50 protein-coding genes, 3 pseudogenes and 1 riboswitch (1 of these 54 only partly in view) are annotated in these 54,954 nt (G+C 72.0%); of the genes and pseudogenes, 19 read left to right on the top strand and 34 right to left on the bottom strand.

All coding sequences use genetic code 11. The annotated features are described in order from the left end of the window. The 5 genes and pseudogenes from IEZ01_RS03640 to IEZ01_RS03620 all read right to left on the bottom strand — a co-directional run. On the bottom strand, nucleotides 1-727 hold the 5' portion of the coding sequence (locus IEZ01_RS03640; protein ID WP_019891457.1) for a YncE family protein. 521 nt of this gene lie to the left of the window's left edge; only the first 727 of its 1,248 coding nucleotides appear in the window; the start codon lies at nucleotides 725-727; its stop codon lies beyond the left edge, outside the window. Between the two features lie 124 nt (nucleotides 728-851). Further along, complete coding sequence (locus IEZ01_RS03635) at nucleotides 852-1,730, bottom strand: YhjD/YihY/BrkB family envelope integrity protein (protein WP_019891456.1); 879 nt, start codon at nucleotides 1,728-1,730, stop codon at nucleotides 852-854. A 104-nt stretch (nucleotides 1,731-1,834) separates the two neighbouring features. Further along, on the bottom strand, nucleotides 1,835-2,599 hold the full coding sequence (locus IEZ01_RS03630) for an alpha/beta fold hydrolase (protein ID WP_028798271.1): 765 nt from the start codon (nucleotides 2,597-2,599) through the stop codon (nucleotides 1,835-1,837). A gap of 105 nt (nucleotides 2,600-2,704) precedes the next feature. After that, nucleotides 2,705-3,208, bottom strand: a pseudogene (locus IEZ01_RS03625) (PP2C family protein-serine/threonine phosphatase); the annotation flags it as partial. Between the two features lie 281 nt (nucleotides 3,209-3,489). Then, nucleotides 3,490-4,095 carry a TetR/AcrR family transcriptional regulator gene (locus IEZ01_RS03620; RefSeq protein WP_019891453.1) on the bottom strand — a complete coding sequence of 202 codons (606 nt, stop codon included), beginning with the start codon at nucleotides 4,093-4,095 and terminating at the stop codon, nucleotides 3,490-3,492. Between the two features lie 155 nt (nucleotides 4,096-4,250). Between IEZ01_RS03620 and IEZ01_RS03615 the strand changes: the two genes are divergently transcribed. The 4 genes from IEZ01_RS03615 to IEZ01_RS03600 all read left to right on the top strand — a co-directional run bounded on the left by IEZ01_RS03615 (nucleotide 4,251) and on the right by IEZ01_RS03600 (nucleotide 9,535). After that, a complete protein-coding gene (locus IEZ01_RS03615) occupies nucleotides 4,251-5,627 on the top strand; it encodes a purine-cytosine permease family protein (protein ID WP_019891452.1) in 1,377 nt (458 codons plus the stop codon). Nucleotides 5,628-5,730: 103 nt separating this feature from the next. After that, entirely contained in the window at nucleotides 5,731-7,383 is a 1,653-nt protein-coding gene (locus tag IEZ01_RS03610; RefSeq protein ID WP_189199768.1) for an amidohydrolase, read from the top strand. Nucleotides 7,384-7,478: 95 nt separating this feature from the next. Next, nucleotides 7,479-8,111: a LysE family translocator gene (locus IEZ01_RS03605; RefSeq protein ID WP_019891450.1), complete on the top strand. Its 633-nt coding sequence runs from the start codon at nucleotides 7,479-7,481 to the stop codon at nucleotides 8,109-8,111. A gap of 134 nt (nucleotides 8,112-8,245) precedes the next feature. Beyond that, the gene (locus tag IEZ01_RS03600) at nucleotides 8,246-9,535 is read left to right on the top strand and encodes an ATP-binding protein (protein WP_019891448.1); all 1,290 of its coding nucleotides are present in this window, start codon (nucleotides 8,246-8,248) and stop codon (nucleotides 9,533-9,535) included. Between the two features lie 42 nt (nucleotides 9,536-9,577). Here IEZ01_RS03600 and IEZ01_RS03595 read toward each other — a convergent pair whose 3' ends face one another. The 7 genes from IEZ01_RS03595 to IEZ01_RS03565 form a co-directional block, all read right to left on the bottom strand. Next, nucleotides 9,578-10,366, bottom strand: coding sequence for a putative protein N(5)-glutamine methyltransferase (locus IEZ01_RS03595; RefSeq protein WP_189199860.1), 789 nt, complete (start codon nucleotides 10,364-10,366; stop codon nucleotides 9,578-9,580). Between the two features lie 305 nt (nucleotides 10,367-10,671). Further along, a complete protein-coding gene (locus IEZ01_RS03590) occupies nucleotides 10,672-11,049 on the bottom strand; it encodes a peptidase inhibitor family I36 protein (RefSeq protein ID WP_189199766.1) in 378 nt (125 codons plus the stop codon). Further along, on the bottom strand, nucleotides 11,046-11,762 hold the full coding sequence (locus tag IEZ01_RS03585) for a hypothetical protein (RefSeq protein ID WP_189199764.1): 717 nt from the start codon (nucleotides 11,760-11,762) through the stop codon (nucleotides 11,046-11,048). The genes IEZ01_RS03590 and IEZ01_RS03585 overlap by 4 nt, the downstream gene beginning before the upstream one ends. A gap of 429 nt (nucleotides 11,763-12,191) precedes the next feature. Beyond that, complete coding sequence (locus tag IEZ01_RS03580) at nucleotides 12,192-12,908, bottom strand: polysaccharide deacetylase family protein (protein ID WP_189199858.1); 717 nt, start codon at nucleotides 12,906-12,908, stop codon at nucleotides 12,192-12,194. Between the two features lie 297 nt (nucleotides 12,909-13,205). After that, entirely contained in the window at nucleotides 13,206-13,586 is a 381-nt protein-coding gene (locus IEZ01_RS03575; protein ID WP_019891439.1) for a hypothetical protein, read from the bottom strand. Nucleotides 13,587-13,718: 132 nt separating this feature from the next. Continuing rightward, nucleotides 13,719-14,402, bottom strand: coding sequence for a DUF6766 family protein (locus IEZ01_RS03570; protein ID WP_019891438.1), 684 nt, complete (start codon nucleotides 14,400-14,402; stop codon nucleotides 13,719-13,721). An 86-nt stretch (nucleotides 14,403-14,488) separates the two neighbouring features. Beyond that, a complete protein-coding gene (locus IEZ01_RS03565; protein ID WP_189199762.1) occupies nucleotides 14,489-14,896 on the bottom strand; it encodes a hypothetical protein in 408 nt (135 codons plus the stop codon). Between the two features lie 184 nt (nucleotides 14,897-15,080). Between IEZ01_RS03565 and IEZ01_RS03560 the strand changes: the two genes are divergently transcribed. Continuing rightward, nucleotides 15,081-15,623 (top strand): DUF6328 family protein, encoded by a 543-nt coding sequence (locus IEZ01_RS03560; RefSeq protein WP_019891436.1) that lies wholly within the window; start codon nucleotides 15,081-15,083, stop codon nucleotides 15,621-15,623. On the opposite strand, the gene IEZ01_RS03555 is transcribed toward IEZ01_RS03560, so the two are convergent. Continuing rightward, complete coding sequence (locus tag IEZ01_RS03555) at nucleotides 15,605-17,161, bottom strand: ATP-dependent DNA ligase (protein WP_189199760.1); 1,557 nt, start codon at nucleotides 17,159-17,161, stop codon at nucleotides 15,605-15,607. The genes IEZ01_RS03560 and IEZ01_RS03555 overlap by 19 nt on opposite strands. Nucleotides 17,162-17,219: 58 nt before the next feature. Continuing rightward, nucleotides 17,220-17,621, bottom strand: coding sequence for a TetR family transcriptional regulator C-terminal domain-containing protein (locus IEZ01_RS03550; protein ID WP_189199758.1), 402 nt, complete (start codon nucleotides 17,619-17,621; stop codon nucleotides 17,220-17,222). Here IEZ01_RS03550 and IEZ01_RS03545 point away from each other — a divergent pair. Continuing rightward, entirely contained in the window at nucleotides 17,608-18,615 is a 1,008-nt protein-coding gene (locus IEZ01_RS03545; protein WP_229832641.1) for a PH domain-containing protein, read from the top strand. The genes IEZ01_RS03550 and IEZ01_RS03545 overlap by 14 nt on opposite strands. A gap of 116 nt (nucleotides 18,616-18,731) precedes the next feature. After that, nucleotides 18,732-19,775, top strand: coding sequence for a phosphatidylinositol-specific phospholipase C domain-containing protein (locus tag IEZ01_RS03540; protein WP_189199754.1), 1,044 nt, complete (start codon nucleotides 18,732-18,734; stop codon nucleotides 19,773-19,775). Nucleotides 19,776-19,812: 37 nt separating this feature from the next. Here the strand turns inward: IEZ01_RS03540 and IEZ01_RS03535 are convergent, their stop codons facing one another. The 6 genes from IEZ01_RS03535 to IEZ01_RS03510 form a co-directional block, all read right to left on the bottom strand. Continuing rightward, complete coding sequence (locus tag IEZ01_RS03535; RefSeq protein ID WP_189199752.1) at nucleotides 19,813-20,781, bottom strand: DUF6397 family protein; 969 nt, start codon at nucleotides 20,779-20,781, stop codon at nucleotides 19,813-19,815. A 98-nt stretch (nucleotides 20,782-20,879) separates the two neighbouring features. After that, nucleotides 20,880-21,296, bottom strand: coding sequence for a roadblock/LC7 domain-containing protein (locus IEZ01_RS03530; protein ID WP_019891428.1), 417 nt, complete (start codon nucleotides 21,294-21,296; stop codon nucleotides 20,880-20,882). 169 nt (nucleotides 21,297-21,465) lie between these two features. Beyond that, nucleotides 21,466-22,089 (bottom strand): GTP-binding protein, encoded by a 624-nt coding sequence (locus IEZ01_RS03525; RefSeq protein ID WP_019891427.1) that lies wholly within the window; start codon nucleotides 22,087-22,089, stop codon nucleotides 21,466-21,468. Nucleotides 22,090-22,362: 273 nt separating this feature from the next. After that, the gene (locus IEZ01_RS03520; protein WP_189199750.1) at nucleotides 22,363-23,388 is read right to left on the bottom strand and encodes an NAD(P)/FAD-dependent oxidoreductase; all 1,026 of its coding nucleotides are present in this window, start codon (nucleotides 23,386-23,388) and stop codon (nucleotides 22,363-22,365) included. Then, the gene (locus IEZ01_RS03515) at nucleotides 23,385-23,951 is read right to left on the bottom strand and encodes an isoprenylcysteine carboxyl methyltransferase family protein (protein WP_052185851.1); all 567 of its coding nucleotides are present in this window, start codon (nucleotides 23,949-23,951) and stop codon (nucleotides 23,385-23,387) included. Before IEZ01_RS03515 ends, IEZ01_RS03520 begins: the two co-directional genes overlap by 4 nt. 54 nt (nucleotides 23,952-24,005) lie before the next feature. After that, entirely contained in the window at nucleotides 24,006-25,064 is a 1,059-nt protein-coding gene (locus IEZ01_RS03510) for a type III polyketide synthase (RefSeq protein ID WP_189199748.1), read from the bottom strand. 188 nt (nucleotides 25,065-25,252) lie between these two features. Here IEZ01_RS03510 and IEZ01_RS03505 point away from each other — a divergent pair, with 188 nt between their 5' ends. After that, complete coding sequence (locus IEZ01_RS03505) at nucleotides 25,253-26,074, top strand: UbiA family prenyltransferase (RefSeq protein ID WP_267907249.1); 822 nt, start codon at nucleotides 25,253-25,255, stop codon at nucleotides 26,072-26,074. 15 nt (nucleotides 26,075-26,089) lie between these two features. On the opposite strand, the gene IEZ01_RS03500 is transcribed toward IEZ01_RS03505, so the two are convergent. Continuing rightward, nucleotides 26,090-27,136 (bottom strand): polyprenyl synthetase family protein, encoded by a 1,047-nt coding sequence (locus IEZ01_RS03500; RefSeq protein ID WP_229832637.1) that lies wholly within the window; start codon nucleotides 27,134-27,136, stop codon nucleotides 26,090-26,092. Between the two features lie 100 nt (nucleotides 27,137-27,236). Here IEZ01_RS03500 and IEZ01_RS03495 point away from each other — a divergent pair, with 100 nt between their 5' ends. Further along, nucleotides 27,237-27,767, top strand: a complete 531-nt coding sequence (locus tag IEZ01_RS03495) for an SMI1/KNR4 family protein (protein WP_189199746.1) — start codon at nucleotides 27,237-27,239, stop codon at nucleotides 27,765-27,767. 60 nt (nucleotides 27,768-27,827) lie between these two features. Here IEZ01_RS03495 and IEZ01_RS03490 read toward each other — a convergent pair whose 3' ends face one another. The 5 genes from IEZ01_RS03490 to IEZ01_RS03470 all read right to left on the bottom strand — a co-directional run bounded on the left by IEZ01_RS03490 (nucleotide 27,828) and on the right by IEZ01_RS03470 (nucleotide 33,445). Then, the gene (locus tag IEZ01_RS03490) at nucleotides 27,828-28,910 is read right to left on the bottom strand and encodes an NAD(P)/FAD-dependent oxidoreductase (protein ID WP_189199744.1); all 1,083 of its coding nucleotides are present in this window, start codon (nucleotides 28,908-28,910) and stop codon (nucleotides 27,828-27,830) included. Beyond that, nucleotides 28,907-30,229 (bottom strand): radical SAM/SPASM domain-containing protein, encoded by a 1,323-nt coding sequence (locus IEZ01_RS03485; protein WP_229832636.1) that lies wholly within the window; start codon nucleotides 30,227-30,229, stop codon nucleotides 28,907-28,909. Before IEZ01_RS03485 ends, IEZ01_RS03490 begins: the two co-directional genes overlap by 4 nt. Continuing rightward, the gene (locus tag IEZ01_RS03480; protein WP_189199740.1) at nucleotides 30,222-31,022 is read right to left on the bottom strand and encodes a hypothetical protein; all 801 of its coding nucleotides are present in this window, start codon (nucleotides 31,020-31,022) and stop codon (nucleotides 30,222-30,224) included. Before IEZ01_RS03480 ends, IEZ01_RS03485 begins: the two co-directional genes overlap by 8 nt. 55 nt (nucleotides 31,023-31,077) lie before the next feature. Further along, the gene (locus IEZ01_RS03475) at nucleotides 31,078-32,691 is read right to left on the bottom strand and encodes a hypothetical protein (RefSeq protein ID WP_189199738.1); all 1,614 of its coding nucleotides are present in this window, start codon (nucleotides 32,689-32,691) and stop codon (nucleotides 31,078-31,080) included. A 121-nt stretch (nucleotides 32,692-32,812) separates the two neighbouring features. Then, entirely contained in the window at nucleotides 32,813-33,445 is a 633-nt protein-coding gene (locus tag IEZ01_RS03470) for a hypothetical protein (RefSeq protein WP_019891415.1), read from the bottom strand. Nucleotides 33,446-33,616: 171 nt separating this feature from the next. On the opposite strand from IEZ01_RS03470, the gene IEZ01_RS03465 reads away from it, so the two are divergent. Further along, nucleotides 33,617-34,345, top strand: a complete 729-nt coding sequence (locus IEZ01_RS03465; protein WP_019891414.1) for a VOC family protein — start codon at nucleotides 33,617-33,619, stop codon at nucleotides 34,343-34,345. A 44-nt stretch (nucleotides 34,346-34,389) separates the two neighbouring features. Here the strand turns inward: IEZ01_RS03465 and IEZ01_RS03460 are convergent, their stop codons facing one another. The 4 genes from IEZ01_RS03460 to IEZ01_RS03445 are packed head-to-tail and all read right to left on the bottom strand — an operon-like array spanning nucleotide 34,390 to nucleotide 38,824. Then, nucleotides 34,390-34,800: a DUF742 domain-containing protein gene (locus IEZ01_RS03460; protein WP_019891413.1), complete on the bottom strand. Its 411-nt coding sequence runs from the start codon at nucleotides 34,798-34,800 to the stop codon at nucleotides 34,390-34,392. A 41-nt stretch (nucleotides 34,801-34,841) separates the two neighbouring features. Next, on the bottom strand, nucleotides 34,842-35,276 hold the full coding sequence (locus IEZ01_RS03455; protein ID WP_019891412.1) for a roadblock/LC7 domain-containing protein: 435 nt from the start codon (nucleotides 35,274-35,276) through the stop codon (nucleotides 34,842-34,844). Then, nucleotides 35,273-37,942, bottom strand: coding sequence for a sensor histidine kinase (locus tag IEZ01_RS03450; RefSeq protein WP_229832634.1), 2,670 nt, complete (start codon nucleotides 37,940-37,942; stop codon nucleotides 35,273-35,275). Before IEZ01_RS03450 ends, IEZ01_RS03455 begins: the two co-directional genes overlap by 4 nt. A 45-nt stretch (nucleotides 37,943-37,987) precedes the next feature. Beyond that, complete coding sequence (locus IEZ01_RS03445) at nucleotides 37,988-38,824, bottom strand: MHYT domain-containing protein (RefSeq protein WP_189199736.1); 837 nt, start codon at nucleotides 38,822-38,824, stop codon at nucleotides 37,988-37,990. 170 nt (nucleotides 38,825-38,994) lie between these two features. Between IEZ01_RS03445 and IEZ01_RS03440 the strand changes: the two genes are divergently transcribed. The 3 genes and pseudogenes from IEZ01_RS03440 (at nucleotide 38,995) to IEZ01_RS03430 (ending at nucleotide 42,086) form a co-directional block, all read left to right on the top strand. Then, nucleotides 38,995-39,594: a class I SAM-dependent methyltransferase gene (locus IEZ01_RS03440; RefSeq protein ID WP_189199734.1), complete on the top strand. Its 600-nt coding sequence runs from the start codon at nucleotides 38,995-38,997 to the stop codon at nucleotides 39,592-39,594. 124 nt (nucleotides 39,595-39,718) lie between these two features. Beyond that, the gene (locus IEZ01_RS03435; RefSeq protein ID WP_189199732.1) at nucleotides 39,719-40,570 is read left to right on the top strand and encodes a hypothetical protein; all 852 of its coding nucleotides are present in this window, start codon (nucleotides 39,719-39,721) and stop codon (nucleotides 40,568-40,570) included. Between the two features lie 149 nt (nucleotides 40,571-40,719). Further along, nucleotides 40,720-42,086, top strand: a pseudogene (locus IEZ01_RS03430) (tannase/feruloyl esterase family alpha/beta hydrolase). 6 nt (nucleotides 42,087-42,092) lie between these two features. Here the strand turns inward: IEZ01_RS03430 and IEZ01_RS03425 are convergent. Both IEZ01_RS03425 and IEZ01_RS03420 read right to left on the bottom strand, forming a co-directional pair. After that, nucleotides 42,093-42,275: a tail-anchor membrane protein gene (locus IEZ01_RS03425; RefSeq protein ID WP_019891406.1), complete on the bottom strand. Its 183-nt coding sequence runs from the start codon at nucleotides 42,273-42,275 to the stop codon at nucleotides 42,093-42,095. A 110-nt stretch (nucleotides 42,276-42,385) separates the two neighbouring features. Further along, nucleotides 42,386-43,465 carry a fatty acid desaturase family protein gene (locus IEZ01_RS03420; protein ID WP_189199730.1) on the bottom strand — a complete coding sequence of 360 codons (1,080 nt, stop codon included), beginning with the start codon at nucleotides 43,463-43,465 and terminating at the stop codon, nucleotides 42,386-42,388. A 196-nt stretch (nucleotides 43,466-43,661) separates the two neighbouring features. Here IEZ01_RS03420 and IEZ01_RS03415 point away from each other — a divergent pair, with 196 nt between their 5' ends. Then, on the top strand, nucleotides 43,662-46,499 hold the full coding sequence (locus tag IEZ01_RS03415) for an SCO1167/SCO6262 family helicase (RefSeq protein ID WP_506417156.1): 2,838 nt from the start codon (nucleotides 43,662-43,664) through the stop codon (nucleotides 46,497-46,499). Nucleotides 46,500-46,504: 5 nt separating this feature from the next. Then, entirely contained in the window at nucleotides 46,505-47,809 is a 1,305-nt protein-coding gene (locus tag IEZ01_RS03410) for an SWIM zinc finger family protein (RefSeq protein ID WP_189199852.1), read from the top strand. Between the two features lie 258 nt (nucleotides 47,810-48,067). Here IEZ01_RS03410 and IEZ01_RS03405 read toward each other — a convergent pair whose 3' ends face one another. After that, the gene (locus IEZ01_RS03405; RefSeq protein ID WP_019891401.1) at nucleotides 48,068-48,925 is read right to left on the bottom strand and encodes a bifunctional 5,10-methylenetetrahydrofolate dehydrogenase/5,10-methenyltetrahydrofolate cyclohydrolase; all 858 of its coding nucleotides are present in this window, start codon (nucleotides 48,923-48,925) and stop codon (nucleotides 48,068-48,070) included. 21 nt (nucleotides 48,926-48,946) lie between these two features. Next, a riboswitch (ZMP/ZTP riboswitch) is annotated at nucleotides 48,947-49,046 on the bottom strand. A 171-nt stretch (nucleotides 49,047-49,217) separates the two neighbouring features. Here IEZ01_RS03405 and IEZ01_RS03400 point away from each other — a divergent pair. From IEZ01_RS03400 to IEZ01_RS34640, 3 genes and pseudogenes are all read left to right on the top strand, one after another. Then, complete coding sequence (locus IEZ01_RS03400) at nucleotides 49,218-50,471, top strand: GAF domain-containing protein (RefSeq protein WP_019891400.1); 1,254 nt, start codon at nucleotides 49,218-49,220, stop codon at nucleotides 50,469-50,471. Between the two features lie 54 nt (nucleotides 50,472-50,525). Continuing rightward, nucleotides 50,526-52,049 (top strand): acetaldehyde dehydrogenase ExaC, encoded by a 1,524-nt coding sequence (gene exaC, locus IEZ01_RS03395; protein ID WP_189199726.1) that lies wholly within the window; start codon nucleotides 50,526-50,528, stop codon nucleotides 52,047-52,049. A gap of 245 nt (nucleotides 52,050-52,294) precedes the next feature. Continuing rightward, a pseudogene (locus IEZ01_RS34640) lies at nucleotides 52,295-52,526 on the top strand (hypothetical protein); the annotation flags it as partial. A gap of 17 nt (nucleotides 52,527-52,543) precedes the next feature. On the opposite strand, the gene IEZ01_RS03385 reads toward IEZ01_RS34640, so the two are convergent. Next, complete coding sequence (locus tag IEZ01_RS03385; protein ID WP_019891398.1) at nucleotides 52,544-53,284, bottom strand: class I SAM-dependent DNA methyltransferase; 741 nt, start codon at nucleotides 53,282-53,284, stop codon at nucleotides 52,544-52,546. Nucleotides 53,285-53,653: 369 nt separating this feature from the next. Between IEZ01_RS03385 and IEZ01_RS03380 the strand changes: the two genes are divergently transcribed. Then, nucleotides 53,654-54,802, top strand: a complete 1,149-nt coding sequence (locus IEZ01_RS03380) for a serine hydrolase domain-containing protein (protein WP_189199724.1) — start codon at nucleotides 53,654-53,656, stop codon at nucleotides 54,800-54,802. Nucleotides 54,803-54,954: the final 152 nt, after the last annotated feature.

Raw genomic sequence — 54,954 nt, 5'->3', positions numbered from 1 at the left:
GGCGCATGTCGACGGTCCGCACCGCCCGGAAGGTGGTCGTGTCGACGACGGTGATACGGCGGTCGCCCTTGGTGAAGTCCAGCCAGGGGTGGTCGAGGGCGGTGTTGACCTCCCCGATGGCCATGTTCCAGAGGTACCGGCCGTCCTTGCTGAAGACGTTCTCGTGCGGCTTGTCGCCGGTCTTGAAGGAACCGAGCTCCTTGCCGCTCGTGATGTCGAGGACGTGCACGGTGTTGGAGGTGGAGGCGGAGACGGCGACGCGGGTGCCGTCGGGTGAGACGGCCATGTGGTCGGAGCGGTAGCCGGAGACGGGGAAGCGCCAGTTGATCGCCCCGGTGGCGAGGTCGATCGAGACGACGTCGGCGAAGCTGGGCCGGGAGACCACGACGGCCGCTCCGTCGGGGGTGGAGTACATGTCGTCGACGAACTGGTCGTGTCCCTCGCCGGCGGTCTCGCGGATGCCGAGGAAGTAGGCCAGTTTCACGGGGTTGAGGTAGATCTCGCGGAGCCGCTGTTCCTTGTCCGGGATGACGTTGATCCGGCCGACCTTCGTCAGCGCACCGGTGGATTCGATGACATCGGCGGTGCCGTCCCAGTTGTTGCCGACGAACATCACCTCGCGCAGTCCGGCGCGGTCGTCCGCCTGGGCCGGGGCGGCGGGGACGGATGCCGTACCGGCCACGACGGCGAGCGCGGCGGCGAGGAGCCCGGAGCGGAGAAGAGACATCGACGTTCCTTCCATGGGGGCCGAGCGGGCGACCTGACAGCCAATCAGGTATTCCTACCGGACGGTAACGATGCCCCACGCCCACCACAAGCCCCATGCGCGGCCCAGATCGCCGCGACGTACGTCAGAAAGGCACCCTCAGGTCCTCCGGTGGGCGGGCGAGCCTGCGGTGGACGAGGGCCTCATGCACGAGCCGGCCGACGAGCGCCCCGCCGTAGACGACGAACCCCACCCCCACCAGCCACGACTGCAGCACGAGCACGGTCCCGAACTGCCCGTACGTCACGGCGTTCGAGGCGATGAGCGGCGAGAAGACGAACTGGGAGAAGATCCGCAGCCCGAGCAGTCCGAGCGCGGTCGCCGCGGCGCCCGGTGCGAGGGCGCGCCACCGGATCCGGCCGCAGAGCAGCAGCCGCTGCGACCACCAGAAGAAGAGGAACGCGCCGAAGACGTCCGCGGCGGCGACCGCGAAGGACACCAGCCTGGAGGCATTCTCCGGAGGCGGCGCGCCGACGAAGAGCAGGAGGCAGGCGACCAGCGCGGCGAGCCAGACGACGTGCCGCCACATCGTGTGCCAGCGCGCCGTCGGCAGGTCCCAGGCACGTTCGTAGCCGGTCTGCACGGCGGCTCCGAACGTGACACCGAACGCGGCCAGCGCCGCGAGACCGAACGCCGTGGTCCGCTGAAGCGCCTGCCCCGGCTGGCCGAACAGCCGCTCGACCTCTTCCTGGGACACCTCCGACACGCCCAGCCCCTGTACCAGCCAGCGGGCGAAACCCTGCCCGCTGGCGAGGTCGGCGGAGGCGATGACGATCAGGAGCGGTACGAGGGTGAGGAGGCTGAGCGCGGCGAAGCCCATCGCACGGTGCATCAGCTCCATCTCGCGCCCGCGATTCCACGCCAGTCCTACGGCCGAGGTCAGCACCCGGCGGTGGAACCGCCGGAACCAGTGGCCGTGCGGGGCGGGGCCGCCGTCGGGCGGCGTGCCGGAAGGGAGGGACATGATCCGAACGAGTACCCGTCCCGACGCGCCACCCCTCCACCTTGCCGCCCGAACGGGTGGCCCCCGTCGGTCTCCGGGTCCGGCCGGTCTCCGGGTCCGGCCGGTCAGCGGGTCAGGAAGCCTTCGACGGCGGCGGCCAGCTCGCGCGGGGCCTCCTCGGGGGCGTAGTGGCCCGCGTCGTCGAGGACTTCGAGCCGGGCGTTCGGATACCACCGCAGCCAGGTCGCCGCCATCGCCTCCGCGCCGAGCGCCGGGTCGTGCGCGCCGGCGACCAGCAGCACCGGGACGGGGTTGCCGTCCACGCGGGCGTGGAAGTCGGTGCGGGACCAGGAGTCGAGGTACGCGCGGAACGCCGCGGCCGAGGAACGCTCCAGGGAGCGTTTCACCATGACGTCCAGCCAGGCGTCGCCGTGCCGGCCTCCGGTGGTGTTGTCGATGATGGCCCTGCGGTTGCCGGGGTTGTCGGCGGCTCCGGCGAAGAGCTCCCAGGTCGCCTCGTCGAGCGGGAATCCGGCCGCCGACACCGGCGAGACGCCGATGATCGAACGGACCCGGGCGGGCGCGTCCAGCAGCATCAGCTGGGCGGCCTTGCCGCCCATGGAGTGGCCGACGACGGAGAAGGTCTCCCAGCCCAGATGGTCGGCGACGGCCAGGGCGTCCGCGGCGACCTCCTCCATGGTGAAGTCGCCGTCGGTGTCGATGGCCTCGCCGTAGCCGCGGCAGTCCAGGAACGCGTAGCTGAAGTCGTCCCCGTTCAGGTGTTCCCGTACCGGATCGAAGCTCGACCGGTCGCCGAACCAGTTGTGGATCACGAGGACCCGCTCGGGTCCGCTGCCGTGCACGTCGTGCGGAAGAACCTGACCTGCCATGAGGCCCCCTGTCGGTCGTCACCGATGCCGTGCCGGCGGAGAACCGGCGATCGAGTGTCGCGGCCGGTGGCGGACGGGTCAACAGGGCGCAGCCGGAGGCAGGTGTCAGGCGGACGGCGCGCGGCCGGGCGGGCGGGGGCGGATCCGAGCCGCGAGGACGGCGACGTCGTCCTCGGCGTGCCGGGCGTCCAGCCGGAGCAGGACTTCGTCGACGACCTCGTCCACCCCGGCGCCCGGCGGCATGCGCACCGCGGCGAGGCGGGAGAGGGAGACGTCGATGTCCTCGTCCCGGCGCTCGACCAGCCCGTCGGTGAAGAGCAACAGGGTTTCGGCAGGGGTGACGTCCCGGGTGGCGAGTTCGTATCCGCCCACGCCGGTGCCGAGGGGCGGTCCGACGGGCACCTCCACCAGCTCGGCCCTGCCGTCGGCGGTGAAGATCGCCGGCGGCAGGTGGCCGGCGCTCGCGAAGGTGGCGACCCCTCGGGCCGGGTCGACACGGATGAGCAGGCAGGTCGCCGGGCGGCGGGCACTGTCCTCGGCGACGGCGGCGTCGAGCCGGCGCAGCACGCGGTGCGGCGGCAGGTCGACGGCGGCGGCGTCGCACAGGGAGGGGCAAAGGAAGTCGCCCAGCTCACGGCAGGTGGAGGTCTCGTCGAGCGTGGTGCCGATCCGGGCGATTGCCTGCTCCATGGCGCGCAGGCGGGCCTCGACCGCCGTCTCCTCACCGGGCGGGCGTGCGGACGGACCCTCGCGCTCCGACACGTCCGCCTCCGCGCACACCAGCGGCCGGACGCCACCGATCTTGTCATTCCACCAGCCCGGCCCGCCGGCTGCGCGCTTCCCTGTTCCCCGGCCGTGTCGGGCCGGCGCCCGGCCCGCCCGAGGGTGGGTCACGCGCGCTCGACGAGCCGGGTGGCCGCCGAGCGCGCCGTGGCCAGGGCGCGACGGGGGTCGGCGCCGCGCTGGCCGAGGACGACGCGGGTGCTCAAGCCGTCGAGCAGGGCGAGCAGTTCCGAGGCGCGGGCGGGTACGTCAAGGTCTGGGGCGAACCGGCCCGCGTCGACGCCCCGGGCGAGGAGCGCTTCGAGGTCCTGCTGCCAGCCGAGGTCCATTTCCTCCTGGGCCTGCCGCAGTTCTTCGTTGGCGGGGGTACGGGCCCACAGCTCGATCCAGAGCGTCCAGCGGGGGTCGCGCGGCCCTCGGGGGAGGTAGAGCTCCAAGAACAGGTCGAGTTTGCGTTCGGCCGTGACCCGGCGGGCGAGCAGCGCCTTGCGTTCCTCGGTGAGGGCGGCCTCGCTCCAGCGCAGGGCCTCCAGCAGCAGCCGGTCCTTGCTGCCGAAGTAGTAGAGGATGTGGCCGCCGCTGGTGCCGAGCCGTTCGGCGAGGGCCGACATGGTGAGCGCGGCCAGTCCGTCCTCGGCAATGGCCGACATGGCCTCTTCCAGCATCCGCTCCTGAGCGATCCGCCCGTCGCGCCGCCGCGCCGCTCCCGCCACCAGGCGACTCCTCTCCTGCCCCAGCGACCTGGGGTTCCGCCGGCACGACTTTATCCCGGCGCGGGTATTGACGGCGGCGGCACCCTCCCCTCATCTTGAATGCCATTCAAGAACTTAGAACGCTGTTCAAGATCCAGAGGTACGGGATGACACGTATGAGCCATGACGAGAGGCCCGCCGTCGACGAGGTGTTCCACGTCGAGACGCATGGCATCGACCCGATTCCCGACAACGAACGCCACGGCAGCGCCAAGGACCTCTTCTGGCTCTGGTTCGGCTCCAACCTCACCTTCACCTACGTCATCAACGGCGCCCTCGCCGTGACCTTCGGGCTGTCGTTCTGGCAGGCCACGGCGGTCGTCGTGATCGGCGGTCTGGCGTTCTTCGCGATCAGCGCGGCCGGGCTCGGCGGCATCCGCACCGGAACCGCCACCCTTGTCCTCTCCCGCGCCGCCTTCGGCGTCCTCGGAAACCTCCCCGCCGGGGTGCTCAACTGGGTCGTCAGCATCGGCTACACCATCGTCAACACCGTGGTCGGCACCTTCGCCCTCGAAGCCTTCTTCGCCGACCTGGGCTGGCAGGGCGGCAACACCGCACGGGGTCTCGCCCTGCTGATCACCCTGACGCTGACCTTCGTCGTCGCCCTGTGGGGCCACGCGACCGTGCAGTTCGCCGAACGCTGGATGGCGTACGTGCTCGCCATCGGCTTCGCCGCCCTGCTGCTGTTCCTCCTGCCCGGGACCGACACCGGCGCCCCGGCCGCGGCGCCCGGCGCCGCCGGGTGGAGCCTCGCGTTCGTCGTCATGCTGGCCGGACCGTTCTCGTACGTCCCGATGCCGGCCGACTACACCCGCTACCTGCCCCGGACCACCTCACTGCGGGCGATCACCTGGAGCGGCGCGCTCGGCGGATTCCTCTCCTCCCTGGCGCTGGGTGTCGCGGGGGTCGCGGCCGCCACGCAGACGGACATGACCGATGCCGTCGCGGGTACCGAGAAGCTCCTGCCCGGCTGGTTCCAGCCGCTCTTCCTCGCCCTGGTCCTCGGCGGCTCCGTCACCAACTCGATCATCACCCTCTACTCGTCCAGCCTGAACCTCCAGGTCCTCGGCATCCCCTGGAGCCGGGCGAGGGCGATCCTCATCAGCGCCGCGGTCACCGCGCTCGGCTCGCTCGCCGCGCTGTTCCTGACCGACTTCACCTCCTCACTGCTCTCCTTCCTCTCCCTGTTGATCGTGGTGTTCGCCCCCTGGGCCGGCGTCTTCCTCGCCGACATGGTGCTCAGGCGCTGCCGGTACGACTCCGACGCGCTGCACGCCGGGCGCGCGGGCGCGTACTGGTACCGGCACGGGTACCACCCGGCGGGTATGGGCGCCCTGCTGACCGGGCTGCTCTTCGCGGTGCTCACCTGCGACTCGGAGCTGTGGACCGGACCTCTGGTCGCCCCGCTGGGCGGCGCCGACCTCACCCTCCTCGGCTCGGTCGTCTCCGCGCTCACCTACTGGGCCCTGGCCCGGCGCCGCGCCGCCATGTGACACCGCACGTTCCACCGCGTACGACCGTGCCGCGTGACACCTCACGTACCGCGCGCACCGCAACAGAATCCGCACCGACCGCACCACCCTTGGAGCACATCTCATGACCCGCACCCTCCCCGCCGCCGACCTCGTGGTGACCGGTGCCCGCGTCCACACCGTCGATCCCGCCCTCCCCCAGGCGCAGGCACTCGCCGTGCGCGGCGGGCGGATCGCCTGGCTGGGCACGGACGCGGACGCCGCCGGCTGGATCGGACCGGAGACGGAGGTGATCGAGGCGGACGGGCGGCTGGTGCTGCCCGGCTTCATCGACGCGCACAACCACGTACGGCTCGGCTCCGACGACGCCTGCGTCCAGCTCGCGGGCGTACGCACGCTCGACGGCATCCACCGGCGCATCCGCTCCTGGCTGTCCGCGCATCCCGACGCCCGGTGGATCGAGGCGGAGGCCTTCGACTACTCGGCCATCCCGGGCGGCAGGATGCCGTGCGCGGCCGACCTGGACCCGGCCACCGGCGACCTGCCGGCCTTCGTCCTCAGCTACGACGTCCACACGGCCTGGCTGAACACCGCGGCCCTGCGACGGCTCGGTGTGACACGCGACCGTACGCGGCTGCCGTTCGGCGAGGCCGTGACCGATCCGGAGACCGGCGAACCCACCGGATTCATCAAGGACTTCGCGGTCAGGGGCCTCTCCCGCGACGGGCACCGGGCGCTGCGCGAACTCGGCGTGCCGTGGGCCTCGCCGGACCGGCAGTACGGGCGGCTGGCCAAGAGCCTGGACGATGCGATCCGCTACGGCATCACGACCGTCGTCGAGCCGCAGAACTCCCTCGATGATCTGGCCCTCTTCGAGCGCGCCCGCGCCGAGGGGCGGCTGCGGTCCCGGATCGTGGCGGCGCTGTTCCATCCGCGCGGCACGAGCGACGCGGAGCTCGACGAGTTCGCCGACGCCGCCGGGCGCCTGGCCGACGACCGTCTCCGGGTGGGGCCGCTCAAGCTCTACATCGACGATGTCGTCGAACCGCGCACGGCCGCGCTGCTGGAGCCGTACTCGGGCTGCCGCCGCCACCGGGGCGAGACGTTCTACCCGCCGGAGGAGTTCGCCGGGCTGCTCGCCAAGCTCGACGCGCGCGGCTTCCAGTGCTTCGTGCACGCCACCGGCGACCGTGGCATCCGTACCGTCCTCGACGCTGCCGCGCACGCACGCCAGGTCAACGGTCCACGGGACGCCCGCCATCAGGTCGTGCACGTGGAGTGTCTCGACCCGTCCGACGCACCGCGCTTCGCGGAGCTGGGCGTGGTCGCCTGCATGCAGCCGAGGCACTGCGCCCCGGAGATCGCCGGGCCCGGCAAGGACTGGGCCGAGAACGTCGGCGAGGAGCGCTGGCACAAGGCGTGGCCGATGCGCAGCCTGCACACGGCGGGCGCGGTGCTGGCGTTCTCCAGCGACTGGAACGTGGCCGAGATGGACCCCATGGTTGGCATCTACACCGCCGTGACCCGGCGTCCGCTCGGCGGTGGCGAGCCGTGGCAGCCGGCCGAGACGGTCGATGTGGAGACCGCCGTGCACGCGTACACGATGGGCTCCGCGTACGCCAACTTCCTGGAGGACGAGCGGGGTTCGCTGACCGTGGGCAAGCTCGCCGATTTCGTGGTGCTCTCACGGGACATCCTGCGCTGCGCCCCCGAGGACATCCCGGGCACGGTCACCGAACTGGCGGTGGTGGGCGGCGAGGTCGTCCACCAGCTCTGACCTCGGCTTTCCCTTGTACGGGACCGGGGAGAGCTCGGGGACGCAGCCGGGAAAGGTGTGGACAGGTCTCGCGGCGACGGCTGAGGATGAGCCGCATGCTGAGTACCCTCCTCGCCTTTCTCGGCGCGTGCACCCTGATCGCGGCCTCCCCCGGACCCAGCACGGTGCTGATCGTCCGGCAGTCGCTGCACAGCAGGCGGGCCGGTTTCCTGACGGTGCTGGGCAACGAGACGGGGGTGTTCATCTGGGGTGTGGTGGCCGCCTTCGGGCTCACCGCGCTACTCACGGCCTCCCAGCTCGCCTACGACGCGATACGGATCGTCGGAGCGGTCGTGCTGATCGTCTTCGGTGTGCAGACGCTGCTCGCGGCGCGCCGGGTCAAGGGCGACGCATCGGGGGTCGCGGAGCCCGACGCCCCTGCCGTGGGCCACTCCGGCTGGTCGTCGTACCGCGCGGGCCTGCTGCTCAATCTGGCCAATCCGAAGGCGGCGGTGTTCGCACTGTCCTTCCTGCCCCAGTTCGTCCCGGCCGGAGCGCCCGAGCTGCCCACCATGGTCGCGCTGGCGGCGATCTGGGCAGTCTTCGAAATCGGCTATTACGGGCTGTATGTGTGGTTCGTCGGCCGGATGAAGGCGATCCTGTCCCGGGCCGGCGTGCGCCGGCGCCTGGAGCAGGTCTCCGGTGGTGTGCTGCTGCTTCTCGGTGTGCGGATGGCCCTGGACGCCTGACGGGGATGCGCCGCCGTTCGCGCGAGTGACGGAACGTAGCGTTTCGGGTCCCCGGATTGTGCAGGACGGCACAGGCCCGCTCCGTACCGGCGCCCCTAGCCTCGCCGGAACAGTACGAACGAGGGGCGGTACCGGTGAACTGGCTGATCCACGACTACCGCGAGAGCGATCTCGCTGCCGTTGTCCACCTCATCGACACCACGGCCGAGCTCGGTCAGGAGTCGGTGTTCTCGCTCGCCGAGTGCATCGGTGCGCTCACCTCCCGGCAGCCCGCCGTCGTCGCCGTCCACCAGGGCGTGCCCATCGGTGCGGCGCTCGCCTGCGTCGCCGGGGAGCGCGCGTGGGTGATGCGGATCGCGATCTCGTCCGCCTGGCGCGGCCGGGGGCTGGCGAGTGCGCTGCTCGTGGAGCTGGAGCGGAGGCTCGTCGCGGCACGGGTCGGCCGGATCGCGTATGTGCTGCCGGAGGAGGAGCTGCTCGGCGAGGGGCTGCTGAACGCCGGGTACACCCGCCAGCCGGCCGTCGCCTACTTCGAGAAGGTCGAGCCGCTGCACGGTCCTGCGGCCAATCTCCTGGAGGACCTCGGCGGGCGCGTCCTGCCCAACGACCTGTGGACCAAGGTCGCCGGCATGGAGGCGGAGAAGGATCTGATCGAACGGCGTGTGGTGCTGCCGCTGGCCGAGCCGGAGCGGGCCGCCCGGCACGGCGTACGGCCGCCGCGGGCGATCGGGCTGTTCGGCCCGCCGGGGACCGGCAAGACGACCTTCGCCCGGGCCATCGCCTCGCGGCTCGGCTGGCCGTTCGTGGAACTCCTGCCGTCCCGGCTGGCGGACGAGGGGAATCTGGCGGCGGCCCTGCGCAGCGCGTTCGCGCGGATCGCGGAGCTGGAGCGGGTGCTCGTCTTCATCGACGAGGTGGAGGAGATAGCCCCGGTGCGTACGGAGCCGGCGCAGCCGGGCGGCATGCACGGGGTGACCAATGAACTGCTGAAGCTCATCCCGGGCTTCCGTGAGCGTGACGAGCGGCTGCTGATCTGCGCGACGAACTCGATCCGGTCGCTGGACCCGGCGTTCCTGCGGCCCGGTCGCTTCGACTACCTGATCCCGATCGGGACACCGGACCAGGGGGCGCGGGCGGCGATCTGGTCGCGCTACACGGACGGGCGGCCGGAGGTGGACGTGGCGCAGCTGGTGGCGGCGAGCGAGCTGTTCACCCCGGCCGACATCGAGCACGCGGCGCGGATCGCGGCGCAGAGTTCCTTCGAGCGGGATCTGGTCGCGGTCGGGGGCCCCTTGGGCGAGGCGCGCTCGCCGGGGGCCAGTACGCAGGACTATCTGGCGGCGATCGCGCAGTGCCGTCCGACCGTGACCCCGGCGATGATCACCCAGTTCGAGTCGGACATCACCACGCACGCCCGGGTGTAGCCGGCCCCGGCCGGGCGGGGCCAGCTGCGACGCTCAGCTGCGTCAGCGCTCTTCCGGCCGGCCGAGGGCCGGGCGGGAGCCGACGACCACGGTGGCGTCCAGGTCGTCGCAGCCGACGATCCTGGGGACCAGCCCGTGGGCGCTCATCGCAGCCGCGGTGTGCGGCGCCTGGCGTTCGCTCGTCTCGATGAGCAGCCTTCCGCCGGGCGCCAGCCATGCGGTGGCTCCCTCGGTGACGCGGCGCTGGACGGCCAGGCCGTCGGCACCGCCGTCGAGGGCGACGAGCGGCTCGTGGTCGCGGGCCTCGGGGGGCAGGAATCCGATCGCCTCGGACGGTACGTACGGGGCGTTGGCGACCAGTACGTCCACGCGGCCCCGCAGGCCGGCCGGGAGCGGGTCGTACAGGTCGCCCTCGTAGGCGCGGCCCCCGACGTCGGTGACATTGCGCCGTGCACAGCGCACGGCGGCGGGGTCGACGTCGGCGGCGTGCAGCTCGATGCCGTCGACGGCGGCCGCCACGGCGGCGCCGACGGCGCCGCTGCCGCAGCACAGGTCGAGGACGACGGCGCCCGGGCGGGCGAGTGCGGCGGCCTGCTGGACGAGGAACTCGGTCCGGCGGCGGGGGACGAAGACACCGGCGTCGACGGTGATCCGCAGACCGCAGAACTCGGCCCAGCCGACGATGTGTTCCAGGGGGAGCCCTTCGACGCGCCGGTCGACCATCGTGTCGAGGTCGGCGTCCGTGCGGGCGGCGGAGATCAGCAGCTCGGCTTCGTCCTCGGCGAAGACACAGCCGGCGGAGCGGAGCTTGGTGACGACGGTGGCGTGCATACGGGGTGAAACGGTGAGGGACAAGACGGCCCTTTCGGGGTGCCCGGGGGCGCTCCCGTGGTCGGCCTTGTCGGTCAGACCGCACATCCGTGAGGCGAGAGCACCCTGCCTGAACTGGCGTTGATGGGTCTCACCTCCTTGGTCTGCTTAACCGGAGCCGTAACCATACATGATCGACAACGTGGGCTCGCAAGCCCGGGAGCGGGCGTCGGACCTCCCTCTACGGGGGGTCGCTCGGCCGTCGTCCGGGACCGGGTGGGGTCCCGGACGAGGGGATCCCGGACGTCAGGTCCGGGTGGCCGTGATCAGCAGCTCATCGCCCAGGTGTGGGAGTCGCCGTTGTCGTTGGCCGCGCCGTTGTAGCCGACCTCCTGGCCGGGGGCCAGGCAGATCGTCATGTGTCCGCCCTGGTGGGCGCGCGAGAAGACCTTCACATGGTCCTTGACGCCCGGACCGGAGACACCGTGGTTGGCCCAGGAGGAGTCCTCGTCGGCGATCCAGCTCTCCCACCAGCCGTCGTCACCGCTCCAGTTGGCCCTCTGGCCGTCGAAGTTGGCGTTCTCCCAGGTGCAGAAATGGCCGCTGGGGCAGTCGGCCGCGCCGGCCGGTGGGGCGAGGGCGAGGCCGCCGGTGGCGAGGAGCAGTGCCGCGGCGGCTCCGGCGAGGCTGTGCTTCAGGGTCATGTGCCTTCTGTGCCTTTCGGTTGGATGGTGATCGCGGGTTGGGCGCCGATGAGCGCCGACGCCCGCCGCAGTGCGCGGGTGCGCAGCTGCTGGTAGGTGGTGAGCTGGTCGCGGCGTTCGGCGCGCACGCGGGCCAGCTCGGCCGGCTCCAGCCGGGCGCGTACGTCCATGAGCCCGCTCTGCACCGCGCAGCGGTCCGCGACGGCCGGGGGGACGCGGTCGGGCAGGGTGCCGCGGGGCCGGGTGGCGGCGCAGTCGGTCCAGCGGGCCATGGCGGCGCGGTGGGCGGGGTCGGTCTTCATCCGGTCCGCGGCGAGGGCGCGCAGGTTGTTGACCGTGACCTGGGCGTGGAACCAGCGCCGCTGGTCGCCGTAGAGGGTGTGCAGGGCGTCGGCGAGACATCCGTCGGTGTGGGCGGTGACGGTGGCCCCGGTGGGGAGTGTGAGGGACAGCTCGCTCGGTCCTGTGCCGAACAGCGCGCTCTGGAGACGGGGGTCTTCGGTGCTGTGGGTCCGCGTGGGAAGGGCCAGCCCCTGCCGGGCGAGGCAGCGGGTGACGAGGGTGAGCTGGGCGGTCTTGAGGAGGTCGTCCTCGGCCGGGTCCGTGACGGGGGCGGAGTTCCGGGCGGGGGCGTCCGGGCCGGGGCCGGGGGTGGTGCAGCCGGTGAGGAGGAGCGCGACGGCGGTGGCGGCCGGGGCGAGCCTGCGGAGCATGGTGGTTCCTCGGGGTGCGGACCCCGGTCCTTGATCGTCGGGGGTACATCCCTTTCGATGCCCGCCACGGGCACGAGGATGCGAGGTGTCACCCGAAGGAGAAGGGGCGCGCGGGGGCCAGGGAGGGCCGCCCGGTCCAGGGCGCCGGGCGGGGCAATCGATGAACCGATTCGCCGGAGCCGCCGAAGACGGGTGCGAGGCGTCAACATGGAGCCGTCGACGCGAACGAGGGAGGGAACGGGCGGGTACGACGAAGCCCCGGTTGGACGGGGGATTCCAACCGGGGCCGTTCGTGGTGACAGCGCGGGTCCGGGATGCCGTGCCCCACGGTCACATATGTATGAACGATAAACCATCAGGGCGGGTTCCCGATGCCGTCCGATAGTCGGTGTGAGTCACCTCACCGGCAGGTCGCGTGCGGTGCGGCGGCTACGGCCGGTAGACCTCGCCGGGTTCCGCCTTGCCCGGTGCGAGCAGCTGGGGCACGGTCACGAAGGTGAAGCCCCGCTTCTTCAGCTCGGCGATGATGCCGGGCACGGCGGGCACGGTGCCGTCGTAGATGTCGTGCAGCAGGATGATCCCGTCCTTCTCCGCCCCGTCGAGGACGCGCTGCTGTATGAGCTTGGAGTCGGTCGTGGAGTAGTCCTTGGCGGTGACGCTCCAGAGCACCTGCGCGAGGCCGAGTTCACGGCTGACGTCGGAGACCGTGCCGTCGGTCCTGCCCTGCGGGGGTCGCATCAAGGTCGGCTTGCGGCCGGTCAGCTTCTCGATGGCGTCCTGGGTGCGGGAGAGCTCCGTGCGCACTTCTTCGGGCTCCAGGTCGGTGAGGATCTGGTGCGTCCAGGTGTGGTTGGCGACCTCGTGCCCTTCGGCGGCTATTCGGCGTACGACTTCGGGGTACCGGTCGACGTGCTTCTTGCCCAGCAGGAAGAAGGTGGCCGGGACCTTCTCCTTCTTGAGGGTGTCGAGCAGGCGGGGCGTGTCCTTGCCCGGGCCGGCGTCGAAGGTCAGGGCGATGCACTTGGCCTCGCGGCAGTCGACGGCCCCCGAGGGGGCCTTGGCGTCCGCGCCGACCTCGCCCCTGACGTCCACGGGGGAGACCGGATCGACGCCGCAGCCGCCGAGCGCGAGGACCAGGGAGGCCATCGCCAGCAGAGCGACTCCGGTCCTCCGGCGGGCAACCCTCTTCTTCCTGATCATGCACAACTCACTTTCACGGTGTTCGACGTGGGCACACCCGACCGGGCCCGAGCGGGCGTGATCGAGTGGCACGCCGTGCACTCTACACCGCGTGTATACATGGCATGTATAGGGGGGTGGAGGCGCGTGGGGCGCCTCTAGCGGGAGGTCAGCAGGGGTGGCGGCAGCGGGCACACGACGACCCCTGCCGGTGAGTACCGGCGGGGGTCGGGAGGATCCTGATCGGTCCTTACGCCCGCGTCGTCAGCGGGAGGCGAGCAGCATCCGCGCCTCTGTCTCCTGGTCGCCCGAGACCGACTGCAGCGACCGTACGTCGAAGCTGCCGGCGAGGGCCTTCTCGATCTCGTCCACGGCGTGGTAGCCGCCGGTGAGCAGCGCGCCGACCTCGGCGGTCAGATGCGCGGGCGGCAGCGGCTCCCCGCTTGCCGGGCGAGCCGTGTCGAACGTGGCGAGCCAGACCGTGGTCTCCGGGCCCCGGGCGTTCGGCTCCTTGGAGACGGACATGTCCTCGCACACGAAGACCCGGTCCAGTACGTCGAACACGGCCTTCGCGTCTTCCTGGACACAGCCGCTCAGCTGCACCGTGACGTCGGTGTCGATGTTCCTGTCCTCCACGTCGTTCATCTCCTCGTGACCCGGAGGGACGGCACGGACGGCGTCCCCAGCTCCCTCGGTTCTTGCTTGGTTCTTACAGCATCCCTTTTCGCCGCGCCTTGTGCAGTGTGGTGACCCGCTGGTTCCGCCGGGCGGAACGGATCACCCCTCGATCCCGGTGGCGTCATGGGAGGCGCCGACCGGTTTGGACTCCGGCGATCCGCGCTGGCGCAGATACACGGCGAAGATCGCCATCGAGCCGACGGCCAGCAGCTCGGACTGCCAGTTCTGGAGGGTGCGGCTCCAGAAGTCGGCCGAAAGGAGGTAGCTCGCCCAGGGGACGGGCTCCTGGAGCCCGCGCAGGCGCTCCTCGCTCAGGGCGGCCGCGCCGGAGATGGACTGGGCGAGCCAGGAGCCGAGGAACGCGGTGAGCATCACGATGCCCAGGGATCGCGAGTACAGGGTCTGGCGCAGGCCGCCGACGGCGGCCCAGCGCGGGGAGTCCTCGCGCGCGTGGGGCCCCACGCGCTGGTCCTTGTCGGATTCGAGGCCGGCCTTGTGCATCTCCTTCGACTCCGGCGAACCCCGCTGCAGGAGCCAGACGGTGCCGAAGAGGAAGAGGAAGAACTGGAGGTACTCGGACTGCCAGTTCTCGGTGATGTCGACGGCGAAGTGGGAGGTCGCGACGTACTCGAAGAAGCCGACCGGGCGTGCCCCGTCCGACTGGAGCTCCTCGTTGAACTCCGCGCGGCCCGCGAAGGCCTGGCCGATGAGGCTGAGCAGGAATCCCACGCCGAACACCACCGAGATGCCGTTGTCCTTGAGGAAGCGTGACAGGCGGCTCATCCGTGGAGCGCTCCTACGACGGAGAAGTAGACGAGCCCGCAGACGAGGCCGACCAGGTAGATCACGAACATGACGCGCATCGGTCATCAGTCTCCTTTCAGGAGACAGCGGTAGGGCCTGCCCTCGCGGGGTGTGCAGCCCGCCGCGCTGATCCGCCAGCCACCCGGGAAGGAGGTGAGGAAGTAGGTGTCGGTGGCGAGTTCGACCCGGGCCTGGCGGCCGTACACGTCGGTGGAACGGATCGCGCCCGGCTCGGGCAGCTCCGCGTCGGCCAGCGCCTGGGCGCAGGTCGGGCCACCGTTGTGGACCGCTTCCTCCCTGGCGGCGGAGGTGAGCAGAGCACAGGCAGCGCGGAAGTCGCCCGCGGTGTGGAGGGTGGCGAACCGTTCCGTCGCCTTCCTCACTGCCTCCAGGCGGTCCTGGGGCACCGCACAACCGGTCAGCGGGACGCCCACCACCAAAGTGAGTACGGCGAGTCGGGCGATCGTGCGCACGTAGGGGTGTCCCTCCTGCCGAGCGGCGGAAGTGGGGCGACCGTACGAGCATGAGGGGACGGCGATCGGCGGTCACGCTCCCGTGGTGCGACACCCGTGGGTTTCGTCCGGGTGCCGTACTGGCGGGATTGGGAGGCGCCGATGTGGTTATCCGCCTGATGTGGGGTCGGATTCGGGAGGTCGCATGTCCGAGCAGATACGTCAGGGCTCGCAGGAAAGTGAGCGGGACCGGCGGGACAGACATGGGCGCGTCGCGGGCAAGGGACGGAACGAGACGCCTGAGGAGCGGGCCGACCGGCGCTGGGTCGAGCTGATGCAGGAGATCCGGGTCGCCCAGACGGGTGTGCAGATCCTGTTCGGCTTCCTGCTCACCGTGGTCTTCACCGCGCGCTTCCCGGAGCTGGCGCCGTCCGAACGGACCAACTACATCGTGACCGTGGCACTGGGTGCCGCGGCGACGGGTGCGCTGATCGGGCCGGTCTCCTTCCACCGGATCGTGGCGGGGCGGCGCATCAAGCCGCAGACCGTGGAGTGGGCCTCGCGGCTCACCTCTGTCGGTCTGCTGCTTCTCCTCGCGACGCTGACGTCGGCGCTGCTGCTGATCCTGCGGGTGGCCAGTGACGGCGGGTTCATCCCCTGGCTGGTGGCGGGGCTGATCGCCTGGTACCTGCTGTGCTGGTACGTGCTGCCGCTGTGGGCGCGGCACCGCTACACCAGCGGCGGCTGAGTTCTCAGCACGTCCTCGACGGTGTCCGCCTCGGCAGCGGTCTTGTCGGGGCGGTGGCGCAGGACCCGGGCGAAACGCAGGGTCACACCGGCCGGGTAGCGGGTGGAGCGCTGCAGTCCGTCGTAGGCGATCTCCACGACGAGTTCGGGGCGCACGCGCACGGTGAACCCGTCGTCGTCGACGGCCAGTTCGCGCAGCCGCTGGGTCTGCCAGCGGAGCATCTCGTCGGTGAGGCCCTTGAACGTCTTGCCGAGCATGACGAAGCCGCCGTCGGCCGCGCGGGCGCCGAGGTGGAGGTTGGAGAGCAGACCGGTGCGGCGGCCGTGGCCGTATTCGACGGCCAGCACGACGAGGTCGAGGGTGTGGACCGGTTTGACCTTGAGCCAGGAACGGCCGCGGCGGCCCGCGGTGTAGGGCGCGTCGAGCGCTTTGACCAGGACGCCTTCGTGACCGCGGTGGAGCGTGTCGGCGAGGAAGGCCTCGGCCGCCTCGACCTGCGGAGCCGAGGCGGGGTCCTCGACGACGAGGCGGCGGACTCGCAGATCGTCGGGCAGGAGGCGGGCGAGGACTAGGTGGCGTTCCCGGCCGGGATGGTCGATGAGGACCTCCCCGTCGGCGGCGAGGACGTCGAAGAAGACCGGGAAAAGGGGTAGTGCGGCGCGCGCGGTGGAGACGTCGAGGCGGGATCCGACGCGGGAGGCGATGTCCTGGAAGGCCGCGGGCCGTCCCGCCGGGTCGAGGGCGATGACCTCTCCGTCGAGGATGAAGGAGTCGGCGGGTACCTCCTGGGCGACGGCGACGACGTCCGGCAGCCGGTCGGTGATGTCGTCCAGGGAGCGGGTGTGGACGCGGACCTCGTCGCCGGAGCGGTGGACCTGGATGCGGATCCCGTCGAGCTTCTCCTCGACGACGCAGGGCCCCAGCGTGCTGACGGCTTCGGTGACGGATGCCGCGGTGTGGGCGAGCATGGGCTGGACCGGGCGGCCGACCCGCAGGCCGAAGGCGGTCAGCGCGGTGGGGCCCCGGTCGAGCACGGCCTGGGCGACGCGGGGCAGCGAGCCTTCGAGCATCACGGCGCGGCGGAGTTCCGCGGCGGGTACGCCGGCCGCGCGGGCGACGCCCTCCAGGGCGATCGCGTCGAGTGCGCCCTGCCGTACCTCGCCGCTGAGCAGCCTCAGCAGGAATTCCTGTTCGGGAAGGGTGGCGGCCGCCATGAGCGTACGGACGAGGCGCTTACGCTCGGCCTGGGAGCCGGGGCCGGCGAGCTGGGCAAGGGCGCTCATCGCGGCGTCGGTGTCGGCGAGCGTGAGGGTGGGCTCGTCGGCGGGCGGGATCGCCGGCGGGAGGGCGTCCTTCAGGGTGCTCCAGCCCACGCCGATACGGCCCTGCGGGAGTTGGCCGGCGAGGTAGGAGATGGCCAGCGGGCTCTCCTCGGGGCGTGCCTCGGCGAACAGGGCGGCCAGCGCGGCGATCTTCTCGGACCGGGCGGAGGTGGCGGCGATGCGGTGGGAGACGTCCGCGAGGCGGGCCAGCAGCATGCCGCCATGGTGCACGCGGGGCGCCCCGGCCGCACCCGGGCGCGGGCCGGACATCCCCTTAAGGCCGCTCGGGCGAGTCGTCGGCGGGTGTGAAGAGCCGGCCGAGGTGCTGGTCGAGCAGTTCCTCGGCCCGTTCGGGGGTCTGCACGTCGAGGAGGGTGTACGCGGTGAGACCGTCGGCCAGGCTGATCAGCAGCATGGCCTCGGTGTCGGGGTCGCGGTCGGCGGCGATCTCGCCGCGGTCCTGTGCCTGGCGTAGCAGGTTGGCGAAGAACGCGGCCAGTTTGGGGATGCCCTCGCGGGCTTCTGTGCGCAGCTCCTCGTCGTGCACGGCGCGGGCGAAGTAGGCGGCGGAGACGCGGTGGCCGATGCGGCTCTTGTCGTCGAGGGGCAGCATGCCGCCGAGGCATGCGCGCAGGATGGCGCGGGGCGGGGGCTGTTCGAGCATGCCGGCGGCCATCTGGCGCTGGCTGCGGTACGCACCCCTCACCTTCTGGGTGATCGGTGGTGTCGGCGTGGCCGTCGGCACGGTGCTGCGCGTCCTGGACGGGGCCGGCGTCGAGTGGTGGAAGGCCGGTCCTGTCCGCGCCGGCTTCGAGGAGTTCGGCCAGAGCGTGCTGTGGGTGACTGTGCCCGCGCTCCTGATCGCCGTCCTGACGGCCGGGTCCCTCGGCGCGCTCGCGCTGTACGTGGAGAACTGGTGGGGGCTGCGGACGGAGTGGAGCGACGACCGCACTCTGACCGTGCGCCGGGGGCTGCTGACGACCCGGTCGGTGGGGATCGAGCGGGACCGGCTGCGGGGGGTGATGCTCCGTGAGCCGCTGCTGCTGAGAGCGGGCGGAGGCGCCACCGTCCAGGCGGTCGCCGGCGGCCTGGGCGATGCCGAGGAGGCTCAGCGGCGCGGCTCCCTGCTGCCGCCCGCGCCGCGCGCGACGGCGCTACGGGTCGCCGCGGGCGCCCTGCGCCGGTCGGACACCTCGCCGTTCCGACAGCCCTCGCTCACCACACACCCGCGCGCCGCGCTGCACCAGCGCGTGCGGCGGGGACTGTACCTCGCCGTGCTGCCGCCGGTCGTCACCCTGCTGGCCCTCGGAGTCCTGCTCACCCCCGTGCTGCTGCACTGCGCCTGGATGTACGCGGCGGTCGCGACGGTGACCGTGTGGCTCCTCGCCCGGGACGCCCACCGCAGCCTGGGCCACGGGCTGAGCGGGCCATATCTGCTCACCCGCTCCGGCACGTTCAGTCGCGACACGCTGGCCCTGCGGCGCGACACGATCGCCGCCTGGACCCTCACCACCTCCCCCTACGGCCGGCGCCATGGGCTGGTCACCCTGACAGCGGCGGTGGCCGCGGGCCGGCACGGCTACCGCATCCCCGACCTGGACGCCGGAGAGGCACCGGCGTTCGCGGCCGCGGCCTCGCCGGGCATCCTCGACGAATGGCTGGTGCGCTGACAGCTGCTCAGGTGAGCCGTTCCGTCATCGTACGTCCAGCAGCCTGCTTCCCGTGGGACACTCAACTCCTCTACTGTCCCCCCGACTTGAGGTGCTTCGACGGAGGGCAGGGGACCATGAGGAAGCCGTTGCGCACGGCCGCGACAACCGTGGCGGCGGGGGTGCTCGCGGTCGCGTTCCTGCCGGGCCAGGCCCGGTCCGCCGACCCCGGTCAGCTCGCCTACTCGGCGACCACCGGGGTCGGCATGCACAACGCCTACGAGAAGTCGAAGTACCCGTACTTCGCCGACGCGCTGGATTCCGGCGCCGCGATGCTCGAACTCGACGTGTGGACCAATGCGTTCGGCCGGGGTTGGCGGGTCTCGCACAGCAACCCGTTCGGCAACGACAACAACTGCGAGAACGCGGCGCACGCCGGCGAGCTGCGAACCAAGTCCCGTAACCAGGATCTCGGCGGCTGTCTCGCCGACATCCGGGCCTGGCACAACGCCCACCCCGGTCACCGGCCCGTACTGCTCAAGCTCGAACTCAAGGACGGCTTCCAGGGGAAGTACGGCCGGGGACCCGCCGCGCTGGACGCCCTGCTGACGGCCAAGCTGGGTGACGCGTTGCTGCGGCCCGCGGACGTGGTGGGCGGCCACCCCGACCTCGACACCGCGGTCCGCGCCGGCGGCTGGCCCACCCGCTCCGCCCTGGCCGGGAAGTTCCTCGTGGAACTGATACCGGGCACGGTCGAGGAGGACAACCCGGCCGACACCCTGTGGACCGACCGCGAATACGCCACCCACCTGCGGAACTTGGCGGCTGCCGGACGGCTGCGGGAGGCAGCCGCGTTCCCCGCGGTCCACCGGGCGCAGGCGGGCGACCCCCGGACCCGGTACGCGGACGCCGGGATCCGCCCTTGGTTCGTCGTCTTCGACGGCGACGCGTCCACGTACACGGGCGGCTCCATCGACACGGGCTGGTACGCGAGCCGGAACTACCTCGTCGTCATGACGGACGCGCACAACGTCGCCCCCGCCATCGACGGCACCCGTCCCACCGAGGCCCAGGCCCGCGAGCGGGTCGGGCTGCTCGCCGGCCGCCACGCGAACGTGGTGTCGGCGGACTGGTACCCCCTGCCCTCCGTCCTCTCCTCGGTGGTCCCGCGCGGCCAGTGACCGCCACACCGGCCGCCGACGGGGGTGAGGCCCCGGATCAGCGCGTGGCCCGTGCCTCCCTCCTGCGCAGCAGCCGGTCCAGCAGCACCCGCCGTACCCGCCGCACGGGCGGGTGCGGCACGGGCGGCCGCGGCAGCGCCAGATGCAGCGGCACGCGCTCGGGCAGCGCCGTCATCGGCGGCAGCGGCAAGGGGCGCGCCCGGCCGCCCGGGGCCACTCCCGCGACGGCGGCCGTGCGGTCGGACTCCGGGCGGGGCGCGGCCCGTACCACCCGGGCACGGCCCAGGGTCTGGCCCAACTGCGTCCGGTGCCACAGGATCTCGTCCGGATCGTCCGCCAGCATCAGCCGGTCGGCCAGCTCCCGCGCGGAGGCCGACTCCGGACGGTACGGCGGATCGGGGCGCAGCCGGTCGAGATAGGCGCGCTCGTATGGGTCGGCGACGACCTCCGCCAGCTGGACCGGGTCGAGCAGTGAGGCGATGGCCGCCGCCTGCTCCCAGGGATCGTCGGTGCCGCGGAGGAGCAGTCCGAGGCGGTGGGTGCGCCAGTTGCGGGGCCGGTGGTCCACGCCGTCGTCGAGTTTGGTCCGTAGCTCCTGCGGCAGCCGTCCGGTCAGCAGGTCCGAATGCCCGGCGCCGAATTCGCGTACCTCGCCGGCCAGGTAGAGCCAGACGACCGCGCGGTAGCGGTTGAGATAGAAGCGGACGGGGCTGATGTGGCCGGTGCGGGCCAGCCTGGTGAAGCGGTCCGGTGGAACGCGGAGCAGTGCGGCCGCCTCGGTCGTCCCCACCGCACGGACCCTTTCGCGCAAGCCCTCCGGGAAGTCGGGCGACCGTCGAAGCCTGCCGACCTCCTCCTCGGTCACTCTCGGTCGCGTCCCCGGCGCGCCCGGGACGGAGCGGACGTGCCCCAGCTGCACGGCGAGCTCCAGCTCGCCTCGCCTGAGCTCCAGTTGCTGTGCGGCACGCCCGAAGGCGAGCGTGCGTACGGCTTCCGTCACGGTCATGACGGTCCTCCCCGTGAGTGCGAATACTCTCGGTGACGACCGTAGCGCCGACGCGGCCCGGCCCGCTCGGCCTGTGGAAAACTCTGCCCGGCGGCCGGTCAGCCGCGCCTGGAGGCGCCGCTCGGGTCGGGCTGGCGAGCCGCCACGCCCAGGTGTTCGCCGACGCGGTTGACGAGAAGCGTCATCTCGTAGGCGACTTGACCGACGTCCGCCTCGGCCGCGCTCAGGACGCACAGGCAGCTGCCCTCGCCCGCCGCGGTGACGAAGAGCAGTGCTTCGTCGAACTCCACCATCGTCTGCCGTGCCTTGCCCGCCCGGAAGTGGCGTCCCGATCCCCTGGCGAGGCTCTGCAGTCCGGCGGAGACGGCGGCCAGATGCTCCGCGTCCTCGCGGGCCAGCCCTGTGCTCGCCCCGGTCACCAGCCCGTCGTTGGACAGCACCAGCGCGTGCCGTATCGACGCGACCCGCTCGGTCAGGTCGTCCAGAAGCCAGTCAAGTCCCTTGTCCAGCGCCATGTTCGGTCCTCCCCGTTGCCTTCCCCGTGGTCCCCGTGGTCGTCCCGTTGTGCCGCCTTGCGTCCGTAAGCCTTGCGTACTGACGTGAGCAGAGCAAGCACCCCTCTGCGGTCGGTGCGCCAGGAGGGACATATGGCAGAAATGGCCCTGGGAATGCCCCGCGCCCGCGTCAGCCGACGGAGTCGAGGAGGCGGGCGGTGTGCATCCGGCCCGCGTATTCGACGAGCCGGATGAGGACTTCCTTGCCCGAGTCCCGGTCGCGGGCGTCGCACAGCACGACGGGCGTGCCGCGGTCGAGGTCGAGGGCGCGCGACACCTCGTGCGCGCCGTACGCACGCGCGCCCGCGAAGCAGTTGACGGCGACGACGAACGGGATGCGGCGGTGCTCGAAGTAGTCGACCGCCGGGAAGCAGCCCTCCAGGCGCCGGGTGTCGGCGAGGACGACGGCTCCCAGGGAGCCTTGGGACAGCTCGTCCCACAGGAACCAGAAGCGGTCCTGGCCCGGGGTGCCGAAGAGGTAGAGGGAGAGGCCGGAGCGGATGGTGATGCGGCCGAAGTCCATGGCCACGGTGGTGGTGGTCTTCCGGTCGACTCCCCCGGTGTCGTCGACGGTCTGCCCGGCCTCACTGAGCAGTTCTTCGGTACGCAGGGGCCGGATTTCGCTGACCGCGCCGACCAGGGTCGTCTTGCCGACGCCGAAACCGCCGGCTACCAGGATCTTCAGGGCGAGGGCGACGGTGTCGTCGTCGCCGAGGCGGTCCGCGTCGACGGTGTCGGAGCGCTCGGGGGCCATCGTTCACTTCTCTCGTCAGGGCCAGCGGGAAGAGAAACCCCAGTTCAGAGGTGGTGTGGGGGGATGGTTCGGTCAGCGGTCGACCGTCGGCTGCACATGTGTTCTCAAGCCGGGGCAGCAGTATGGCAATCGAGGCCCTCAACGGGTGGGACGGACCGCTCTTTACGGAATGTGACCGATTTCAACTCACTGCTGACCGACTGAGGTCGAGATCCGTCGCTCCACGGTCGGCGGGCGACAGCTCACGTACGAGCGCCTCGCTGAGGTGGGTGTTCAGGCGAGGAGGTTCACGCCCCGGGTGAACACCCGGGGCAGCCGCGCCGCGAGCGGGACGATTCTCGGGGCGAGGACGGGTTGGTGGCGGGCCCAGAGCAGGGAGCCGGTCAGCAGCCGGTAGCTGCGCGAGATCCGCCGCCACGCCCGCTCGTACTCGTCGGGGCGGCCGGCCCGTACGCAGCGTACGAGTTCACCGGCCCCGGACAGGGCGAGGGTGAGGCCCTCGCCGGTCAGCGCGTCCACGTACCCCGCCGCGTCCCCGACGAACAGCACACGTCCGGCGACCCGCACGCGCGCGTGCTGGCGCAGTGGCCCGGCGCCGCGTACGGGCGTGCAGGCCGCCCCGGACAGCCGCTCCCTCAGCAGCGGGAAGCGGGCGAGCTGGGCGTCGAAGGGAACCTGTTCGGCGGTGAGTACGGCGACGCCGAGCCTGTCGGGGGCGATCGGGGTGACGTAGGCCTCGGAGCCGGCCGACCAGTGCACCTCCACCAGTTCGGCGGCCGGGGCGACGGCGTAGTGGCGGCGCAGCCCGTAGCGGGACGGCCGGCCCTTCCTGGGCGTACTGTGCAGGCCGAGGAAGCGCCGCAGCGGCGAGTGGAGTCCGTCGGCCGCGACCAGATAGCGGGCGGTCATTCCGCCGGCCACCACGCGCGTGGTGGTCTGCCGCAGTTCTTCGATACGGCGGGGCAGGAACTGTACGCCCAGTTCGGCGGCGCGTGCGGCGAGGGCCGCGTGCAGGGTCGTACGACGGGTGCCAAGGCCGTGGCCCGCGCGGAAGAAGGCGTCGGCGCCGGCCCCCGTGACAGCGTCCAGGTAGCGGATGCCATGGAACGGCTGGCCGCCCACGGAGACGCCCAGTTCACGCAGCCGGCGTACGGCCGCCGGCATCAGCCCTTCGCCACAGGCCTTGTCGACGGGGGTGGGGCGGGGTTCGGCGACCACCACCTCAAGTCCGGCGAGGGCGCCGTGGATGGCGGTGGCGAGTCCGGCGGGTCCGCCGCCCGCGATCAGCAGGTCGATCATCTCGCCGGGCCCGTCGCCATGGCGGTGGGCGCACCCTGGCCGTCCTTGGTGTCGCCCGTGGCGGCGCCCAGGGCGGCTTCCTCGCACCGGATGCGTACGGCCAGCAGCAGGGCGTTGAGCGCGGTGAAGCAGAGGGCCGTGATCCAGGCGGTGTGGACGAGGGGCAGGGCGATGCCTTCGACCACGACCGCGACGTAGTTGGGGTGCCGCAGCACGCGGTAGGGGCCGGCGGTGGACAGCGGAAGGCCCGGGACCACGATCACGCGCGTGTTCCAGCGGGGTCCGAGGCTGATCACGCACCACCAGCGCAGGCCCTGCGCGGCGAGGGCCAGCACCAGTGCGGGCCAGCCGAGCAGAGGCAGGAACGGGCGGTCCGCCAGCCACGGTTCGGCGAGGCAGCCGATCAGCAGCGCGGTGTGCAGGACGACCATGGCGGGGTAGTGACCGCGGCCGTGTTCCCGCCCGCCGCGGGCGAGGCTCCAGGCGGTGTTGGTACGGGCGGTGCTCAGTTCGGCGAGCCGCTCGCACGCGACGAGGAGGACGAGCGCCGAGTACAGGGCCATCGTCAGGGGAAGGGCGTGGGTGAGGGTGGGCGTCATTGCGTGGGTCACCTGCTGTCACCAGCGAAGGAGGACGAGTTCGGAGGAGAAGCCGGGCCCGAAGGCGATCATCAGGCCTGCCGCTCCGGGCGGTTGGGGTGCGGCGGCCCGCACGTCGCGCAGAATGTGCAGGACGGAGGCGGAGGAGAGGTTGCCCGCCGTGGCCAGCGACCTGCGGCTCGCCGCGAACGCCGGCTCGGGCAGGCCAAGGGCGTCGGAGAGGACGTCGAGGATCTTCGGCCCGCCGGGGTGGCAGATCCAGGTGGCCACGTCGGACGGTTTCAGGTCGTGGGCGGCGAGGAACGACTCGATTTCTTCGGCGACATGGAGTCGGATCAGCTCGGGCACCTCCCGGCTCATCACCATGCGGAAACCCCACTCGCCGATGTCCCAGCCGAGCAGCCGTTCCGTGCCGGGGTAGAGCCTGCTGCGGGTGGCCACCACGGTGGGCCCGGGGGCGCCGTGCAGGGGATGGTCGCGGCCCACCGCCACCAAGGCGGCGGCGCCGTCCCCGAACAGGGCTCCGGCGACCAGGTTCGCCATCGAGGTGTCCGTGCGCTGCAGGGTGAGGGAGCAGAGTTCGGTGGAGAGCAGCAGCGCGGCGTGGCCGGGACGGCCCGCCAGGTAGTCGTGGAGGCGTGCCACCCCGGCGGCTCCGGCGGCGCAGCCGAGGCCGAAGAGCGGGACGCGCCGCACGTCGGGGCGGAGTCCGGCGGTGGCGGCCAGGCGGGCTTCGAGGGAGGGGGTGGCGACGCCCGTCACCGTCGTCGACATGACGAGGTCGATGTCGTCGGCGCGGAGCCCCGATTCGGCGACGGCGAGGCCGACCGCCCGGACGCCGAGGGCGAAGGCCGTCTCGATGAAGATGCCGTTGGCGTGGGTGAACCCGCCGGCTGCGGCGTAGTGGTCCAGCGGCATGGCCAGATGGCGTGTGTCGACCTGTACGGACGCGTGGACGCGGCGCAGCAGGGCGCGGTCGGATCCGGGTGGCAGGCAGCGGGCGATGGCCTCCGTGATCTCCCGCTGCGGGTGGCGGTGGGGTGGGAACACCGCGCTCACTGCCAGCACACGTGTCATTGCCCCAACATAGAAAGGTTTTGACACAAGCTCATGAAATCGGACATAACCGGCGCGCCGTGGCCTAGCGTGACAGGGTGCCGAGCAGAACTGCCGAAAGACGACCACGGAAGCCCGGGCCCCCCGGAGGGGGGCGACGGCGGCCGTCCACGGTCACGCCGACCCGTACGCCGCGACCGGCCGTCGGCCTGCTGAAGGCCTGCCATCCGCTGCCGGCAGCCGCGGTCACCGCGGTCACCGCCGCTCTCGTGGTGGCCATGGGGCACGGCGCCGTTTCGGGAACGCTCGTGGTCCTGGCCGTCGCCGCCGGGCAGTTGTCGGTCGGCTGGTGCAACGACCGCGTCGACCTGGCGCGCGACCTGTCCGTCGCCCGCCGGGACAAACCGCTGGTGACGGGCGAGGTCTCGCCCGGGGCGGTGGCCGCGGCCGCGGCCACCGCTCTCGCCCTGTGCCTTCCGCTGTCCTGGGCGTGCGGGTGGCTCGCGGGCTGCGTCCACCTGGGCGGTGTGGCAGCGGCGTGGTTGTACAACCTCTGGTTGAAGCGCACGCGCGCCTCCTGGCTGCCGTACGCGGTCGCCTTCGGTCTGCTGCCCGCGTTCGTCTCCCTGAGCCTGCCGGGGGCGCCGTGGCCGCCGCTGTGGCTGACGGTGGCCGCCGCGCTCCTCGGCGCGGGCGCCCATGTCGCCAACGTACTGCCCGACATCGACGCCGATGTGGCGACCGGTGTGCTGGGCCTGCCGCAGCGGCTGGGCGCACGGCGCTCCGGGCGGCTGGCCGCCCTGCTGGTTCTCGCCTCGTCCGTCGTCCTGGCCGTGGGCCCGCCGGGACCCATGGCGCCGTACGGGTGGCTGGTGACGGCGGCCACGGGCACCCTGGCGCTGGCGGCGTGCGCCCCGGCCGGCCTGATGCGGCCTCAGGTGCCGTTCCGTGCCGTCCTGCTGATCGCCGGGGTCGATGTCGGACACCTGCTCGTGCGCAGTGGGGAGCTGGCCCCGGGAGCGGGACTGTAGCGCCGTCGGGGCGGGCTAGGAGGCCGCTTCGGCGGGGGCGAGATCGGCCTGGAGCAGCATCCGGGCCGACTGGTCCACGAGCCCGCGCAGGAGGGGCGTGTGGAGTTCGTCGCCGTCCAGCTCGTCCAGAAGGCGGTGGGCCTGGATCCGGAAGGCATCGAGGTCGTCGTGGTAGCGACGCAGGGCATCCGGCGCCAGCAGCAGGTGCGTGAGCTCCGACCGCGCCCGCTCGGAATTTTGCGAGGCGGCGTGAAGGGTCAGGATGCGGTCCCGGGATTCGGGGGAAGCGTCCTCGATGGCACAGGCGAGCAGATAGGTGACCGTTCCGTTCTGCAGGTCCTCGTTACGCCCCGAGAGAATGTCTTCCTGGTCGTTGAACAGCTGCCAGATAATGCCGAAGACGTAGCCGAACTCCCGCCAGAGATCGATGCGCTCGCCGGAGGTCTTGGCCCATATCGCGGCCATTGCGGTGATCATCCCGAAGGGGCCGCCGGATTTGCCTCGGTATATGGATATGACCGAGTCCCGGGTGGCGCTTCGGACGTCTCCGCCCATGTCGACCAGCTGGCCCTCGGTGCCGGCGATCCAGCCGTCCATCAGCTCGGCGGTCAGTGCGCCGCGCACCTCGTGGGGCAGCGGCTGCGCCTGGATGACCCGCATGGGCAGCGCGTTTCCGGTGATGACGGCCGCGAGCACCGATTCGTCGAAACCGAGATCACCGGCGGGGAGGGCGCTCTGCGAGTCGGCGAGGTCGTCGAGATAGCACGCCGAGGTCCACCACAGGACGTGCACGGCGGAAAGGGGAAGGGCGGGCCGGAATGCGCCCGTCTCGACGGCGTGGACCAGCAGAGGCAGCACCGACAGAGGATGCCTCAGCTGCTGATGTCGCATGAGTGCGGCGACGGCGTTTCTCACGTTCGGGGACGAGCCGAGGCCTTCGAGAGCTGCTTCCATTTCCGCGTCGATCTCACGGGAGATTCTCTGGTGCAGATCGACGTACGACATCGAATTCACTTTGCCACTTCCTTTGTGGGAAATTTTTTCCGGCGTCGATTCGATCACCAGTATCGGAGGTGAGCTAGAGCGATTTTCCGCCGCGGCCGGTTTCCGCCCCCTGCTCACGCCCCGGGGCGATGTCAGTGGGGGCCGCTAGCCTGCGGGCATGATCGAAACGATGAGCGAAGACCGCGTGTTTCCGCCCGCCCTGGCCGAGGTGGCCCGAGTGGAGTTCGAGTACGGCGAGGCGGGCGAGGGCGTCGACTTCGAGCCGTACGCCGCCTTCGACTCCGCGGAGGAGACGACCGACTGGCTGTGCCACTGGACCGGCAACCACGAGCTCAGCGGCGACGCGTTCCGCGTCTTCGGCCAGGACGGCAGCGGCGGCCTCGCCGCCGTCTGGTGCGTCAGGCCCGGACGGCCCCTCACCGAGCAGCCGGTGGTGTTCATGGGCTCGGAGGGCGAACGCGGCGTGGTGGCCGGCGACCTTTCCGGGTTCCTTTGGGTGCTGGCCGACGGCTTCGGCCCGATGGAGGCAGCCCTCTATCCGGAGCGGACCGCCCGCCCGAACGCGGACCTGGCGGAGCTCGCCGCCCGCCACGCGACGACGCCGCGCCGACCGGCCCGGGAGATCATCGCCGAGGCCCAGGCTGAATTCGCCACGTTCGACGAGGACATGGACGCGCTCTGCCGCTGAGCGGCGGCACGTATCCGGTCAGCGGGACACCCACACCGCAGACGGCGCAGGCGCCCCGCGTCACGTTCGCGGCAGCACGCTGTCCGGCGAGGAGGGTACGAGGGAACGCGGGGTCCAGAACCGCCCTTCCCGCACCCGGTGCTGACGCCGGTAGTGCTCGGCACCCAGCCCGTCATGATGTCCGGCGAGGCGCCGCAGGTGCGCGTGGTAGAAGGCGGCGACCGTGGCGGCGGTGGCAGGCCGACGCAGGATGCTGTGAGCGGCCACACTGCCTTGCATGGCCGTGGTCATCGCGGTCTGAACGCCTTGGGCGGACAGCGGATCCAGGGTCAGCGCCGCCTCGCCGATCTTGATCCAGTCGGGACCGACGGTGTGCTCGGCGATCGAGCTCGTCGCGTCGCAGGCGAACGTTTCGGTGATCTGGGTGCCCAGACCGGAGCCCGCCAGGTCCCAGGCGGACAGCAGCGAGCGGTAGAGCCGCTGCCGTCCGTCCGTGTCCAGGGCAATGCACCGGGCGCGTTCGACGAAGACCATCGCGTTGACCGTGGCGTCCGGGAGCAGCGCGGCGCAGAGCCACTCGTCGTGCCCCGCCGCGACCCGGACCTCGGGGCCGTCCCACTCGCCGGGGCTCCAGTACCCGTAGAGGGCGGTGGTCCGGGCGCCCCCACGGTACCGGCGCTGGCGCAGCAGACCTCTCCGGCCGCCGGCGTCGACGAGGAACCGGCAATCCAGGTCGAACCGTTGCCCGGACTGCCGCACCTCGACGCGCCAGCCGTCCTCGTGCCGGCGCGGGTGGCGGGCGAGGGCGGGCTGGGACACCCGCACCCCGGCCCTCCGTGCCTCTTCCAGGAGAAACGCGTCGAAGACGGCGCGGTCGGCGACGAACGTCGGAGAGCGGTGCTCGTCGCCCGCCCACCGCGCGAGCAGCTCCGCGGGGCGCAGACCGGCGGGGGCGGCATGGCCCAGCGCGCCCAAGACCTGCGCGATTCCCGGTGCGAGGCATTCGCCGAGCCGGCGGCGGGGGAACACCGCGCGTTCCACGAGGTGGACGGAGTGCCCGAGCAGGGCGAGCCGGCGGGCCGCGGTTGTGCCCGCGGGGCCGCCGCCGATCACGCAGACGTCCGCCCCGACGGTCGTCGTCACCGGCCGCGGGCCATCATGTCGAGGTACTCGGGCCGCTTCTCCCTCAGCCGCGCGTACATGCACAGGCAGTGGTGAAGCCAACCCCGGATGTAGTCACAGGCCGGGCGGCCCCGCCCGATCACCTCGTGGTGGCATCCCCCGCCGCACAGGTACCGCGCCCAGCAGCCGGAGCACGGCTGCTGGCGATGCACGTGCCGGTCGTCCAGCCATTTCAGCTGCCGTGCCGGATCCACCCCGGTGAGGACGTCGCCCATCTTGCGCTCGTCGTCTCCGACGAAGCGGTGGCAGGCGAACAGTTCACCGTCCGCGGACGCGCCCATATAGCCCGCTCCAGCACCACACGGGTACGGGCGGTGGGTACCCCGGTGGATCTCCCGCAACGCGTTGACGGCGTTGAGGAACGGGTACGGCACGCCGCTGCCGACCCGCTCCTCGAAACGCTCGGCACAGGCCGTCATCTGTTCCAGCATGGCGGTCAGGTCGGTGCCGGCCATCTCGTCGGCGCCGGTGGGCGAGCTGAGCATCGGCGAGAACCCGACGCTGTCGAACCCCAGGGAGATGAATTCGTCCAGCGTCTCGGGGAGACACAGGTTCCGCGGTGTCACCGTGACACGGGCCGAGAGATTCATGGTCCGCCGCCGTTCGCTCAGCAGCGGCTCCAGGCGCCTGAGCACCCGGTCGTAGGTGGGACGTCCGTTCCTCGCCGGGCGCAGGCGGTCGTGGACGGCGCCCACGCCGTCAAGACTGACGGTGACGGCGAAACCGTGCCGCGCGAAGAATTCGGCGTCGTCGGGTGTGACCAGGGTGCCGTTCGTGGTGATCGAGTATCCGACACGGACTCCGCGCTCGACGGCGCGCGCGGCCGCGTGCTCGGTGGCGGACCGCAGGACACGGCGATTGGCGAGCGGCTCGCCACCGAGGAACGCGATGGTGACCTGCTCGCCCGCGGCCGCGTCGTCCACCAGGCGCTCGACCGCCGCATGGGCGACCTGTTCGGACATGAGCTTGGCGGCGCCGCCGAAGTCGCCCTGTTCCGCGTAGCAGTAGGTGCAGCTCAGGTTGCAGGTCTGCGCGATGGCGAGGGAGATGGAGCGCAGGGGTACCTCGCCGGGGGCCTCGTCAAGCCCTACGGACACGTCCAGGCCGAACCGGGCGAGCAGGGCGCTCGCGGCGGTCTCGTCGCGTGCCGCGGCCGCGTCCTCGAACAACTCCCGGACCTCCGGCGGGATCGCGTAGACGAGCGACCCCTCGGAGACGAGGATGTGCGGGCCGGTACCTCCGTCGAACAGGTGATAGCCGCGGACCCGAGGCTCAGTCACCGTCGCGGTCATGGTCGTCCCTTCCCTTGAGAACGAAGCTCAGCTTGTCCTCCCAGCCGGCGATGATGTCCGCGTGCTGGAGGAGGTCCGCCTGGCGAAGCGTGTAGAACTTGGGGGTGGCGGGTGTCCGGTCGCGCTGCAGCCAGTTGTGGCCACGGCTGCCGTCGGCCTCGTCGAACTCCACGTTGACGTAGTCGGGGCGGCTGGCGGCCCAGTAGTAGCAGCCGCAGCCGATGAAGTCGTTCTGCCAGGGGGAACAGAGGCTCTGCGTCAGCTCACCGGGCTGGGCGAGTTCGCGGCTGAGCACCGCGGTGCGGGCGTCCTCCCCGCCCTCGGGCCCAGGCTCGAAGATCTGCCGGACTCTCAGCGAGACGTCCTGCTGGTCGTCGTCCCCCTTGGTGAAGGTGCACCGGACTTCCTGCCCCGCCTTATGCACGATATCGGCAAGGGCGTTCGACCATTCCAGGGACCAGTTCCCCAGACTCTCGCTGGCCCCTCCGGGTTCCCGCGGGCCGGTGACCTCGATCCAGACCGGATGCCCGTCGACGGTGAGCAGGATCTCGCCGACCAGCGCCTGCACCTCCGGGGGCGCATCGTCGTCGACGGCCAGGACCAGGGCGACCGCCTCGTGCAGCTCGATTCCGGCGAAGACACGACGCCACAGATTGCGCAGGTCCAGTTCGAGGCCGGGGTAGAAGTTGCCGACGGAGGACGCCGGGGTGGTACCGGGAGGGTTGCCACGCGCCCGGTAGGCGAGCTGGGCGGTCAGGTTCCGGGGCGCGATCGGTTCCACGGGTACTCCTGGCATCTGCGATGACGGCGTGGGTCGAGGGCATGGGTGGAGGCAGTCACTCGTCCCCGTCCGGGGGCATCGCTGCGATCCAGGCCTCGACGATCTCGAGGCCGGTCTTGTCGGTGTCGGGCACGGTGCGGCTGAACGGTCCGTGCATGGGGTGGTCCTCGCGGCGCAGCAGGCGTACGAACGCCGAGGCATCCGCATCGCCCGGGGTCACCAGCCGCTGCCCGGCCTCCCCTTCCGCGAGCGGTCCCTGCGCGTTCCCCGTACGGAGGTGTTCCAACAGCTCCAGGGGATGGACGAAGAGGTCCGACAGCGGACCCGACGTCGTGGGAATGTGCTCATGGAGGGGAGCCATCGCGCGGAAGAACTCCACCAGGCGGAGCATCATGCGCTCGGGCTCGGTCGTGGCCTGCGTCTCCACGGCGGCACGACGCAGGAGCTCGATCTGCCGGCGGGTGAGCGCCAGCTCCAGGGTGTCGCTGCCGCGCATGAGCGCCGGCAGCTTCTGGCGTGCCATGGTCGAGAAATCACCGGCTTCGTCGTAGGAACGGATCAGATCACGCGGGATGGGCAGTACGCCCTTCTGCCAGCTCGTCATGAGCTGCTCATGAATCGCCAGGGCCTGGTGGTAGGGGGCCTCGCCCTGGCCGAAGACGGGTTCGAAGGCGCGCTCGTACTCGGCTGTCTCATGCCGCGCCTGGTTGGTGGCGTTCGTCGTGACGCCGCCGATCCCCTGGTCCGCGTTCATGGCCATGGTGTTCATCAGGCGCACCGTCTCCAGGGCGCGGCGCAGGGTGTCCTCCACCTCGTCCCGGTCCAGCGCACCGGCGACGGTGGGTCCGAGCAGCGCCTGGACGAGATCGTCCTGCAGCGTACGGACATGGAAACTGTCCGGCGCGAAGTCGGGCACTCCGGAGCAGATCCGGGCCGCTGCGCCGAGCACCTGACCGCCGACTGGGAGCTCGACGCTCACGATTCCGTCGCAGGCGTCGTCGACGTACCCCTTGGAGATGTAGCGCTGCCCCTGCTGGTCGAGGGTGCCCTCGTACGTCTGGGCCGGGAAGGTCACCAGTGGCGCGGCCGGGTCGCCGTCGAAGTGGTCGTCCCAGCCCCCGGCCGCCGGGTCGTACACGTCGTCGCTGATTTGCGGGTCCCCGGCTCGGACTCCGAACACCGCGCCGCGGGCGGGCACGAAGCGCATCCGGATCTCGGGGAACTCTGCCGTCGGTCTGATGAAGCGGACCGTGCCGAGGGAGACCGACTTGCCTGCCTTGAAATTGGCGGCGCGACCGGTGAGCGGGTGCTCGGCGTGGTCGCTGAACGGCCCGGTGTCGGCGTGGATGCCGTCCTCGGTGTCGCCGGTACGCCGCGCCGCCTTGAGGTTGGCCACCACGACCCGCCAGCGCAGGTCGGTGGGGGTCACGCCGACGGCTTCGAGGCCTGCGGTGGTGAGGGGTTCCAGGTCGCCGTCGTCGAACCGGGCCCACACCTCCAGGAAGGGCGCCACGGGACGGATCCGCCCGGTGGCGTCCCTGAACCGGACCTCCGTCGGCTGCGTCTCCTGCGAGATCGCTCCGCTGACGGGATCGACCTGCAAGGTCGGCGCGGGCTGCAACTCACGGTATCCGGTCGGTTCGCCGATGACGACGTGGTAGTTGTCCATCGGCTCGTCGGACGAACCGAAGCGACCGATGGCCAGTGGCGGAAGGATCCGCAGTTCGGTGAGGGCCGTGGTTCAAGGCTTCCCGGAGCGCGCCCGGTCCCTCGTCAGCCAATCGCGTGGTTCAGTCCGCGTGCTTGTCGTGGGACAGGCTCGCCCGTACCAGCGCGGCCGCGAAGCGGGCCAGGTCTTCCGGCGGGACCAGGTGGGACAGGCCGCGGGCGGTGTGCGGGAGGCCGAGGTCGGCGGCGGCCGTGCGGGAGCGCTCGTCGAAGAAGGGGCGGAGGTCGTGCCAGACGGCCTGGGCCTCACGGCAGAAGATGCCGGCGCCCACCGGGCCGATTCTGGGGACCTCCTGGAGCAGCTCGATCAGTCGGTCCTGATCGCCGCCCGCCTCCTCGCGCAGGTTCCGCAGATCGCCGTCGAACCGGTCGAGGACGAGCTTCGCCCCCTCCCCCAGGGCCGTCGAGGTGGACTCGTCGTAGCGGACGTAGTGGGCGCGGCCCAGCAGGTCCACACGCTGCTGCCAGGTGGACTCGGCCATCGCCGTGGGGGTGCGGAGCCCCGCGGTGAACAGCTCCCGGGCGGCGTCGATGGCCGTGTTGGCGCGGATCCGGATCGAGCAGAGGACCGTCATGACGAGGAGCTGGTACAGCGGCGAAGGGGCGTCACGCAGGGTGATACCCGCTTCCTCCGCGTAGGTGCGCCCGTGCTCACGCAGCAGCCGGGCGGCCTTCTCGGCGCTCGTACTGGTCATGGCCTGCCTCCCTCTCGCACGGTCTCACACGTGTGCCGCCTGCGCCTCTGCGTCTACCGGTGGCGCGAGAGGTACGGTGGAGGAGTCTTGTCACGCGTGTGCTGCGAATGGGTGGCAGTGGTGTCGACGTCAAGTCATGCGGTCTTCGGAGCTCCCTGCTGGGTCAGTCTTATGGCCCGTGATCTGCGCGCCGCGGAGGACTTCTACGGCGCCGTTTTCGGATGGGACTTCCGGCCCACCCGCCTGGGCGAGGAATTCTCCGTCGCCTTCCACGACGGCGCCCCGGTGGCCGGTATCGGCGCGCTCGCCGGCAGCCTGAACATCGCGGTCGCCTGGACCCCCTACTTCGCCGTCGAGGACGCCGACGCCACCTCCGCCCGTATCCGGGAGCGCAGTGCGACGCTCGCGGTGGGTCCGCTCACCTTCGGTACCGGCCGGGCCGCGCTCGCCGCCGACCGGGACGGAGCGATCTTCGGGATCTGGCAGGGCGAGGCCATCCCCGACTGGTGTGTCGGCCGGGACAAGGCCCCCGCGTGGCTGGAGCTGCGCACGCGCAACGCCTTCGACGCGGCGATCTTCTACGGCGAGGTCCTGGACTGGGCCTGTGGTCGGCCCGGCAGCTGCGAGGTTGCGTACGAGGAAGAGCATGTGGTGCTGCGCCATGGTGACATCGCCATCGCGCGCATCACCGGCGGCGCCCTGGAGTCCGCGCCCGACCCGCAGGTCAGGCCGCGCTGGCATGTGCACTTCTACGTTCCGGACATCGAGTTCGCGCTGGAGACGGCCACCGATCTCGGCGGCATGCTCGTGGCGCCGGTCGAGGCCACGGAGGACCACAGCTGGGCCTCGCTGCGCGATCCCGACGGTGGTCTTTTCACGATCACCACCCGCGTCCCCTGACCGTCCCCGTCCCCTGACCGTCCTCTCTGATGGCCTGGGCTGCTTCAGAGCGCTCTGAGCCCTTCGATCACCTCCCGCAGGATCCCCTCGTCGGGGAGCTGCGCGGGCGGTACGGGCCTGCTGACCTTGACATAGCCGGCTTCGAGCAGGTCACCGAGGAGAACCCGGACGACGCCCACCGGCAGGTCGGCGTCCGCGGCGAGTTCCGCCACGGACTGGGTCTCGGCGCGGCACAGGGTCAGCAGGGCGCGGTGCTCCGGACCGAGGAGGGATTCCTCCGCCCGGTCGGGTGGGTGGTCGTCGACCACGACCAGAGCGATGAGGTCGAACCGTACGTTGCTGGGCCCCGGTTTCGTACGGCCGCCGGTCATGGCGTACGGGCGGACGAGGGGTCCTGCCTCGGCGTCGTACCAGTGGCCGCCCGGTGGCCGGTCGGCGTCGCTGTCCTCGGTCATGGGTGTCTCTCCGGTGTGGTCTCCGGTGGGTCTCGCCGCGGTCAGCCGGTGGCCGGCGGGGTGGTGGTCATCCTCGGCGGCGCGTACAGGTGCTCGCCGACCCGTTTGACGAGGCGGGCCATCTCGTAGGCGATCAGGCCGATGTCGGCGGTGACCTCGCTGAGGACGGCGAGGCACGATCCGTCACCGGCGGCCGCGACAAACAGGAATCCCTCGTCCATCTCCACCATCGTCTGGCGCACTGCCCCGGCGCCGAAGTGGCGGCCCGCTCCCTTGGCCAGGCTGTGGAAGCCGGAGGCGACGGCCGCGAGGTGTTCCGCGTCTTCCCTGGTCAGGCCGGTGGAGGCGCCGACGGCGAGGCCGTCGTTGGAGAGTACGACCGTGTGGCGCACCTCGCGGACCCGCAGGACGAGATCGTCCAGCAGCCAGTCGAGTTCGCCCGACCGGTGCGGGGCGATCCTCTCGTGCTCGATCATCTGTCGTCTCCTTCGCTGCCGAAACCGGTGCTGCGCGTGCGGTTGGGGGGCGTACGGCCGTTGGGTGTGCCAGGGGCGGGGCCGCCGCCGCGGGTCCAGCCGTCGCGGTAGGCCGTCATACGGTCGCGGACCTGCTCGGGGGTCCGGCGGTCCGTGTCGGGCTCGGCCGGTTCGTGGGTCGGGGCGGGCGGCGGCGCCTCACGCAGCTGGGCTACGAGGTGGGACTGGCGTACGCGGCGCGGCAGGCCGTCCGTAGTGCCCTGCTCGGCGCCCGCGTCGTCCTGGCCGCGCGACCGGAGTGTCGTGACGGCGGCGGGCGGCGGCGCGGGCTGGCTCCGGGGCCCGTGGGACGGCTGGGGCTCCGCGGGGCGGAGCGCGCGGCGCGCCGCGGACGGAACGGCGGCGACGGGCGGGGGCGGCGGATGTCCGGCGGACTCGGCGGCGGCCGGAGCCGCAGAGGGCAGGGGGCCTTGCGTCGGCGTCGCGTGGTCCGTACGGGAAGCCGCTGCCGCGGGTGCCCCGGCTGTCAGGGCCCCTTGGAGCAGTGCGGTCGGCAGCAGGACGACCGCGGTCGTACCGCCGTACGGCGATGTCCGCAGATGGACCCTGATGTCGTGCCGGGCGGAGAGGCGGCTGACGACGAAGAGTCCGAGCCGGTCGCTGTCGAACAGGTCGAGCGCCTCGGACTGTTCGATCCGGCGGTTGGCGTCGGCCAGGGTTTCCTTGCCCATGCCCAGCCCGCGGTCCTCGATCTCGAGGGCGTAGCCGTTGCCGACGGGCTCGCCGCTGATGCGGACCTTGGTGTGCGGCGGGGAGAACTGCGCCGCGTTCTCGACCAGTTCGGCGAGCAGATGGGTGAGGTCGGCGACGGCCGCGCCGACGACGGAGGTCTCGGGCAGGTGGCGTACCTCCACGCGCGCGTAGTCCTCGATTTCGGAGACGGCGGCCCGTACGACGTTGGTGAGCGGGACAGGCATCCGCCAGGCGCGGCCGGGGGCGGCCCCGGACAGGATGATCAGGCTCTCGGCGTGGCGGCGCATGCGGGTGGTGAGGTGGTCGAGGCGGAAGAGGTCGCCCAGCTCGCTCGGATCGTCGGCCCGGCGCTCCATGCTGTCGAGAAGGTTGAGCTGACGGTGGACCAGGACCTGGCTGCGCCGGGCGAGGTTGACGAAGACGCCGGAGATTCCGCCGGCCAGTTCGGCCCGTTCGACGGCCGCGGTGAGCGCGGCGCGGTGGACGGTGCCGAGCGCCTCGCCGACCTGCCCGATCTCGTCCTGTGCGGCGGGGCCGGGCGGCGCCTCCGCACGGACGTCGATCTCTTCGCCGGCGCGCAGCCGCCGCATGGCGTGGGGCAGTTTGCGGCGGGCGATCTCCAGGGCGGTGTTGCGGAGGCTGACGAGTTCCACGACGAGGCCGCGGCCTATGCGTACGGAGATGACGAGGGAGGCGGCGACCGCGGCGAGGCCGAAGAGGACGGCCGCGCCCGCCGGGGTGAGAGCGCCGTCGGCGAACGGGTCGGCGCGGTCGGCGGCGCTGCGCCGGGCGTCGGCCTCAAGGGTGTCGAGTGCGGCGCGGACGGGGCCATGGGCGCTGTCCCAGGTGCTCGCGGGTACGGCGGTGGCGGCCTTACGGCCCGGTGGGGCGGTGCGGATGCGGTCCTCGGCGGCGGTGAGCTGCTGGTACTCAGGCTGGGCGGTGAGGGCGCGCCAGGCGTCGCGGTCGGGTCCGCGCAGGTCGGCACCGGCGGTCTCGGCGAGGTGGCGGCGGTTCTCCACGGCGCCGGCGAAAGCGCGTTGGCGGGCCGCGCCGAGTTCCGTACCGAGGTGGGCGGAGGAGAGGAGGGCGTCCTCCCGGGCGAGCATCTCGGTGGCCCGGACGAATTCGAGGAGCACGCGCGCGTCGGAGCCGGTCGTGCCGTCCTGGACGCCGGTCAGCGCACCGCTCGCGGCGAAGGCCGCGGCGATGGTGTCGGTGTACCGCGTGTAGGCGGTGTCCCAGTCGGTCTTGCCGCCGAGGACGGCGGTCCGCACGGTCCGCAGGGCGCGGACGTTCTCGATGAAGGTCTCCACCCGGCGCGAGGCGTCGCCGGGCAGGCCGCCGGTGTCCGCGACGGTGTGGCCGCCGCCCAGGTCGAGCCGGGCGACGGCGGCGTCGGTGGCGCGTCCCTGTTCCTTCAGTTCGGCGACGCGGCCGGGGCCCGGCGAGGCGATCTGGCGTACGGCGGCGCGGCGTTCGGCCTGGACGGCGGTGACGGCGGCGGTGAGGGGCGCCCGTATCTCGGCGTCGATGCGCTGGAGCTGCCGGAGCCGGGCGATGTCCTGGGCGGTGGTGACGGTGGCGAAGCCCCACAGGCCCAGCAGGGACACGACGGGCACCATCAGCAGCGAGACGATCTTGGCGCGGACGGTCCGGGGGCGCAGGTGGGCGCGTGGCCGGGCCTGCGCCCCCGGCTGTGCTCCCGTCCCGCTCTGCGCTTCCGTCGCGCCCGGTGTTTCCGTCGCGCCCTGTCCCCCTGCGCCCGGTCCCGTGGTGGGTGCGGGGGCCGCCCGCTCCGGCCCGGCCGGCTGTTCGTCGGCGGGCGGTCCGGCGTGGGCGCGGCGCCCTCGCGCGGCCGGCGCGGGCTGTGGTGAGCCGGTGTCGGGGCTGGTGTGGCGGGGAGTTCGCATGGCCTCCTCGTTCCGGGTACGGGGCTGGGTGCGGTGCCGGGGCGGCTATGCGGGGGCTGACGGCTGGGCCGACGTCGCGGCGGGCCGGGAACCACCCCTGGCGACGGTCGGGGCGACGTCGTCCGTTGCGGCGCGTTCGGCGGAGGCGTAGGCGGCGCGTTCCATGGCGGTCGGCGTCAGCGCGACGAAGGCCGAGGTGAGGAAGAGGTAGGACCCGAGGCCGACGGCGAGGGGGAAGATGAACTGCATCGCCGTGGCGCCGGGAAGCGTGCCGTGGGAGGGTGCCACGTCGACCTCGACGGCGAACATCCCGGTGTAGTGCATGCTGCTCACGGCCGCGCCCATGACGAGTGAGGCGACGGCGACCGCGGCGGGCGACTTGATGTTCAGGGCCGCCCACAGGGCGGCGGTCGCCGCGACGACCGCGATGGCGACGGAGAGCGCGACGAGCAGGGGGTCGTAACGCACCTGCCCGTGCAGCCTCAGGGCGGCCATGCCGAGGTAGTGCATGCTGGCCACGCCCAGGCCGGTGGTGAGCCCGCCGAGGAGGAGCGAGCGCAGCCGGGCGCGGCCGTGGCCTACGGCGAAGACGCCCACGCCGACGACGACCATGGCGACGAGGAGGCTGAGGAGGGTCAGCGGCACGTCGTAGCGGATGTCGGTGCCAGTGACGCCAAAACCGAGCATGGCGACGAAATGCATCGTCCAGATGCCGGTGCCGAGGGCGGAGGCGGCGGTGAGCAGCCAGTTGCGCCGGGAGCGGCCGGTCGCTTCCAGCGCTCGTACGGTGCAGCGCAGTCCGAGGGCGGCGCCGATGCAGGCCATCGCGTACGACAGCACGGGGGTCAGCCAGCCGAAGGCGGCGTGGTCCAGGTGTCCCATGGCTCAGGGACGCTAGTCCTCATAGGGGCGCACGGAAGGGGCGCATTTCGAAAGGTGTTGGAATATGACGCAGAGATGTTCCTGAACGATCGCGGCGCGCTCGAACGTGCGCACAGGTGATTCACCGAAGAGGCTGAACTCTGCCGGTTTCGCTGAGGGATCATGGCGGCATGAGCGACGACCCCACACAGGTACAGGAATTCTTCACGGCCCGGGCCGCCGACTGGGACAGCCGTTTCCCCGACGACGGGCCGGCCTACGCCGCCGCCGTCGCGGAGCTGGGCCTGCGGCCCGGTGATGCCGTCCTCGACGCGGGCTGCGGCACGGGACGGGCCCTGCCCGCCCTGCGCGAAGCCGTGGGGCCCGGCGGCACCGTCCTCGGCGCCGATCTGACCCCGGCGATGCTGACGGCGGCGGTACGCGCCGGCCGTGACGCGTACGGACAGCTGCTGCTCGCCGACGTCGGCGCGCTGCCGTTCGCCTCGGGGGCCCTGGACGCGGTGTTCGGGGCCGGGCTCATCTCGCATCTCCCCCGGCCGCAGGAGAATCTGAGCGAGCTGGCGCGGGTGGTGCGGCCCGGCGGGCTTCTCGCGCTGTTCCACCCGATCGGGCGCGCGGCGCTCGCCGCCCGCCACGGGCGGGCGATCACCGACGACGACCTGCGCGCCGAGCCGAACCTGCGGCCGCTGCTCTCCGGCGCCGGCTGGCGGCTGGAGTCGTACGTCGACGAGGACGCCCGCTTCCTCGCGCTCGCACGCCAGGCCGCCTGAGTCGTACCGCTTTGCCCGTCAATGGCTTCCCGGAAACCGTCCCCGGACTCTCCGCGGACTCTCGACGGCCGGGTTACCCGCTGGTTAAGGTGCGCCGACGACCGATCGGGATGGGGAGGCTGCCGTGGCCGGGACGGACAACGTCGACGACGACGCGCTGTATGTGCTGACGGCCGTCCTGCTGACACCCGCGCAGTTCCCCACCGTCCTCGGCGACGACTACCCCGCCGCCTGCGCGTCCCTGGGGCTGGAGGCGTACGCCGAGGGCTACGGGCTGGTGCTGGGCCAAGACGGTACGGGAGCCCGCTGGACCGTCGTCGTCGACGACGTGTCGCTGGTCGCCGTGGCCATCGCGTCGTGGGACTGCGGCATGGCCTACGACCTGTCGCCCGACGAGCGCTCGGTGGTGGCCGGGCTCCCCGGCTGGCCGCTGGCGGTGGCGACGGCGGCGCCTGATCTGCCCGCGCCGCACGATCCGGAGCCGGAGGAGGGTGATCCGCCGGTGCTGGCCCCGTTGGACGCCGGGGAGTGGGGGCCCGCTCAGCGGCGTATGGGCGCGGACGCCATCGCGCTGCAGTGGGAGGCCTGGCGGGCCGAGTTCGACGGTTCGTCCGGTGACAAGCCGGCCGAAGGCGCAGCCCAGGACGTGGCAGGAGACGGGCAGGCCGGGGACGCGGGCGCCTGGGACCCGGAGGCCGGGGACGACCCGTACGACGGGGTGCGGCGCGCGCTGGCCGAACTGCGCGGGTACCTGAAGGAGCCGCCGCCGGTCGGCCGGGTCCGGTCCACCTTCGCCACCGCGGACGCCCGGATGCTGCGCGCCGACGGACCGGGCTGGTCCCTGGTCGCCCGCACCGACGACATGGCGTTCGTGCTCCTGGACGACGAACCGCGCGAGGTCCTGCCGGTGGCCCGTGGCCCCAAGCTCCCCGCGCTGCTGGAGGCGTTGGACGCCATGGCGGTGCGCCCGTCCTGAGCCATGCGCCGCCGTGGAGGCCGTGGAGGCGGGTCCGGGGCACATGCGGAAGGCGTCCGAGGTGGGGTGCCGGACCATGGCAGGGCGGCGAGGCTGCCCGCACGATGGTCGGCGCGTGACACCCAGCCGTCGTCCACCGGAGGCCGTCCATGCGCCTGCTGCGAGGCGTTCCCCTGCTCACCGCGCTCCTGACGGGGCTCGCCCTCACCGCCCCCGCCGGGGCCACGACCGGCCCTCCGGAGACCTGCGCCCGTCCGGGAGCGCTCGCCGTCCCCGGCGCGGAGCACCAGCGGACCGTCTGCCTGGGCGATCTGACGACGGCGGCGCTGGCCGGCACTCCGTACACCGACATGGCCGACCAGGCGGGGCTCTCCGCGCGCGGGACGCGGAATCCGTCCGGGGTGCCGGGCGTCCAGATCGACGGGTACTTCCCGGACGACTCGCGGTGGAACGCCACGCACGGCTGGCGGCACGACGCGCAGTTCGTGATCCGGCTTCCCGACCGTTGGAACGGCGGACTGGTGGTGACGGGCGCGCCGGGCACCCGCCGCCAGTACGCCACCGACACACTCATCTCCGACCAGGTCCTGGCCCAGGGGTACGCCTACGCGGCGACGGACAAGGGCAATACCGGACCCGACTTCTTCACCGACGGGCGGCGCCCGGGCGACGCGGTCGCCGAGTGGAACCGCCGGGTCACCGACTGACCGTCGCCGCCCAGCGGGTCGTACGGCAGCGGTACGGGCACGGTCCCCGGCGCACGTACATGACGGGCATCTCCAACGGCGGTTATCTGACGCGCTGGCAGCTGGAGAACCGGCCCGATCTGTACGACGGCGGGGTGGACTGGGAGGGTGTGCTGTGGACGACGCGCGGGCCGAACCTGCTGACCGGTCTGCCGGTCACGGTCGCCCGATCCCAGGGGACGGCCGATGACGACGATCTGCTGGGGGCCGGGTTCCACCCGGGGTCGCGGTTCCTGTGGCCGTACCACGAGAAGGTCTACTGGGGGCTGACCCAGAAGGCGTTCCGGGCGGAGTTCGACCCTACGTACGATCCAGCCTGCCCGGGGGCCTCGGCCGGTACGACGCCGGAGCAGATCTTCGCCGCCTGCCCTTCGGACGCGGCCTACTCCTATGCGTCACGGCCGGCGTCCGTCCGGCGGGCGGTCGCGAAGGTCGCCCTGACGGGCAGAATCGGACGTCCCCTGATCACCTTGCACGGCGATCTGGACGCCTTGCTGCCGATCGCGACCGGTTCCGATGTGTACGCGCGGACGGTCGAGCGCACGGGCCGCGCCGGGCTGCACCGGTACTACCGGATCGAGGACGGCACACACGCCGACGGCCTGTACGACACCTATCCGGACCGGCTGCGGCCGATCCTGCCCTGCTACCGCTCGGCGTTCACGGCGCTGACGGCGTGGGTCGAGAAGGGCGCGTCGCCGCCCGCGAGCCGTACGGTGGCCCGGCCCTCGGACGGGGACGTGGTCAACTCCTGTGGCCTGGGCGGCTGACCGCCGCTACCTGCCGATCTGCTTGCGGGAGACCCGGCGCAGCCGGCGGCGCTGGCTCGGGTCGAGCGCGAGATAGGCCACGGCGGGGACCCCGACGATCACCAGCAGTGAGAGCCAGAAACCGATCAGCGGTATCAGGACAAGGCCTGCGACCACTCCCCCGAGGGCGATCTTCCCGTTTGTCGACATCTTCGTGCCTCCTTCGCGGCCCGTGGCCGCCTTCTTCCATTGAACGCCCGAAACCTGGCGGCGGTTCCCCCGGGGGACCGCCGTCGGCACGAGCCCGTGGAGTCTCCGGCTCAGGCCGCGCGCAGCGGCTCGCCCACCTCGTGCAGATGGCCGAGCGCCTGCCGGTAGGAGTCGACGAGGCCGGTCTCCGTGTACGGGATCCCGATAGCGCGGCAGTGGGCGCGGACGGCCGGCTGGGCGAGCCGCAGGTGCGGTCGGGGCATGCTCGGGAAGAGGTGGTGCTCGATCTGGTAGTTCAGGCCGCCCAGGAACCAGTCGGTGAGCGGGCCGCCGCGGATGTTGCGGGAGGTGAGCACCTGGCGGCGCAGATGGCCCCAGCGCTCGCCGTCCTCGCCGGGCGTCTCCATGCCCTTGTGGTTCGGGGCGAACGCCATGCCCAGGTGGAGGCCGAGCAGCATCTGGTGGATCAGCGCGAAAACCAGCGCCTGCCCGGCCGTGAGGGTGCTCAGCAGCAGGGCGGCGTAGCCGACGACATGGGTGAGGAGCAGGGCGCCCTCGGTCAGGCGGTCGCGCCGGCGGCGGTAGGGGCCGTCCTTGGAGAACAGCGCCTGGAAGCCGTACACCTTGAGCGCGATGCCCTCCAGCGTGGTCAGCGGGAAGAAGAGCCAGGCCTGGTGCCGGGTGAGCCAGCCCCGGAAGCCGGTGCGGTCCGCCGCCTGGTGCTGGGCGAAGACCAGCACGTCGGCGGCGACATCGGGGTCCTTGTCCAGGTGGTTGGGGTTGGCGTGGTGGCGGTTGTGCTTGTCGTTCCACCACTCCTGGCTCATGCCGAGGAGGAGGTTGGCGTGGACGAGCTGGATGAGCCGGTTGGTGCGGCGGTCGGCGGCGATCTGCGCATGCCCGGCGTCATGGCCGACGAACGCACAGCGGGCGGAGAGCAGGGCGAGCGGTACGGCCAGCGTCATCGCCCACCAGGAGGGGCCCAGGAGGACCAGGCCGGTCACGACGGCGGCCAGGCCCAGCAGGTTCACCACGATGCCGCGCGCGTACCAGGCGGTGCGGCGCTCCAGCAGACCCTGCTCCTTGACCGTGCGCAGCAGCGGGGCGAATTCGCTGCCGGCGGCCCGTGGCGGGGCTGCGGACGCGGGGGCCCGTTCGGGTGCCGTGAGCGTTGCGGTGGCCTGTGGCATGGCGGTCTCCCCTGGTGAGGCCGGTCGCCGACTGCGCCCGGTCCCCAGAAACCTACGGAGCGGCGCCGGTGGGGAACCATGGCGTCATCCCCCGAGTTCAGTGGGGGTCAGCCCAGGGGGCGGAGTGGTGCTGGCTCCACCACGCCGTGATCGAGTACCCTCGGCGCCCCGTCCACTAGTCAAGTTTGAGGAATCAGTGAGCGTGTCCGAACTCTTCGGCTCTTCGGCTGTCTTCCTGCCCGCCGACCCCGCGCGGGACGGACGGGTCGCCTTCTGGTGCGACGGCGACGGACCACCACCCCACGAGGACGGTGAGGTCGAGGACCTGACCGTGGTCGCGGACGACCTCCTCCCCCGGACCGTACGGGCCCGGCTGCTGCCCGTACGGGAGGCCCTGCCCGTCCTCACGCGCGCGAGGACGGCGCCGGACGCGTCGCCCGAGACCGCTTTCTGGAGTGCGGCGGCACTCCTCGGGCTCCATCTGGTGGCGCGCGGGCTGCTGCTGCCGGGGCTCACGGCCACGGACCGGGACGCCTGGCGGGTCGGTCCGCTGTCGCCCGAGGACCTGGAGCACGTACGGACGCTGGCCGCGTCGATGCCACCCGGCGCCCATGCCGTACCCCTGCCCGCGGTCGACGGCGCCTCCCCGCGGCTGCCGGAGCCCGAGGGGCTGCTGCGGGCCTTCCTGGACGCCGTCGCCGACGGGCTGCCGCGTACCCCCGCCGCGCCCCTCGCCGCCGGCGGCCCCGCCTTCGCGGCGCTCCCCGCGCAGCAGGTGCCCGCCCAGCGCGGCTGGGCGGCGGACGTGGCCGCCGGCTACGACGCGGGGGTACGGCTCTCGCTGCGCGTCGAGGTGTCGGGGCTGGGAACTGGAGCCGGAGCCGACGATCCGGGGGCGCCCGCCTTCCAGGCCGTCCTGCAGATACACAGCGTCAGCGACGCCGCGCTGGTCGCCGACGCGGCGGAGGTGTGGGCGGGCAGCGGCCCCGCGGCGGCCGCCTTCGGGCCGCGCGCCCGGATGGACGCGCTCCTCGCGCTGCGCCGGGCCGCACGCGCCTGGGCGCCGCTGACCCCGCTGCTGTCCGCGGCCGTCCCCGACGCCGTCGACCTCGCCGACGAGGAGGTCACCGAGCTGCTCGGCGAGGCGGCGCGGGCGCTCGCGGCGACCGGGATGCGGGTGCACTGGCCCAGGGAGCTGGCGCGCAAGCTCACCGCGCGCGCCGTGATCGGGCCACCCGCCGGCGACCACGGCCCGGACCGGGACGGCTCCGGCATGCCCTCCTTCCTCTCCGCCGACGCCCTGCTCTCCTTCAACTGGCGTTTCGCCGTGGGCGACGACACCCTCACCCGCGCGGAGCTCGACCAGCTCGCCGAGGCGGGGCGGCCGTTGGTGCGGCTGCGCGACCAGTGGGTGCTGGTCGACCCGGCGGAGGCGGTACGGGCCCGGGAGAGCCAGGACCGCAAGGTCAGCCCGATCGACGCGCTGGGTGCCGTACTGACCGGCTCGACGGAGGTGGACGGCCGCCCGGTGGCGGTCGAGGCGTCGGGGTGGCTGGCACGGCTGCGGGAGCGGCTGGCCGACCCGGAGGGCGGCCGGCAGGACCTCGCCCAGCCCGCCGCGCTCAGCGCCACGCTCCGCGACTACCAGCTGCGTGGCCTGAACTGGCTGCACCGCATGACGTCCCTGGGGCTCGGCGGCTGCCTCGCCGACGACATGGGCCTGGGAAAAACGATCACTCTGATCGCGCTCCATCTGCACCGGCAGACCGACCCGGCCGCCGCCGGGCCGACGCTCGTGGTCTGCCCCACCTCGCTGATGGGCAACTGGCAGCGGGAGATCGAGAAGTTCGCCCCCGGCACGCCGGTGCGCCGCTTCCACGGCACGACACGCACCCTCGACGGCCTGGCCGACGGAGAGTTCGTCCTCACCACGTACGGCACCATGCGGCTCGACGCCGCGCGGCTGGCCGAGCCGGCCTGGGGCATGGTCGTGGCGGACGAGGCCCAGCACGTCAAGAACCCCTATTCGGCCACCGCCCGGCAGCTGCGCACCATCGGCACGAAGGCGCGCGTGGCGCTCACCGGAACGCCCGTGGAGAACAACCTCTCCGAGCTCTGGGCGATCCTCGACTGGACGACCCCCGGCCTGCTGGGGCGCCTCGGCACCTTCCGCACCCGCTACGCCCAGGCCGTCGAGGGCGGCGACCCGGCGGCCGCCGAACGGCTGGCGGCGCTGGTCCGCCCGTTCCTGCTGCGCCGCCGCAAGTCCGACCCGGGGATCGCGCCCGAACTGCCCCCGAAGACCGAAACCGACCGGGCCGTGTCGCTGACCAAGGAACAGACCGGCCTCTACGAGGCCGTGGTGCGCGAGACGCTCGCGGCGATCGCCGAGGCGGACGGCATGGAGCGCCGCGGCCTGGTGATGAAGCTGCTCACCGCGCTGAAGCAGATCTGCAACCACCCCGCGCAGTACCTGAAGGAGGACAACCCCACCGTCGCGGACCGCTCCGGCAAGCTGGAGCTGCTCGACGAACTCCTCGACACGATCCTCGCCGAGGAGGCGAGCGTGCTCGTCTTCACCCAGTACGTGCAGATGGCGAGGCTGCTGGAACGGCACCTGGCGGACCGTGGGGTGCGGACGCAGTTCCTGCACGGGGGGACGCCGGTGGCGGAGCGTGAGGCGATGGTGCAGCGCTTCCAGGACGGCGAAGTGCCGGTGTTCCTGCTGTCGTTGAAGGCCGCCGGCACCGGCCTGAACCTGACCCGCGCGGGTCATGTGGTGCATTACGACCGGTGGTGGAACCCGGCCGTCGAGGCGCAGGCCACCGACCGGGCGTACCGGATCGGGCAGACCCAGCCGGTGCAGGTCCACCGGATCGTCGCGGAGGGCACGATCGAGGACTGTATCGCCGACATGCTGGCGAGCAAACGCGAGCTGGCGGACGCCGTACTCGGCTCCGGCGAGGGCGCGCTGACCGAACTGACCGACGCCGAGCTGGCGGACCTGGTGGAGCTGCGAGGGAACGGGCGATGAGTGCGATGGATGACGTTTTCGACCACGCGGACGGCGCCCCCGAGGAGGAGCGGACCTTCGCCGCGCTGCCGCCGGTACGCGGCGGCACGTTCGTACGTACCTGGTGGGGCCGGGCCTGGCTGAAGGCGCTGGAGGACACCGCGCTCGACGGCGAGCAGCTCAAGAAGGGCCGTAAGCACGCGCGCGACGGCTCGGTCGGCGCGGTGACGGTACGTCCCGGGCGGATCACCGCCGTCGTCAGGGACCGGGACGGCACGGGCCACCGGAGCGACGTGCTGCTCCAGGAGCTCTCGGCGGAGGGCTGGCACCGCTTCCTGGACATGGCCGTCGACAGCGCCGGGCACATCGCGGCGCTCCTCGACCGAGAGATGCCGCCGGACCTGGTGGAGGACGCGGCGGCGGCCGGGGTGGAGCTGCTGCCCGGCATCGGCGACCTGGAGCCGGAGTGCACGTGCGAGGCGTGGGACCACTGCCCGCACACCGCCGCGCTCTGCTACCAGGTGGCGCGCCTCCTGGACCAGGATCCGTTCGTCCTGCTGCTGATGCGGGGCCGCGGTGAGCGACGGCTCCTCGACGAGCTCCAGGTCCGCAGCGCGGCGCGGGCCGCGTCGGAGCATCCGGAGCCGGTCGCGGCGGCGGAGGCGGCCGGTGTCCCGGCCGAGGAGGCGTTCGCGGCGCGCGGCATCCTGCCCCCGCTGCCCGCGCCGCCCCCACTGCCCGGCGCGCCCGGCGAACCGCCGTCCCTGGAGACAGAGTCGGGGCCGACGCCCGGGCTCGACCCCGCGGCCCTGGAGTTCCTGGCGGCCGACGCGGCGGCCCGTGCGCACCGGATGCTGGCGGAGGCGCTGGCACCGGGGCACGACCGGCAGCCGGTGGAGCCCGCCCTGACGGTCACCCAGGACGCGGTCCGGCTGGCCGCGACCCCGACGGAGCCCTGGATCGCCGCCCGGCTGGCGTCGGGCACGGGCCGCCGCCGCGCCGAACTCGACCTGGCCACGCGCGCGTGGAGCCTGGGTGGCGCGCCGGCCCTGAAGGTTCTCGAGGAGGACGTCTCCCCGGCCCCGGACGTCCTGGCCCGCGCGCTGACCCAGCTCGCCGAGGCCTGGGACGACACCGACCGGCCACCCCTGCGCCAGACGGGCCCGGCCCGCTGGACCGTGGTCGGCGCCGACGTCCAGCTGCGCCTTGGCGAGGACGGCCGCTGGTGGCCGTACACCAAATCCCGCGGCCGCTGGACCCCCTCGGGCCCGGCGGACCCGGACCCGGCGGCGGCGCTGGTGGGAGTGACGGCGGAGCCGGGGCAGCCGTAGGCGAGGGGCTGGGGGCGGCAGGAGTGAACGTCCGGCCGCCCCGGCCGGGGCACGGCAGGCTGGGGCCCGGTGCGACAGGGCGAAGCAGCTGGCGTCCGGCGGCGGCGCACAACGATCCGCCCGGCCGGGCCGGAGCCCTCCCGCCGAAGCAGGTCGGGTCACGGCCAGGCAGCCGGCGCCAACCGCGGAGGCGGGACCCGCCCGTAGCCGGTGGGCGGCAGGGGGCTTGGGCCGGTGGCCGGCCCGGCCGCCTCCCCCCTACAGCCCGAGCTGGCGCTCGGCCGCGTCCACGGTCTGGGCGAGGAGGACCGCGATGGTCATCGGGCCGACGCCGCCCGGGACCGGGGTGATCAGGCTCGCGCGTTCGGCGGCGGTGTCGAAGTCGACGTCGCCGACGTTGCCGGGGTTGTAGCCCGCGTCGATGACGACCGCGCCCGGCTTGATGTCCTCGCCGCGGATGAAACGGGGGCGGCCGACGGCGGCGACGAGGATGTCGGCCTCGGCGACGATCTCCGAGAGGCCGGTGGTGCGGGAGTGGCAGTAGGTGACCGTCGCGTCCCGGGCGAGCAGGAGCATGCCGGCCGGCTTGCCGAGGATCGCGCTGCGGCCGACGACCACCGCGCGCTTCCCGGACGGGTTCACGTCGTACGCGTCGAGGAGACGCATGATGCCGCCGGGGGTGCAGGACTCGAAGCCGGGCAGGCCGAAGCTCATCGCCGCGAACGAGGTCATCGTGACACCGTCGACGTCCTTCTCCGGCGCGATCGCCTCGAAGGCGGCCCGCTCGTCGATGTGCGGCCCGACCGGGTGCTGGAGAAGGATGCCGTTGACCTCGGAGTCCTGGGAGAGACCGGTGAGGGTGGCGACGAGCTCCTCGGTGCTCGTGGCGGCCGGCAGCTCCATGTGCCGGGAGCGGATTCCGGCCTTCTCGCAGCGGGCGCGCTTCATCCGTACGTACGTCACGGAGGCCGGGTCCTCGCCGACGAGGACGGTCGCCAGGCAGGGAGCCGTACCCGTGCGGCGGGTGATCTCGGCAGCGCGGGCGGCGGTCTCCTCGACGGTGCGGCGGGCGAGCGCGGTGCCGTCCATGAGGCGTGCGGCGGGGACGGTGGGCATGGGCCACTCCTGAGCATCGGTCGTCATCGCCCAGGCGCACGGCAGTGGCGGAGTCCGGTCGGAGCCCGTCGGGCCGCTCCCCGGTGGTACTCCACCTCACGCGCCAGTCACGGCCCGCGCCCACTCTACGCGAGGCCGTGGAACACTTGTACGGGAGGCCGAGGGTCAAGACCGGACAGGGTGCGGCGGGGAGGGTTGTCGGCATCACCGGGCGCGGCCACGATGAGGCCTCGGCCCGCCGACAGCGGCCGAAGTCCTCGACGGGGAGGCCGATTTGGCCAGTGAGGCGTGGATGGGTCCGGAGCCCGACACCAGGGCACTGCGCAGGGCGCACGACGCGTTCACCTCGGGCGGGGAGCCCCCGAGGCCGCCGGTGCGGGCGCTGGTCGCCGAGTCGTGGCGGCGCTCGGCGCGGGCCCGGGTGAGCCCGGACGGGGCCGCCTGCGTCGAGCTGGACGAGCAGGATCTCGCCGCGTACCGGGAGGCGCATCCGCTCGCCGCCGCGATGCCGGTGATCCGTGAGCTGACGGATGCGTATGCGACGGATGGGGAGCATCTGGTCGCGGTGTGCGACGCGTCGGGGCGGCTGATGTGGGTGGAGGGGCATTCGGGGGCGCTGCGCCGGGCGCGATCGATGAACTTCGTGGCCGGGGCGCGCTGGACGGAGTCGGCGGCGGGGACGAACGCGCCGGGGACGGCGGTCTCGCTGGACCGTCCGGTGCAGGTGTGCTCGGCGGAGCACTTCCGGCGCCCGGTGCAGGCCTGGACGTGCGCTGCGGCGCCGGTGCACGATCCACACAGCGGGCGGCTGCTCGGCGCCGTCGACATCACGGGCGGCGACCGGCTCGCGCATCCGCACAGCCTGGCATTCGTCCAGGCGGTGGCGCGGGCAGCCGAATCGCAGCTGGCGCTGCTCGCCCCTCCCCCGGCGGCCGACCGGATACGGCTGGAGGCGCTGGGCCGAAACGAGGCGCTGCTGAGGCTGGAGGGTCGCAGGGTGCGGCTGAGCCGTCGGCACAGCGAGATCGTGGTCGTGCTGGCGCGCCGCCCGGAGGGTGTGAGCGGTGAGGAGCTGCTGACGCTGCTGTACGAGGACGCGTCGGTGACGCCGGTGACGCTGCGGGCCGAACTGTCGCGGCTGCGGGGGCTGCTCGGCGCGGACGTCCTGCGCTCGCGCCCGTACCGGCTGGCCAGGACCGTCGACGCCGACTTCGACTCTGTCGCGCGCAAGCTCGGCTCGGGGGCGCTGTCCGCGGCGCTCGGGGTGTACGCGGGGCCGCTGCTGCCGGGCTCGTGCGCTCCCGGGGTCGTACGGCTGCGGGAGCGGCTGGCGGGGCAGTTGCGGGCGGCGCTGGTGGACCGGGGCGATCCTCGGCTGCTGGCGGACTGGGCGTACAGCGCGTGGGGCGAGGACGATCCGGTGGTGTGGCGGGCGCTCGCGCGAGTGGTTCCGGCGAGTGGCCGGGCTCCGGTGCTGGACCGGCTGCGGGCGCTGGACGCCGAACTGTCCGCCGGTGCAACGAGGTTGCAACGTCGCGGCTCCTAGCCTCACGGGAGCGCCGGCCAAGGGCGGCCGGTGCGCTCCGAGGGAGGCGGTTCGATGACGCGTTACGCAGCGCCCGGCACCGACGGCGCGATCATGTCGTACCGGTCGCGGTACGACCACTGGATCGGCGGCGAGTACGTCGCCCCGGCGCGCGGGCAGTACTTCGAGAACCCGAGCCCGGTCGACGGCCGCCCCTTCACCGAGGTCGCCCGGGGCACCGCCGAGGACGTCGAACGCGCCTTGGACGCGGCGCACGCGGCCGCGCCCGCCTGGGGCCGTACGGCGCCCGCCGAGCGGGCCTCCGTGCTGCTGGGGATCGCCGACCGGATGGAGGCGCATCTGGAGGAGCTGGCGGTCGCGGAGAGCTGGGAGAACGGCAAGCCGGTCCGCGAGACGCTGGCGGCGGACATTCCGCTGGCCATCGACCACTTCCGCTACTTCGCGAGCGCCCTGCGCGCCCAGGAGGGCTCGCTGAGCGAGGTCGACGACGACACCGTGGCGTACCACTTCCACGAGCCGCTGGGCGTGGTCGCGCAGATCATCCCGTGGAACTTCCCGATCCTGATGGCGACGTGGAAGCTGGCGCCGGCGCTGGCCGCCGGGAATGCGGTCGTCCTGAAGCCCGCCGAACAGACCCCGGTCTCCGTGCACTTCTGGATGAGCCTGGTCGCCGATCTGCTGCCGCCGGGTGTGGTGAACGTCGTCAACGGCTTCGGTGTGGAGGCGGGCAAGCCGCTCGCGTCGTCGCCGCGGGTGGCGAAGATCGCGTTCACCGGGGAGACCACGACGGGGCGGCTGATCATGCAGTACGCCTCCGAGAACATCAAACCGGTCACGCTGGAGCTGGGCGGCAAGTCGCCGAACATCTTCTTCGACGACGTCTGGTCGGCGGACGACGAGTTCCGGGACAAGGCGCTCGAAGGGTTCACGATGTTCGCCCTGAATCAGGGCGAGGTGTGCACGTGCCCGTCGCGCGCGCTGATCCAGCGCGGCCACTACAGCGAGTTCCTGGAGGCGGCGGTCGCCCGGACCGAGCGGATCCTGCCGGGCCACCCCCTGGACACGGACACGATGATCGGCGCCCAGGCCTCCGACGACCAGCTCCGGAAGATCCTCTCGTACCTGGACATCGGCCAGCAGGAGGGCGCGAAGATCCTGACAGGCGGTCAGCGAGTGGAGTACGACGGCGAGCTGGCGGGCGGCTACTACGTCCAGCCGACCATCTTCGAGGGCGACAACCGGATGCGAATCTTCCAGGAGGAGATCTTCGGCCCGGTGGTGGCGGTGACCTCGTTCACCGACTTCGACGACGCGATCAAGACGGCCAACGACACGCTCTACGGCCTGGGCGCGGGCGTCTGGACCCGCGACCTCAACACGGCCTACCGTGCGGGCCGCGCGATCCAGGCGGGCCGGGTGTGGACGAACTGCTATCACGCGTATCCGGCGCATGCGGCGTTCGGCGGGTACAAACAGTCGGGTATCGGCCGCGAGACGCACAAGATGATGCTGGACCACTACCAGCAGACGAAGAATCTGTTGGTTTCGTACTCCCCGAAGAGGCTGGGCTTCTTCTAGATGCAGGAAAAAGGGCGCCTGACCAGGGCAGATGCCCGTCAGGCGCCCTTCTCGTCGCACACCTACGCGGCGAGTCGAAACATGCCCTTACTTCGATATCTCCCACCGGTATCCCAACTCTGACCAGCAGTTCCGGGGCAGTTCCGGGGCATTTCCGGGCCAAGGTACCGCTAAGAATTCCTCACGAAATGATCTACGAAGTGGTTGGATCACTCCGGGACCGTTGATCTGGGGGTGCGGGGTAGCGCCGCCGGCCACGGCACCGCCCGGACGTGGTGCTCGGCTCCGGACTCGGCGCCCAACGCTGGGTCGTGGAGCGAGCATTCGCCCACCTGCACTGGCTCCGCCGCCTGCGGATCCGCTGGGAGATACGCGACGACATCCACGAAGCCTTCACTCACCCTCGGATACGCACCGATCTGCTGGCGACGCCTGAACTCCCGACAGGAGCTTCAAGACAGGCACGGCCTACATTGACAGCCCGGTGGCCGACCTCAGGCTGGCTTGCGCCACACGGAGATGTGCTTCGCGGAGTCCTGGGTGAACGGCGCCCCGTCCCAGTCCGCGACACGACGTTCCAGCTCGAGCCCAGCGATCCGTGCCATCAGGTCGAGCTCTGCCGGCCAGGCGTACCGGTGCCGGGAGTTGTCACGGCGGTAGCGGCCGTCGTCGCCGTCGCGGGTGAAGTGGTGCGAGACGAGAATCTGCTCGACCAGGTCGAAGGTGTCGAAGCCGAGATGCTGCTCGGAGACATCGAACGGCACCGCGACCTGGCCGGGCGGCAGGAACCGCAGCGGCGGCACACCCAGCTCGATGACGAATCGGCCGCCGGGCTCCAGATGCCGTGCGGCGTTGCGGAAGCACTCGACCTGCTCGTCCTGAGTGAGCAGGTTCGTGATGGTGTTGTAGACGAGATAGACCAGGGTGAACTCACCGGGAACGACGGTGGTGGCCATGTCCCCGATGACTACCGGGAGCGTGTCCTCGTCGATCTTGCGCCGCAGCACCGCTGCCATGTGCTCGGACAGTTCGATGCCCACTACCGGCACGCCGCGTTCCCGGAGCGGGACTCCCACTCGTCCGGTCCCGATGGCGAACTCCAGTGCCCGGCCGCCTCCGGCGAGCTCGGCGAGGAAGGCGAGAGTCGGTCCGAGAACGGCAGCCGAGGACGCTTCGGTCTCCTCGGCGTCGTAGCGGTCAGCGGTCGCACGGGTCCACAGTTCACTGCTCGTCACGGACGGCCACTTTGCCGGGTGCCGAGGGGCGCTGTCGACGCATTTACGCTCTCCGCGGCGCAGCGTGCACCGCCCATAACTCGTCGCCGCCTTCCCACGACTTCGGCCGATCCACCCCGCACCCCGGATCACCAGTCCCGGCGTGGTCCAACCACCTTGGAGATCATTTCGCTAGGAGTTCTCAAGGGGGGTAACCCCCCGGCACCGGCCTGAGGACAGCGCATCGGTACGTCAGGGGGAAAACCGGATGGGGCGATCCCCCCTCCGCTGGTGGGATGGTCGTCGACCGCCGCTAGGGGGCGACACAGTCGCGGGCCACAGCCTGAGCGGTCCCTGAACGCGCGCAACCTGAACAGAGAAGGGGTCGTCATGCATGGGTTAAGAAGGCGTCGGCGAGGTCTGCTCGTCCTGACCAGCCTCGCTACAGCCGTCCTCGCCGCATCTACCGTGCCCACGGCGGCGGCGAAGCCGCGGCCGGCCGATCCGCTCCAACGGCAGGTGGAGGCGATCCACGACACCGGGGCCGTCGGTGTGCACGCCGAGGTGACGTCACCGGATGCACGCGACAGCGCGTACGCCGGGACGGCCGCGATGAACACAGAGAGGCCAATGCCGCAGGACGGCAGGTTCCGGATCGGCAGTGCTACCAAGACCTTCACCGCCACGGTCGTGCTGCAACTCGTCGGCGAGGGGCGAATGTCCCTGGAAGACACCGTCGAGCAGTGGCTGCCGGGAGTGGTCCGGGGCAACGGCAACGACGGCAGACAAATCACCGTACGGCAGCTGCTGCAGCACACCAGCGGCATCCCTGATGTCGGGCCGGAGATACCCGCGTTGAAAAACGCGGACGGCTATCGGGCCGAGCGGTTCCGCACGTACACGCCCAAGGAGTTGGCTGGTCTGGCGATGCGACACCCTGCCAAGTTCTCCCCGGGCGACGGCTGGTCGTACTCCAACACCAACTACATTCTCGCTGCGATGATCATCCATAAGGTCACCGGCCGGAGTTGGGCACGGGAGCTGAAGGACCGGATCATCCGCCCCCTGGAACTGAGGGACACCAGTACGCCCGGCGTCTTCCCGTCCATCCCGGGCCCGCACGCCCAGGGCTACGCCGCGTTCGGCACCGACAGGAGCATCGACGTCACGACCCTCAATCCGAGTATGGCCGTCGGCTCCGGCTCGGTCATCAGCACCGCGCACGACCTGAACCGGTTCTACGCCGCGCTGCTCGGCGGCCGTCTGCTGGCTCCGGCGCAGCTCGACGAGATGACGACCACCATGCCCGCGCCCGAGCTGGGCGTGAGGTATGGACTCGGTCTGGCCGAGATCCCGTTGCCCTGTGGCGGCAGCTACTTCGGCCACCGGGGCGAACTCCTCGGCTATGTCACCTGGGGCGGCGCCACCCGAGACGGGACCCGGACCGCGGTGGTGTACGTCACCAGTGACGGCGGCCAGGACACCCAGCAGGCCATGATCACACTCATGGGCCAGGAACTGTGCCGGACCCGTTCTTAGTTGGCAGCGAGCGAGAGCGTTCCGACTCCTGTCCACAGGCAACAGGGCGGCGCAACGCGCCAGCGCACCCTGCACGCGGTGATCGAGCGAACCTGGTCGCTCTTCGGCCCGATGCCTTTGGTCCTGGTCGGAGTTCCGTCCGGGGCGAACGA

The sequence above is a fragment of the Streptomyces purpureus genome (assembly GCF_014648195.1).
In the GTDB taxonomy this organism is placed as follows: Bacteria; Actinomycetota; Actinomycetes; order Streptomycetales; family Streptomycetaceae; genus Streptomyces; species Streptomyces purpureus.
This window is presented reverse-complemented; position numbering and strand designations above follow the sequence as displayed.

Excerpts from the sequence above, each read along its gene's own strand:
- IEZ01_RS03635 (WP_019891456.1), bottom strand. The coding sequence starts at position 1,730 with ATGTCCCTCCCTTCCGGCACGCCGCCCGACGGCGGCCCCGCCCCGCAC.
- IEZ01_RS03630 (WP_028798271.1), bottom strand. The coding sequence starts at position 2,599 with ATGGCAGGTCAGGTTCTTCCGCACGACGTGCACGGCAGCGGACCCGAG.
- IEZ01_RS03615 (WP_019891452.1), top strand. The coding sequence starts at position 4,251 with ATGAGCCATGACGAGAGGCCCGCCGTCGACGAGGTGTTCCACGTCGAG.
- IEZ01_RS03610 (WP_189199768.1), top strand. The coding sequence starts at position 5,731 with ATGACCCGCACCCTCCCCGCCGCCGACCTCGTGGTGACCGGTGCCCGC.
- IEZ01_RS03605 (WP_019891450.1), top strand. The coding sequence starts at position 7,479 with ATGCTGAGTACCCTCCTCGCCTTTCTCGGCGCGTGCACCCTGATCGCG.
- IEZ01_RS03595 (WP_189199860.1), bottom strand. The coding sequence starts at position 10,366 with ATGCACGCCACCGTCGTCACCAAGCTCCGCTCCGCCGGCTGTGTCTTC.
- IEZ01_RS03590 (WP_189199766.1), bottom strand. The coding sequence starts at position 11,049 with ATGACCCTGAAGCACAGCCTCGCCGGAGCCGCCGCGGCACTGCTCCTC.
- IEZ01_RS03585 (WP_189199764.1), bottom strand. The coding sequence starts at position 11,762 with ATGCTCCGCAGGCTCGCCCCGGCCGCCACCGCCGTCGCGCTCCTCCTC.
- IEZ01_RS03580 (WP_189199858.1), bottom strand. The coding sequence starts at position 12,908 with ATGGCCTCCCTGGTCCTCGCGCTCGGCGGCTGCGGCGTCGATCCGGTC.
- IEZ01_RS03575 (WP_019891439.1), bottom strand. The coding sequence starts at position 13,586 with ATGAACGACGTGGAGGACAGGAACATCGACACCGACGTCACGGTGCAG.
- IEZ01_RS03570 (WP_019891438.1), bottom strand. The coding sequence starts at position 14,402 with ATGAGCCGCCTGTCACGCTTCCTCAAGGACAACGGCATCTCGGTGGTG.
- IEZ01_RS03560 (WP_019891436.1), top strand. The coding sequence starts at position 15,081 with ATGTCCGAGCAGATACGTCAGGGCTCGCAGGAAAGTGAGCGGGACCGG.
- IEZ01_RS03555 (WP_189199760.1), bottom strand. The coding sequence starts at position 17,161 with ATGCTGCTGGCCCGCCTCGCGGACGTCTCCCACCGCATCGCCGCCACC.
- IEZ01_RS03545 (WP_229832641.1), top strand. The coding sequence starts at position 17,608 with ATGCCGGCGGCCATCTGGCGCTGGCTGCGGTACGCACCCCTCACCTTC.
- IEZ01_RS03550 (WP_189199758.1), bottom strand. The coding sequence starts at position 17,621 with ATGGCCGCCGGCATGCTCGAACAGCCCCCGCCCCGCGCCATCCTGCGC.
- IEZ01_RS03540 (WP_189199754.1), top strand. The coding sequence starts at position 18,732 with ATGAGGAAGCCGTTGCGCACGGCCGCGACAACCGTGGCGGCGGGGGTG.
- IEZ01_RS03535 (WP_189199752.1), bottom strand. The coding sequence starts at position 20,781 with ATGACCGTGACGGAAGCCGTACGCACGCTCGCCTTCGGGCGTGCCGCA.
- IEZ01_RS03530 (WP_019891428.1), bottom strand. The coding sequence starts at position 21,296 with ATGGCGCTGGACAAGGGACTTGACTGGCTTCTGGACGACCTGACCGAG.
- IEZ01_RS03525 (WP_019891427.1), bottom strand. The coding sequence starts at position 22,089 with ATGGCCCCCGAGCGCTCCGACACCGTCGACGCGGACCGCCTCGGCGAC.
- IEZ01_RS03520 (WP_189199750.1), bottom strand. The coding sequence starts at position 23,388 with ATGATCGACCTGCTGATCGCGGGCGGCGGACCCGCCGGACTCGCCACC.
- IEZ01_RS03515 (WP_052185851.1), bottom strand. The coding sequence starts at position 23,951 with ATGGCCCTGTACTCGGCGCTCGTCCTCCTCGTCGCGTGCGAGCGGCTC.
- IEZ01_RS03510 (WP_189199748.1), bottom strand. The coding sequence starts at position 25,064 with ATGACACGTGTGCTGGCAGTGAGCGCGGTGTTCCCACCCCACCGCCAC.
- IEZ01_RS03495 (WP_189199746.1), top strand. The coding sequence starts at position 27,237 with ATGATCGAAACGATGAGCGAAGACCGCGTGTTTCCGCCCGCCCTGGCC.
- IEZ01_RS03475 (WP_189199738.1), bottom strand. The coding sequence starts at position 32,691 with ATGGACAACTACCACGTCGTCATCGGCGAACCGACCGGATACCGTGAG.
- IEZ01_RS03470 (WP_019891415.1), bottom strand. The coding sequence starts at position 33,445 with ATGACCAGTACGAGCGCCGAGAAGGCCGCCCGGCTGCTGCGTGAGCAC.
- IEZ01_RS03465 (WP_019891414.1), top strand. The coding sequence starts at position 33,617 with ATGGCCCGTGATCTGCGCGCCGCGGAGGACTTCTACGGCGCCGTTTTC.
- IEZ01_RS03460 (WP_019891413.1), bottom strand. The coding sequence starts at position 34,800 with ATGACCGAGGACAGCGACGCCGACCGGCCACCGGGCGGCCACTGGTAC.
- IEZ01_RS03455 (WP_019891412.1), bottom strand. The coding sequence starts at position 35,276 with ATGATCGAGCACGAGAGGATCGCCCCGCACCGGTCGGGCGAACTCGAC.
- IEZ01_RS03450 (WP_229832634.1), bottom strand. The coding sequence starts at position 37,942 with ATGCGAACTCCCCGCCACACCAGCCCCGACACCGGCTCACCACAGCCC.
- IEZ01_RS03445 (WP_189199736.1), bottom strand. The coding sequence starts at position 38,824 with ATGGGACACCTGGACCACGCCGCCTTCGGCTGGCTGACCCCCGTGCTG.
- IEZ01_RS03440 (WP_189199734.1), top strand. The coding sequence starts at position 38,995 with ATGAGCGACGACCCCACACAGGTACAGGAATTCTTCACGGCCCGGGCC.
- IEZ01_RS03425 (WP_019891406.1), bottom strand. The coding sequence starts at position 42,275 with ATGTCGACAAACGGGAAGATCGCCCTCGGGGGAGTGGTCGCAGGCCTT.
- IEZ01_RS03420 (WP_189199730.1), bottom strand. The coding sequence starts at position 43,465 with ATGCCACAGGCCACCGCAACGCTCACGGCACCCGAACGGGCCCCCGCG.
- IEZ01_RS03410 (WP_189199852.1), top strand. The coding sequence starts at position 46,505 with ATGGATGACGTTTTCGACCACGCGGACGGCGCCCCCGAGGAGGAGCGG.
- IEZ01_RS03405 (WP_019891401.1), bottom strand. The coding sequence starts at position 48,925 with ATGCCCACCGTCCCCGCCGCACGCCTCATGGACGGCACCGCGCTCGCC.
- IEZ01_RS03400 (WP_019891400.1), top strand. The coding sequence starts at position 49,218 with ATGGGTCCGGAGCCCGACACCAGGGCACTGCGCAGGGCGCACGACGCG.
- exaC (WP_189199726.1), top strand. The coding sequence starts at position 50,526 with ATGACGCGTTACGCAGCGCCCGGCACCGACGGCGCGATCATGTCGTAC.
- IEZ01_RS03380 (WP_189199724.1), top strand. The coding sequence starts at position 53,654 with ATGCATGGGTTAAGAAGGCGTCGGCGAGGTCTGCTCGTCCTGACCAGC.